We start from the raw sequence: 57,671 nt of genomic DNA, 5'->3' as shown, positions 1-57,671 counted from the left end.
GCGGAGTCTTGCAATTGGTTTAACACCACTACCGTTGCAGATTTTCCTTTGATCTTACCCAAATGGAGAAAACGCACAGGCGCTGATACTGGGTTTTGCAAGTACTGATCAACCGTGACAGGGATAAAGTCGGCGTCCATTTTAGGCTTTTTACTTAAGCTCAGTCCGGAAGCTAGTGGGCTGGATTGTGTCGCGTAAAGATCGCGAATCAATTGATAGTCTTGTTGCTGACGCTCCACCGAGCTCAAGTAGCGGCTCAGACTTTGGTAGCTTTCGATGGTGCTGTCCGCTTTCCACGCTTCTAATGTTGGCGTCAAAGACTCCAGCTTTTTCATTAGGTTTTCGTCATCGTCGGCGGTAACGACCAACATTTGCTGCGAAGATTGCATGCCACTAAGCGTCGTAATCAAGGTTTCTTGCTGCTTGAGATCGTTCGGCATCGTTTGCAGTAGACGAATGTCGTCATCGTAGTTCAATTGCAGCAAGAAAAAGCCACTCGCAACCACACATAACATCGGCAATCCGACTTTAATTCGAGGTTGATTCCAAAGCGTTAACCATTTCGCCAACAGTGATTGTCCCGGTAATGTCGAAATGGATCGCGATGGGTTACGAGCCAGTATCGGATACCAAGCCACCACGGTGACGTAAGCGGCAATCAGACCAATGGATGAAAACAGAGCAAGCTGCTGCAAACCAGGAAACGGTGCCACTAACATGCCCAAATAGCCGATCAAGCTGGTGATTAAGCCAAGTGTGATAGCTATGAAAATATGCTTTAATCCTTGCTCGCTATCCCATTCATTTCCCGCCGCAAGACGTTCGGTTAGGTAGTGGAATGCGTAGTCGATAGACACGCCGATTAAACTTGCGCCAAACACTAAACTGAACAGATGGACTTTTCCAAAAATCCACGTTGTCACTGACAACGCAACGAGCAAACCAATGGTGATGGAAAGCAGTGCCAGAGACAGCGGCATCACACTCCGAAAGACCAGCAAGAACAATGCAATGATACCGAGTAGAGAGAATACACCGATGGTGCTGATCTCCGATTTTGCACTTTGCGTACCAAAGTCGGCGTAAAATAGAACGCCAGTATGTGCGACTTCAGCGCCATATTTCTGCGCGACGCTTTGTTCTAGCGCTTGAATATCAGGGACTGCAAGCTGCCCAGTTAGGCTATAAGGCGAGTCTTTTAGTTCGGCAGTAATAAGCAAGTATTGAGCATCGCCTTTTTCGACGGACAGATAGCCGTTATCCAATCGGAAAGAGGACGATTGCTGGGTAACTTGGCTTAAATAATCACGAAATAGCAAGAAAGGGTCATTTTGTAACTCTTGCCCAGTCACCCCAGAAAACGGGTTGTACAGCGACTGAATCACATGCTGCACTTGCTGTTCTGGATTTTGGCTTAAACGCTCTCGTTGTTCAGGCGTCAGCAATTGGAAGCGGTGCTTAAAGTAGTAACTCGCCCAAGCTTGCTGTTCTTGAGGTGAGATTTTTCCTACCACATCGCGAAAATGATTACTTTGGCGTAACCCCTTATCAAATTCAGCGGCCGCTGCAAAAAGGGCATTTTTGTCCGGCGCTGTGATCACGAAAATGACTTTGTCGCTCATACTTGCCGAGACCGACTCAAAGGCTTGCTCAGCCACCGGGTTTTGTTGGTTCTTCGGCAGCAGTTTTAAAATGTTGGTCTCAATCGGAGATTCTGCACTCCAAACCCATTGTTTGAGTAGCAACGCGCCCGCTAAAACAACGAGATTGAGCCAAACCAGAGCAAAGGTGTGAGTGCCAAGACTGAGTTTAGAAACGGAATTGAGCGTCTTCGGCATCCGTGAGTTCCTGAGGTAGAGAGGTCTGGTTCGTAAACGTGATTTCGGTTTTATCGCCGCGCAGCTCTTGTAGGGTTAGGCGATCAATGTGCGTTTTACCGGAAAGAGTGATGGATTGAAACACCGCATTTAATGGCGACTGTTTGGGCACTAAAACGAGCTGCCAATGATTGTTCTCAACTGAAAAATCGAGTGTGAATTGTTCTTGCAGTGCAGAAGTATCCCCGTGGAACACGGATAAAAACACATGGCTAAAGTAGAACGCCATTGGGTTTTCTTGTGCAGAGATCGTTTTCGGAGCTTGGTCGGCAAAAGTCTGACGAAGTTTGTTTTCCGTCAATACCAAATTGACTGCGAAAGGTTCTGTTTGTTGCCACAACAAGCCATGTGTTTTGCTCAGTGTGAACTGACCTTTAGAGGTTAAAGGTTGACTAAACATTTCCAGATGACGCTGCTGCGTAAAATCTCCGCGTACGATTTCATGCTGAGACAACTGCTGTTGAAGCGACGCCAAATCCGTTACGTTTGCTGTCGGTGTGGCCAGTGCTGGAACAGAAAATATCAACAAAAAAGAGAGTAACCACTTTTGCATTAGTTCCGGCTCCCATGGTTGTGCCATTGCTCTACTTTATCTAAAAAGACTGCTGGAGACACAAAGCACATCTCTTGCTTTTCAATGGATACGGCGACTTGCGTTGTATGCGCTTTGCACATACGTTGATTCGTTTCGGCGTCGTAAATCACGTAATCCACACGTAAGCGGTTTTCCCACTCCGTGAGTTGCGCGGTAATACGAATGGTGTGATTAAACGGAATCGCCTTCACGTATTTAACGCGCGTATCGATGATCGGCCACATGTACCCAGAGTCTTGCATATCGCGATAGCTGTATTGGAGCTTCTCCATCAGCACACGACGCGCTTCTTCAAAATATCGAAAGAAGTTGCCGTGATAAATCACGCCCATCGGGTCAGCATCTTGGAATGAGGTGACCATAGTCACCTCCGCTTCTAATGGGTAGAGAACCTGCTCTTGCATTATACCTCCACGTAGAGTGGCCAATGACGTTGCTGAATGCGTTCAATGAAATGACGCAAATCTTGTTCTAACGGGCGATCTTCAATCACAAACTCAAACTCGCTCAGTACGGCGTCACGAATTACTCGCAAACTCTGACTCATGTGGTGTTCGTCCAATTCGTTATGACGGCGACGAATCTCAACCGCTTGAACGCTTGCTAGGAGTGAAGCCGCAGCAACTTGCTCTGTTAACTCAAGTACGCGTAAGCAATCACGAGCCGCGATGGTGCCCATGCTCACTTTGTCTTGGTTGTGACATTCGGTTGAGCGAGAAAAAACGCTTGCTGGCATGGTGTTTTTCAACGCTTCTGCCGTCCAAGCTGAGATACCAATCTGAACCGCTTTAAAGCCGTGGTTGATCGGTTTACGCTCGCCTTCTGCACCGGTTAAGTTAAACGGCAGGCCGTTATTGAACTTGTAATCCATCAATTGCGCCATCTGACGATCCAGCAAATCAGCTAAGTTGGCAATGTTCACTTTCAACGTATCCATCGCCATTGCGATATGACCACCGTAGAAGTGACCGCCGTGCAGAACGCGCTCATTGTCGCCATCGATGATTGGATTGTCGTTGGCACTATTTAGTTCATTCTCAATCAATTGACGTAGCCAAGGCAGTGAGTCTTGCACCATGCCAATGACGTGTGGCGCACAACGTAGCGAGTAACGATCTTGCAGTCGGTCGCTATTGCGTGGCGGACGCTCAGCATTGAGATCATCACGCAGCCAAGCCGCAACTTGCTGTTGACCAGGATGAGGTTTTACCGCAAACAACGCTTCATCAAAGTGGAAGTCATTACCTTGCATACCCACAGAGACCATCGCGGTAATCTTGGTGCACAGCTGCGTTAGGTATTCTGCGCGTTTGTAGGCAAGACAGGCGAGGGCAGTCATCACGGATGTACCGTTCATTAACGCCAAACCTTCTTTTGGTTTTAGGCGAATTGGCTCAATGCCCAGCTCTGCAAACACTTCTTGTGTTGGTCGCACATCGCCTTTGTAAAGCACTTCACGCTCGCCAATTAAGGTCGCTGCTAGGTAAGACAGAGGCGTTAAATCGCCACTTGCGCCCACAGAGCCTTCTTGTGGAATACGCGGCGCAATATCGTGATTGATAAGCGTAACGATTTGGTTCAACAGACCGTGAGACACGCCAGATACGCCTTGCGACAATGAACATAAACGTGTCGCCAACACCGCACGAGCTTGCTCATGAGAAAGGATTTGACCTAAGCCACAGCCATGGAAGCGCGTAAGGTGCAACGGAAGTTCATCCACAAGAGCAGGTGGAATCGCCACAGTGCATGAATCGCCGTAACCCGTGGTCACGCCGTAAATAACGCCTTCTTCCTTCAGTAATCGTTCCAGAAACGCCACGCCACGATCAATTTTCGCGGTAAATTCTGGCGAGGTGTTCATGTGTGCCTTTGCACCTTGAGCAATGGCAACGACATCTTCGATGGTTAAAGATTGGGCACCAAAAGTGATGTTGTGATTATTGTTGTTTGTCATGTGGCTGATTACTTAAAGTCCAGAAGTTAAAAAAGTTGTACCACTGTAACGGCGCTTGCAGTGTGTGGTGTTCTAATCTTTGTGCGTACTGTTGAACAACGTGTTCTAGTGCCTGCTGACGTTCCTTGCGCGGTAGCGTGATTTGGTCACTAAAGTGTTCAAAGTACACATTAAAATGCGGAGTGTTTGCTTCATCGTCGCGTAGGCCGAAGAGTAGATAAACCGGCGCTTTTAATACCGAGGCCAGCATGAATGGGCCTTGCGGAAATGGCGCTGGTTTACCAAGAAAATCTGCCCAAACGACACGATTTTCTTTGCTGGTAGAAGTGCGATCGCCAACGATCACCACCCATTCGCCTTGCTCGATTTTTTGTTGAAGCAGAATCGCGGTGTCTGGTCCCATTGAGCTGACTTGAATCAAATTCAGTTCCGAGTTTGGGTTTACCGCCTTCATTACCGCATTAAATTGTTCAGCGTGTTGGGTAAATACCAAGGCGTTGATTTTGACATGAGAGTGTCGACGACCAAGCGCGCGGCAGAGTTCGATATTGCCAAGGTGCGAGCCTAAAATGAGCACGCCTTGTTTTTTCTGCGCCATCTCTTCGAAATGATGCTGGCCGTGAATGGTTAGGTTATCGACGTTAAAGTCACCTTGCCAGGCAGCCAGTTTGTCGAGCATGGTTCGCCCAAAGGAAAGCAGATGATGATAGCTGTCCAACTGCTTTGGCAGTGCGATGTTCTGCTGCGCTGCGTAGTGCTGTAAGTTGTTCAGGTAAACCTCAGACGCTTCACGGGCAGATTTACCCGTGAAGTGGTAGTAGCGCATGACTAGCTTTAAAATCAGGTCGAACGCTTTTCTACCGAACAAGCGGTAAACCGCGAGCAAGGTTTTGATGCCTAAAATCGTGCCTTGTTCTTTTCGTTTCGACCAGTGGGCATTGCTGTCGTCTGTGTGACGGCGCTTTCTGGCGAGTAGCGAGGGTATACGCGGCAACATGCCAAAAAATAGGCGAGTGTGCATCCAGCTTATCTTGACGTTATCCCACAATGCGTCGAAGTGGGAAATGCCACCTTCAGGGTAGATCACGCGCGTTGGAACAAAATCAATATCGACGCCTTCCCAGTACATTCGCACCAGAATCTCGATATCAAAATCCATGCGTTTGCCGATGTTGTACTTGTTCAACACGGCGACCGTTTTCGCCACTGGGTAGGCGCGAAAACCGCACATGCTGTCTTTGATAGACAGTGACAAGGTTTCTATCCACACCCAAATGTGCGTAGCGTAGCGACCATACAGACGGGCTTTAGGTACGCTCGCGTCGTATATCGGTTGGCCAGAAATCAGGTTATCTGGTTTTGTTTCGCTGGCGCTGAGCAATTTTGGTAGTGCTTCTAGGTCGTGTTGACCATCTGCGTCGATTTGAATGGCGTGCGTAAAACCAAGTTGGTGAGCTTGATGTAGGCCAGCCATCACCGCGCCACCTTTACCTTGGTTTTCGCTCAAACTAATCAGTTTTATCAGCCCTTGCTCACTCAACGCTGAAAGCGCTTGTTTGGTGTCTTCATTGCTGCCGTCGTCCACGACAAGCACTGGCAAATCGAAAGAGGATAACGACGCAACCACGTCTGCAATTGTGCTGCCGTGGTTGTAGCAAGGAATTAAAAAGCAGGGACGGTAATCACTCACGTGACTCACCCAGTTTCATTTTGCCTGAAGAGTGAGTCACCAAGGTTTCACCGTTTTTCGATGTGTACTTAAAGGTCAATTTCTCGCGCTCATTGTCCCAAGAGAGTGAGAGACAAACGTCGGCGTTTGGCAGAATCGGCTCTTGAAATTTGATGACTTCCATTCCTTTAAATACCTTGGGAGTGTTCAAATATTGAACGGCGCAGAACAACGCCCAGTCAATTTGAGTGACGCCGGGTAAAAGAGGAAAGTGACTGAAATGACCTTGGAAATCTAAGATGTCAGCATCCACACGCAGCGAAAGCTCCGCGGTGTGGTCACTCACTTCAATATTCTGAATGGTTGGTTTTCTTTTATCCATGTTACTAGCTTTATTGGAATAGTTTTTCAATTTCAGCAACTTGGCGTTTGCCTTGGCTGTTCAATGGAATTTCGTCGATCACTCGGAATTTTCTCGGGATAGCGATCGGTTCTAGCCAATTGCGCAGTGCCTTGCGAAGCTCAAGCCAAAATTTGCCTTTACCAAGTTCATTAAGCACATCGCTGCCTTTATCGTTAAGTACGATGATCGAGACTAACGTGAGGCGACCAGATTCTTCCATTGGGATCACCACGCTTTCTTGAACCCACGGCAATTGCTCTAAACGTTTTTCCACTTCGACAAGGGAAATACGCTTTTCTTCGACTTTGACGATTCGGTCAGTGCGTCCACGCAATTCAAAAGAAATACTATCATGGAAATAGCATTCATCCGCAGTTTGGTACCAAGTGTTTTCATCAATGTGTGGCGAGCGGAGCTTTAAACAATTCTCATGGTTAAGCTCGGCTTCAACACCAGGGAATAACGTCCAAGGAGTGCTGGCTACGTGCTGCTGACGGTAAGCGATGCCGCCGGTTTCTGTGCTGCCAAAAACTTCAATAGGAAGTGACCCAAACAACTGCTGGCTGTGCTGCGCCGCTTGGTTTGGCAAGGGGCCACCAGAAGAAAATACACACCGAATCGCAACCGGATTGTGCTCTTCACTGAGTCGTTTTAGTAACGCAGGGCTGCTTACTAGCGTGGTGTCAGCATCAGCGTGATGGACAATTTGCTCTGGGAACTCAAGGTTGTGTGCTGAAAATGGACGTGCAGAGCACAAAGGCCACAATACGCGGAACAGCAAGCCGTAAATGTGTTGATGAGAAACGGTGCTTTCAACGCGTGTGCTGGCAACCGTGTCGCCCCATAGGTTATCTAGAATAGAAACTTCGATGTCGAGCTGTTTCAGCGTTTTTGCAATGGCTTTTGGTGTGCCGCTTGAACCCGAAGTGAATAGCGTTACCGGTATTTCCGCCAGGTTTAATTCACGCCAAAAATAAGGTTGTTTGGCCTCTGACTCGTTAATCACGGTGGTTTCTAGCAATGATTGAGCTTCGATCAAAAGCGAGCTCACCAGTTCTGGAACCGAGACATCGGCATCATGCAGCAACAAATCGTAGTGCTCACTGAGCTCTTTGAGTGCTTCTGGTTGGTAATTACCAGGTAATACAACGGATTTTCCTGCATAACTACAAGCAAAAAAGCCAACGGCAAACAGGTAGCTGTTGCCAAAACACAACGCAATGTTTTGCGTTGGTTGGGTTTCTAACTGCTGAGCAAGTGTTGCGACGTGCTGCTGGAAATCACCCCACGTGATAACCGTGTCGCGCTCGTAAGAGACTGGGGATTGCTCAGACCTCTCTGCGATGAACAAGGTCGCTAGGGAGGTAAAGCTCGAATACGTTGTATTCATACGATTAGTGTTCCTTTCGAACAAATTGACGCACGATCCATTCTCCAGCGAACAAGCCACCAGCAAGTAAGTAGCTGATGAGGCCGTTATAAAGCGTCCATATTTTTACTGGTAGGAAACAGGTATAGAGTGCAACAGCAGCGTTGAGCGTAAAAAAGGCGCACCAAACCATCGTCACTTTGCGAGTGTAAGTCACGCCACTAGCCGGAAGGTCGGGTTCTTGCAAGCGAGCAAGCCTCTCTATGATCGATTGCGGCTGTTTTAAGCTCAGTCCAAATACACACAGCATACATACATTGACAACGACAGGGTAAAACTGAAGCCACCCATGTTGTTTAAACACCATGCCAAGCGTAATTAGGACAATGCCAACAGCGCCCGTAACGAGCGCCAAGAACTTAAACTCTTTTAGTGGGGTCTTATTTGCGACGAAAACACGCAAAAGTAACGCAGCAATTAACAAGCCCCCAACTAAGTTCAAGCCAAATTTATCTATACCGAAATAGACGGCGAAGGGGTAGGCAAACAGTACAATTGCAGACAGACCAGTCAGCAATTGGCGCATTAACTTTCCTTCAATAACTCAGTAACAGCGTTAACCACATCGTCGACGGTTCTTACTGTACTAAACTCTGCCGGCTTGATTTTTTTGCCAGTGACATTCTGTAGGTGTACGACCAAATCAACGGCGTCAATGCTATCAAGATCGAGATCTTGGTATAAGTGCGCATCTGATTGAATGTCGGCTGCATCAATTTCGAACAGCTCAACAAGCGCATCTTTAACTTGTTCAAATACTTGATCTTTATTTACATCAGTCATGAATATACCTACAACTTATTCATTAGTTTGAGAAGAAACGTATTTCGCTAGATTTGCTACAGACGCAAAGTGTTCGCGCGTATTTGAGTCGTCGGCATCAATAACGATGTTGTATTGTTTTTTTATTGCGAGTCCAAGCTCAAGCGCGTCGATAGAATCTAAGCCAAGTCCATCACCAAAAAGTGGTGCATCCGTTTCAATATCATCTACGGTTAAATCTTCAAGGTTTAAAGCATCAATAATAAGTTGCTTAATGTCGTTGTGTAACTGTTCCACTGGGACCTGCTTATTAATAAAAGTTTTCTGGAAAAATGTTTTCAGCTAGGTGCTGTTGTAAGCGTCGCGCCGCTATTGTCGGCGACGTAGTTTGCTTTATAAAGGGGGTAATCTCAACTTTATCCTTAACTTCAACCCTGAAAAAGGGCTTTGTTGCCGGTACTTGATACCATTTTTTCTCTTTTGTGAGGAAACTTGGCGTTACCGTAATATGGACAACTCTTAAATCTCGTTCTGTTCTTACCGCAATTTGTGCTGCACCGCGTTGTAATTTCGGCTCTACACCTGGTGTTGTTCTTGTTCCTTCAGGAAATATAAGCAACACGTTGCCTTTGTTAAATCGTTCATCACAAAGTGCTAATAAATCATCCGGTGCTTCATTGGGAATATATCCGGCTGCTTTTACGATGTGCTTCATAAAAGGATTCGACCATATTGCCGATTTTACTAAACAGTCGCAGCGATTTAATTGTGAAGCAATGAGAACGTAATCGATTAAACTAGGGTGGTTGGCAACAATTAAACAATTACGATCTTGTTGAAGAATATCGGCACCAATAATTTGATAATCGATTGCGCCACTCAACTTCATCAATTTACAAAATGTGTTGAATGAATATCGAATCGCACCTTGAACTTTATATTCGCGTTCCGTTTGGTCTGAAACAAAAATACGAATGGTCGGAATAACAATGAAGCTCAGTACTAAACCACCTAACCCAAATACTGAAAAACAAAAGCCTGTTGCTAGCACACGCCAATACTGATTTAAGCGAGTCATTTTTTGTGCCATTCCCAAGCTTGTTGCGGAGCGAAAATAGTCCACTGGCTTTTATCTAACAAGTATTGTTGCAAAAATACTAAACCTTGAGGAAGAGGATGACCGGAACGTTCTGCGTTTATGGAGCTTTGTATCGCGAAATTGTCTCCATGAGAAAGTATTAAGCCAAGTCCAAACCCTTGGTATTGTTGGTTTTCATATTCTAAATAAGAGTCAGGCATAGGCTCATCAAAATCAACAAGCAGTACTTTTTTGTCAGGATTGTCGGACAAAAACAGCCATGCTTCTAATATTGCGCTTTGGAATGTGTTTTCTGCCGCAGCGATAGAAGTTAGGGGAATGGGTTGTTTAGTTGCGATAGTGGCAAGCCCTGCGGCGGTATTGTGCACCGATTGAGAAAAAGCCATCGGAGACGCCTCTTCTCCATTAATTATATCTTCAACTAGTGCGATGCTGCGATGCAGTTCACCATGACGGCTTGAAAATACAAGGTAATCAACTTGATGTTGATTAAGCATTTCGATTGCAGTTTGTACCGCCAGTTTACTGAGTGGGCTCATTCTTCTGCGCATCATCGCAGGAATATTTGCAACATTGATTTTGCCATCTTCTGGCCATTTTATCTCTGTTGCCCATTGTTTCCAGTCATTGGATTCGGATAAACCGAATGAATTCGCTGTCCACGCATCAATATTGAACGAAATGTTGATCTTCGAGTTTGGCATATTGGGTTAAATTGTTTATTTTACAGCTCGATACAAATTGGGGTTGACCCAAATTCACAATAAAAAGGAAATTATCATGTCGCGTTTTAAGCTGTATGTCTCGTTATTATTAACTTTGCTTCTTGTTGGTTGTGGACGAGTACAACCTGTAATGAATGTGGAGGATACTCCAGTTGCTTATGATCTTCAAAATAAACAAGTAAAAATGGCCATAGTGCAATCAGCAACTAACCGAGGCTGGACGATCGAAGAAGTAAGCCCTGGTGTTCTTATTGCAAAAATCCACGTTCGTAAACACTCTGCAGAAGTAAAAATCCCATACAATAATAAATATTACTCAATTATTTATCTCAACTCAGTAAATCTCAAAGCAAGTGATGGCAAAATCCACCGCAATTACAATCGTTGGGTAAACAACTTGAATGTTGATATTCAGCGAGCTATTGCATTGTTGGGCAATCAATCTCAACAATAAAACTATTAATTGCAGTTAGGTTTTTCCGTGTTAAATCAAAATAATGACCCTTTTAATGCTTTTGAAGCGAAGACAGAAGCTCAGAAGTTATCTTTTGCACCAATCGTGTTCCAGACCGCCAAAACGCTTCGAGATTTAGGTATTTTAGCCGCTTTAGACAGCGCTGGCGCACAAGGCATGAGTGCCACAGATATTGCCGAGAAAACGGGAGTATCAGAATATGGTGTTAAAGTACTGTTGGATATGGCGATTAGTGCGCATATTGTTTTATGGGAACGACCTAACTATTCGCTTGCAAACCTTGGTTTTTACCTTCTTCATGATGGTATGACGAATGCAAACATGGATTTTACGGCAGATGTTTGTTACGCCGCGATGATGCATTTGACGGAAGCAATTCAAGAAGGTAAACCGTCTGGTTTGAAAGAGTTGGGCAATTGGGAGACCATCTATCAAGGTCTATCGACGTTACCAGAACAAGCCAAACAGAGCTGGTTTAAGTTCGATCATTTCTATTCGGATCGCTCGTTCCCACTTCTGCTTAAAGAGGTATTTGCAAGCAAGCCAAAGCATCTTGTGGATATTGGCGGAAATACGGGAAAATGGGCGATTCAGTGTTGTAAACATGACCCTGACGTTCAAGTGACGATTGTTGATTTACCGCAGCAATTAGAAGTAGCGATGAAGAATGTTTCAGAAAACCAGTTCTTCGAGCGTGTACGTCCATACCCTGCAAACATGCTTGATAAAGCACAAACATTGCCTGAGCATGCTGACGTATGGTGGATGAGCCAGTTCTTGGATTGCTTTTCCCCAATTGAGATCCTCAATATCCTTAAAAAAGTTAAAGCCCAGTTAACGAAGGGAGATACTATTTACGTATTGGAGCTGTTTTGGGATGCTCAAAAATACGCGGGAGCTTCCTATAGCCTTAATGCCACTTCTCTTTATTTTACCTGTTTAGCTAACGGTAATAGTCGCTTTTATCGCAGTGATGATTTCTTAGAAATTGTCGAAGCGGCAGGTTTATCTGTCGTTGAAAGAACCGACAATATTGGCCTTGGTCATACCTTATTAAAACTACAAGCAAACTAAATTCAGAATGAAAACAGAGCTCAAGCAAGTTGTTGTCGTAGGAGCGGGGCCATCAGGTTCAACCGTTTCTGCGTTATTAAAATCGCGTGGCATAGATGTTGTTGTCTTAGAAAAAGCGACTTTTCCACGTTTTTCCATAGGAGAAAGCCTACTCCCTGCATGTATGGAAGTTGTTGAACAAGCAGGAATGACCAATGCAGTAAAGCAGTTTGGTTTCCAGTATAAAGATGGTGCTGCATTTCGTCGTAATGGCGTATACACCCAGTTCGACTTTACAAACAAATACACTCCAGGACCGGGCACGACGTTTCAGGTTCAACGTGCCAGCTTTGATAAAGTATTGGCAGATAGCGCTGAAGAGCAAGGCGTAGAGATTCGCTATCAGCATGAACTGCTCAATCTAGTGTTTGAAGGGAAAAAGTCTCGATTAGAAGTGCTCGACTCAAATAAGAAGGCTTATCAAATCGAAGCAGATTTTGTGTTGGATGCAAGTGGCTTTGGGCGTGTTTTGCCACGCTTGTTGGAGCTAGAAGAACCTTCTTGTCTTCCGCCTAGAAAAGCGATCTTTACCCATATCGAAGATCATATCTCTCCCCAAGAGCCGGAATACGATCGCAACAAAATTTTAATTTCAGTTCATCCTGAAAATCACGACGTATGGTACTGGCTAATTCCATTCTCTAATGGTACTTGTTCGTTTGGCGTGGTGGGTGAGCCAGAATTTTTCGAACAATACCCAGAAGATAAGATTGCAGCGTTGCAGCAGTTAGCCAATGAAGAGCCGGGTTTGGCTGCTTTATTGCGAAACGCGAATTACCCGAATCCAGCAGGCGAGTTGGGTGGCTATTCTGCTAACGTCAAACGTTTAGCGACAGAGCACTACGCGTTGCTTGGTAATGCTGGTGAGTTTCTTGATCCTGTATTTTCATCGGGTGTCACTATCGCCATGAAATCGGCAGAGTTTGCAGCGGACTGCTTGGTTCGTCAGCTGAATGGTGAAAAGGTTGATTGGCAAGAAGAGTACTCGCAACGCTTAATGGTGGGAGTGAACACATTCCGCACTTATGTGGAAGGCTGGTACAACGGCACGTTGCAAGATGTGATTTTCTATCAAAACCCGAACCCACGTATTAAACAGATGATTAGTGCGATTTTGGCTGGATATGCTTGGGATACGAATAATCCTTACGTAAAACAAAGTGAGCAGCGTTTGTCGACGCTTGCAGAACTGGTTCGGGAAGCTGAACTGTAAGAATATACATTCGCTTATCCGAGAATCAGTAAACCTAGGTCTTACCAAAAAATTGGTAAGACCTTTTTAATGCCTCTGTACTTTTACTTCTAGCGTGTTGGAGACACATTGACCACTTACATCGGTGTGTATCGAATTTGAGAATTTTTATGGTGACATTGATCACATCTAGAATTCCTGTTGCTGATATTTATATTAAATTTGTAGGAAATGGATTACATTCTGGGAGTGTTCCCTACATCCGGCTTCGTTGTGAAAACGGTTTATAAGCAACTGTATAAGTTAGTAAAGTTCCAAAAACTACATCAAAAAAAAGACAAGTTTCTTACCAAATCAATTCGCTTGGTGAGTTCGAGCCATCGACTACGCCAAACGCTTCCTCTACTTTCTAAAATTGTCGAAGAACATGACGCATCAACGGTCTCTTCGATTGCAGATCCCGAGAACGCGGTAGCGTGGGGAGGTAAAGTTTCTCCAGAGTTCAAATCTAAAGTCATTCGTATTAGTAAAGAGCTAAAGATCAATCCTAATCATCTTATGGCGTGCATGGCATTTGAAACTGCTGAAACTTTCAGTCCAAGCATCAAAAATGGTTCCGGAAGCGGGGCTACAGGGTTAATTCAATTTATGCCCTCTACCGCAGAGTCATTAGGAGTGAACACAAAGACTCTTGCGAGAATGAGCGCGCTTGAACAACTTGACTATGTGAAAGCGTACTATTGGCCCTATCGAAATAAAATTAATAGCTTAGAAGATGCTTACATGGCCATTCTCTACCCTGCTGCGATTGGTAAACCGCCGTCTTTCGTTTTGTTCAGACAAGGCTCAATTGCCTATCGACAGAATGCAGGTATCGACCGCCACAAAACGGGGAAAATCACGCTTAATGATGTTTCCTACAAAGTGAGGAAAAAATTAGAAAAAGGTTTGCAGCCCAATTTCATGGGCTAAGATTGTGTCATGTTCCTAGTTTTTCGCGCATGAATCCTTCTGTTACTTCACGGGGATTCTGATACACTACGCGCCCATTTCCTCTGTTGAGACCTTTCTATGCCATTTTCTAAGCTTGGTTTAAGCGCATCGATTGCTGATGCAGTAAAAGCGTTAGGTTATGAAAAACCCACTTCTATCCAACAAAAAGCCATTCCAATCGTATTGCGTGGCCGCAATTTAATTGCAGCAGCGCAAACGGGCACAGGTAAAACGGCCAGTTTTGTTCTGCCAATCTTAGAAAAGCTTAGTCGAGGCGAAACGCAACGTAAAAAACGCGCTCGTGCGATTATCCTAACGCCAACACGCGAACTTGCGCTTCAGGTTCATCAAAGTATTGAAGCTTATGGTAAAAACTTACCATTACGCTCAATGGCGATGTTTGGTGGTGTGGATTATGCACCACAAAAACAAGCCTTGATCGAGGGTGTCGATATTGTGGTAAGCACGCCTGGGCGCTTGATTGATCTGTACGGTCAACGCGCGATTCACTTTGATGAAGTGGAAATGCTAGTGCTTGATGAAGCCGACAAAATGTTGGATATGGGATTCATCGATGCGATCGACAAAATCGTCGACTGTATGCCAGAACATGTGCAAAGTTTGCTGTTCTCAGCGACGTTATCTAACCCTGTTCGTGACTTGGCGAAAAATGCGATTATTGATCCTGAAGAGATCACGATTGCAAAGCACAGTGCTTCAAAATCAAATATTAAACAGTGGATCACGACCGTCGATAAAGACATGAAGTCGTCGCTGTTAAGTCACTTGCTTAAAGAAAATGACTGGTCGCAAGTACTGGTATTTATTGAAACTAAACACGGCGCAGCCAAACTGGTAAGCCAACTTGAGAAACGTGGCATTGTGGCAGAAGCATTCCACAGTGGCCGTAATCAGCGTGTTCGCCAGGAATTAATAGAAAAGTTTAAAGCGGGTGAAATCCAGTACTTAGTCGCAACCGGCGTTGCTGCGCGCGGTATTGATATTGATAATCTGCCAGTTGTCATCAACTACGATTTACCTTACCCAGCGGATGAGTATGTACATCGTATTGGTCGTACAGGTCGTGCTGGCGCGAAAGGTGAGGCGATATCACTGGTTTCAAAAGACGACTTTAAGAACCTCTGCATGATTGAAAGTCGTTTAGGGCACTTGCTAGAGCGAGTGGAAATTGAAGGTTTTGCGCCAAGAAAGCCAGTACCAATTTCAATTTTAAATTACGTGCCTAAGAATAAACGTAAACCGCACGATAAGCGCGAATCAAAATAGCCAGTTTATCCCATGATCTAAAAGCCGCATTCTTGCGGCTTTTTGCGTTTTAAGGCATCCAATTATGTAGCCATCGCGACGGTTTCTATTCGGTAATGAGGAAAAAAGTTAATCAGTGTCATACGCTTAACACGTAAAGTGAATCAAGGTGCGTTAAGCTTTTGTCAATTATCTGTCCGCAGGTTTGCACAAGGTAAGGAATGGGCGCAAACTTTTTTGCTTGCTAATGAATGCATAAGATGGGGCACAAATGAAAACAGGTGATAAGCAATTCGCCGTTATTGGTCTTGGCCGATTTGGTTTGGCAGTGTGTAAAGAGTTACAAGATTCAGGCGCTCAAGTTTTAGCCGTTGACATCAACGAAGACAGAGTTAAAGAAGCCGCCAGTTTTGTTAGTCAGGCGGTTGTGGCTAACTGTACTCACGAAGAGACGGTTGCTGAGCTCAAACTTGATGATTACGACATGGTGATGATTGCCATCGGAGCGGATGTCAATGCCAGTATTCTTGCGACATTGATTGCTAAAGAGGCGGGAGTAAAGTCAGTATGGGTTAAAGCCAACGACCGCTTCCAAGCTCGTGTTCTGCAAAAAATTGGCGCAGACCACATTATCATGCCTGAGCGTGACATGGGGATACGTGTCGCGCGTAAAATGCTCGATAAACGGGTTCTTGAGTTCCACCCATTAGGCAGTGGCTTAGCTATGACGGAGTTTGTGATTGGCTCTCGTTGGATGGGTAAGACACTAAGTGATTTGGCTCTGTGCAAAGTCGATGGCGTGCAAGTGCTAGGGTTTAAACGGGGCCCAGAAATTACCAAGGCACCTGACCTTAATACCACACTAGAAATTGGTGACCTAATTATTGTGGTCGGCCCTCAAGATGCGCTCGCAAATAAATTAAAATCGCTATGACGTATTTTCATCAGAAAGGTGTTTTTTACGCACCAGATGGTAAACAAGAGAAAGCGAAAGGCAACGAACCGCGAATTATATTGCTCAGTTTTCTCGGTGTTTTACTGCCTTCTGCGGTATTGCTAACCTTGCCAGTTTTTTCTGTTACGGGCCTGTCGATAACGGATGCTTTGTTTACTGCAACGTCCGCTATTAGTGTGACAGGGCTTGGTGTTGTCGATACTGGGCAACACTTTACGCTTGCGGGCAAAATCTTGCTGATGTTTTTAATGCAAATCGGTGGGTTGGGGCAGATGACTTTGTCGGCGGTCTTACTCTATATGTTCGGCGTGCGTTTGAGTTTGCGTCAACAAGCGCTGGCGAAAGAAGCATTAGGGCAAGATCGGCAAGTCAATCTAAACCGACTAGTAAAGCGGATTGTTGTTTTCGCGCTTGTTGCAGAAACGATCGGGTTTATTTTTCTCTCTATCCGCTGGGTCCCTGAAATGGGCTGGAAGACTGGTATGTTTTACGCCTTGTTTCATGCAATTTCTGCATTTAACAACGCTGGGTTCGCGCTGTTTTCTGACAGTATGATGAGCTTTGTGAATGATCCGTTGGTTATCTTTACACTGGCGGGGCTATTCATTTTTGGCGGGCTTGGTTTTACTGTTGTGGGTGACATCTGGCTAAACTGGCGCAAAGGTTTCCACTTTTTGCATCTTCACACCAAAATCATGCTGATTGCGACACCGATATTGCTCTTAGTCGGAACGATGATGTTTTGGTTACTTGAGCGAAGCAACCCAAACACAATGGCGTCTTTACCTGCAACAGGGCAATGGTTGGCGGCATTCTTTCAATCTGCGAGTGCGCGAACGGCAGGGTTTAATAGTGTTGACTTGGCGTTGTTTACCCAGCCGGCCTTACTGGTCATGATTGTTCTGATGTTAATTGGAGCGGGTTCCACCTCAACGGGGGGCGGTATTAAAGTTTCCACATTTGCTGTTGCGTTTATGGCTACGTGGACCTTTTTACGCCAAAAGAAACATGTGGTTATGTTTAAGCGAACCATAAATTGGCAAACTGTGACTAAGTCATTGGCAATTATCGTTGTGAGCGGAGCCATCCTGACAAGCGCAATGTTTTTATTGATGCTTACCGAGAAGGCCAGCTTTGATAAAGTTATGTTTGAAACCATTTCCGCATTTGCCACAGTGGGGCTCACCGCCGGTTTGACTGCGGAACTTTCTGAACCTGGTAAATACATTATGATCGTGGTGATGATCATTGGTCGTATTGGGCCGCTCACGCTTGCCTATATGTTGGCACGTCCTGAACCTACCTTGGTCAAATACCCAGAAGACGCCGTTCTTACAGGTTAATATAGCGTTAAACAATGGCCGCGCGACCATTACGAGCATTGATTAATAGCAGTGCTCGTACATTTATAGAATATGTGGAATGTTGCCCAGTTTTACCTACAAATTCGTAGAAGTTCATTTCTTATTCCTTTCGTTTCGATACTATTCATTCACTCAGTTTATATTCTCAGAAGCTACGCTCATAACAGCGTTTTGGAATCCGACGCCTTTGTAGTGTGACACCAAACTACGTCGTGTTATCTGAGCGAATTGATACCAGCCTTCGTCAATAGTCACTCAGCTTTACTCTATGCCCATAGGGTTACTTTGTGTTTGTTGTGCTTGGTATTAATGAACGAATCGAAAAGATGGAGTCGTACTTTGAAATTCAACACACTCGCCATGGCTATGCTAACTGCGCTTCTTGCAGGGAAGAGCATGGCAACTACTCCGCCATCACCGGTTTGGCATACTATTGCGTTGAGCGATGGTAGCTCCAGTGAGGCAATTCTACGTGGAACGGCAGATTTCCACTGGTTTGAAGATAAGCAGGGCAATGCCTTACTTCAGGAAGACGGCGTTTGGTTTTTCGCGCAGATTCAGCGCGAGTCAGACACGCCAATATTGATCTCGACAGGTGTGGTGAAAACGCAGTCGAGTGAGCCACCTGAGTCGGCGAGGTTTCGCCCGGATTTACAAGTTAAACCGCAATTATCTTCTCTAAAAACCATTGAACCGATGGCACGAAAAAACCTACTGCGCTCGGCGCAAGGTTACCAGGCGATGAGCAGTTCAACGGTGAAGCAGCAGCCCCTATTGGTTGTGCAAGTTTCGTTTGATGACCAAGCAATGGTGCATGATTTTGAGCAACGCGTATTTAATACCAATGGTCAAAGCGTTGTGGATTACTTTGATAAAAACTCTCAAGGTAAATTCAAAGTTGTTCCTGCACTTGAGAGTTACGGCACCGCCAATGACGGTGTGATAGATGTGACTGTGGCACAAAGCCACCCTAACTGTCACTCTAGTTCGACTGATAAGACATGCACCGCCAAGTTGAATGCGGTTTTCACCGAGGCTTATCAAAAACTGGATCCATACTTTAATCTTTCGGCCTACGACAGCAATCAAAATGGTACCGTAGAACCGTCAGAACTCTCTGTCATGTTTATTTTTGCGGGGGGCGATCGTTCAACAGGGGTTCTCAACCGTCCTGCTATTTGGCCGCACAAATTCTCTCACGATGATGTCACACTAGATGGTAAAAAGATCACAGACTATTGTGTGTTCGCTGACTATCAAGTTGATCATCAAGCGACCTTGGGCGTGATCGTACACGAGCTTGGCCACTTAATGCTTGGCTTACCGGATTTGTACGCAAGGAACAGTGATGCCTCGATCGGCTCTTGGGGCGTGATGGGTGGCGGTTCATGGGCGCAGAAACCGGGAGATTCATACGCTGGTGACACTCCGGTGAACATGAGTGCATGGAGCAAACACGCTGCTGGTTTTGTTGTACCAACGGTAACTCATGAAAGTCCAGCGCCTATTTCTGTGAACAACGACGATGTCAAGCTGGTGTATCTCGACCCGTACTTGAAAGAGTTTGGCCCACGTGTTTACTTGGAAAATCGCACCTTTAGCGGTTACGACCGAGCATTGGCGGCTGAAGGTATCCTGGCGACGTCGGTCAATGTCCAGAACCGCTTTAATGATGTTGGCGCGATGCAGGTTCAAATCATGCAGGCTGATGGTCTGAATGAGTTAGAAAATGATGGTAGGAGTGACGCTGACGATTTATACCCTAATGGTGGCAATGTCATTTCAGATACATCGACCCCGGGTCTGAGAACGATCACAGGGTTTGATACTGGGGTTCGTATTTCCAACATTGCCAGCAACACCAACGGTGGTAGTTTTTCTCTTGAACATACAAACGAACCAAATAAATCAGCATGGCTGAACTCTCTTCACCAAGGTTATGTGTACGCGAGTGGGAGTAACACTCTGGCGGTGTCACTGGACTTGAATAGTGATACAGAGCTTGATGGCCTTCAACTTTACGCGCAAAGAGATAGCGCTCAAAGTGACATGACTTATCGAGTTTGGCGATTCCCATTTTCTGGAAACATTGGCTATCGATTAATATTGAATCAAAACAACGCTGAGCTTTTACAGCAAGGTAACTTCCAAAAGTCATCTCGAATTTTATTCCCTCAATCAAGCCAATTGAGTGCGGGTCAGCATTTATTGGTCGTTGAATTGGAAGGCGGTCAATTTGATGCAAACTTTGACTTCGGCCGCTTGCTAAAAACTGAAAAAGCCTCCCTACCTGTAATGTGGACTGGTGATTACAGTGAGATTGGCACGTTTGGTCTAGAAAAAGCCGGGTTCTCTTATATTCCGTTTGCAGCATTATTAAATGTGGATGCGAGCAACTTGGTTGAAGCGAAATCTGATTCGTTACAAACCAATAAAAATACGCCAATCAAACTGAACCTGATGGACAATGATTTCATGGCGGTAGGGTATCAGTTCAATGTGGACATTGTGCAGAAGCCTGAGCACGGCACCATCTCTGGCAACCAGTACCAACCTGAAGCTAACTTCGTTGGTCTGGACACTTTCCAATATCGTTTGTTGTCGGTTGATGGTGCGTACTCATCTTCAATCGTGAATGTGCAGGTGGAAGTGCTTGGCAGCAACGAAGCGCCAGTGGCCGTGATTGATGTTGATAATAAAGACATGACGGTTGGGCAGCGAGTCACGTTGTCTGCGTTAAATAGTACGGATGCTGATGGTGATGTGTTGAGTTATAAATGGGAGCAGTTGGCTGGCACTTCAGTTTCTCTTGGCAATGCAACCAGTGTTAGCACAAGCTTTACGGTGCCTCAAGGTGCAAAAGCGGGTGAGGTTCTGACATTCCGTTTAACCGTGACTGATCCTAGTAATGAAGCGTCCAGTGCTACCGTCGATTTAACCATGAAAAACGCAGCGCCACTTACGCTTGCAGATACGGCGACCGTTGCCGTTGGTGAAAGTATTCTGATTGATGCAGCGAGCAATGATTCGGATGTGAACGGCGATAAACTGGTTGTAGAAAGCGTACAGAACGTAACGGGTGTGGGAAGTGCGAGTGTAGAGAATGGCAAAATCCGTTTTCAAGCACCGGATAGCCCTACTGACGGCATCAAGCTGCAATATACGGTTTCAGACGGTCATGGTGCCACTGCTACGGGTGACGTTATCGTGACGGTTGTTGCTTCTTTGAAGACAACGACATTCAAGAACTCAGAAGGTAGCGGCAGTGTTTCTTATTGGGCTTTGATGTTACTTGCAACATTAGGCTGGCGACGTCGCGTCTAAAACGGTATTGAATTGCGGTATAAGCCACTCACATTGAGTGGCTTATTTTTTATCTGATCTATTTTGGTTTCGTTCTCATTGTCTTATGAGATGTGTTTCTCATTATTTTTAAAGCGATTTTTCTACTCTGCGGTTACCCTAGGGGCCGATTTTTATGAACTAAGGATGTTATATGTCTACCGAGGCCTTTTCTGTTTCGGAAATATGCCGAGAAGCGGCAATGATGGTCAGAAGGAATCTACTCGCAATTGTTATTGCTTGTATTCCGTTGATTATCGTGCACTCAATTTTTGCTTTTATGTATCCTGAAATGACGGGGAAAGATCAAGCGAACGTTCAAGAAGGCAATGTCGCAGGATTTTATTTCGTCACAATTATTTTGTACCCACTTGTTGCCGCTATGGCGGCTGTGCGTGTGCATCGAATTTATTTAGCCGGCGATTACATGCACTCTGCGTTGGATGTATTTCGTTTGTCAGCTCGAGAATTCCGTTTCATAGGCTGGTGGATACTGTTTGGACTGATGATGATGCTCGTTATTGGTATCCCGATCTTTGTGTTGTCGTTTATCTACATTGCAGAAAGTGGTGAAGCCGACTTTGTTGCTATGGCTATTATCACAACGATTGCAAGCATTCCTGGCTATTGGGTAATGGCGCGATGGTCATTTGTGTTGCCAGCGACTGCAATGGATCATCAACCGCGCAGTTTGCGTCGTTCGTGGAACCAGAGCAGAGCATACAACAAACAAGTATTCATTTTGATGGGACTAATTCCATTGGGTGCGGGCTTGCTCAGTCAGCTGATCTTTAGCCACTTTACGAATCTCTTTATGTTGAGCCTCGTCGGTGTGGCCTATGGTATTTTTGGCGCGTACCAGCTGGCATTGTTATCGTTGAGCTATAAAACGGTAGTGGATATCGAACGCGCTCGTTTTGATACGACATCACAGCCACCAAAAACGGGTGAAGAATTTTCCGCTTAACCCTTTGATCGTTTTTACATGCTACCTCCGTTTAGGAGATGGTCTGCGGCAGGTTGATACCTTCCTGCCGCCTTCGCGTTATTCACGCAAAATACCCATGCCAATTTCATGGCTGAATGACAGGGACATTCACACGTATACTCACAACAGTACTTCTTTTTATTAAGGAACCCTACATGTCCATTTGGCAACGGGTCAATTTCACCCATCGCTTTAGTCAATTACCGTCAGCGTTCTATACGTTGGTCGAGCCACAACCCTTGGACAACACTCGCTGGGTCGCTTGGAATGGTGAGTTTGCACAGCAGTTTGGTTTACCAGAAGAGCAAAACGATGAGTTATTGGCGGTTTTTTCTGGGCTAAGTGAATTCGAACAATTTCGTCCTCTTGCGATGAAATATGCAGGCCATCAGTTTGGCGTTTACAACCCAGATTTGGGCGATGGACGTGGATTACTGTTGGCAGAAATTGAGCATCAGGATGGTACTTGGTTTGATCTTCACCTCAAAGGTGCAGGGCTAACGCCTTACTCGCGAATGGGGGATGGGCGAGCGGTATTACGCTCGACTATCCGTGAGTACCTGTGCAGTGAAGCCATGGCAGGCCTTGGGGTTCCCACGACACGTGCTCTCGGTATGATGGTCAGTGATACACCTGTTTATCGAGAAAAAACGGAATCGGGCGCTTTGTTACTTCGAATGGCTGAAACCCATGTTCGATTCGGTCACTTTGAGCATTTCTTTTACACCAACCAGTTAGCAGAGCAGAAGCTGTTGGCGGATAAGGTGATTGAGTGGCACTTTGCTGATTGTGCATCGGCGGAGAAACCATATGCCGCGATGTTTGACGCCATCGTGACTAAAACAGCCGAGATGATCGCATATTGGCAAGCTTTTGGTTTTGCGCATGGTGTGATGAATACCGATAACATGTCAATTCTTGGGCAAACTTTTGATTATGGTCCGTTTGGCTTTCTTGATGATTATGAGCCGGGATACATTTGTAATCATTCAGACTACCAGGGTCGTTACGCATTTGATCAACAGCCTAGAATTGCGCTTTGGAACTTGTCAGCATTGGCGCATGCGCTATCGCCACTCGTTGAACGAGAAGATTTAGAATCGTCGTTGAGTCAATTTGAAGTTCATTTAAGCCAGCAGTTCAGCCGCCTCATGCGTGAGAAGTTGGGCTTAAAAACTAAGATAGCGGAAGACGGGCGTTTGTTTGAAGCTATGTTTGAGCTTCTTCACCAGAACAAAACGGACTACACTCGCTTCTTCAGAACACTTTCAAACCTTGATAATGCGCCTTCCCAAGCCGTAATCGATTTATTTCTCGACCGAGAAGCAGCGCGAGCTTGGCTTGAGCTGTATTTAGCTCGGTGTGAGCTAGAGGTTGATGAACTAGGGGGCCTGATTTCAACCGAACAGCGTTGCAAACAGATGCGTCAAGCCAATCCCAAATACATCTTGCGTAACTACTTGGCTCAGTTGGCGATTGATAAAGCGGAAGAAGGGGACTTTAGCGAATTACACCGATTGGCCGAACTGTTAAAACGCCCATTTGATGAGCAACCCGAGTTTGATGATTACGCGAAATTGCCACCGGAATGGGGGAAGAAAATGGAGATAAGCTGTTCTTCATAAATGGGTCATTTCCCACCCATTTGTATCTTTTTCTTGGGTGGAATTCACTCGTTACACTTCTGATTCATGTTAATGGGCTTTGTTAATTTATTGAAATGAATATAAATTTTAACATGGTCCATTAATTGCTCTTTGTTGAACATCCGTACCCATCGCCTAACACCTAGTTACTCATGGACGGGATGGGATGTGATTCAACAAGGAGAATAATAATGTTTAAGCCTCTAACTCTACTATCTGTCTCTGCACTTGCTGTTACCAGTTTTAATGCTGCCGCAAATTGTGACCCGGGTGAAACGGTCATCAAGTTTAGCCATGTAACGAACGCGGACAAACACCCTAAAGGCATCGCGGCTTCGTTACTTGAAAAGCGCGTCAACGAAGAGATGAACGGTAAAGTCTGTATGCAGGTGTTTCCTAACTCAACACTGTATGATGATGACAAAGTGTTGGAAGCGCTACTGAATGGTGATGTTCAACTCGCTGCTCCTTCTCTTTCTAAGTTTGAGAAATTCACCAAGAAGTACCGCCTTTTCGATCTCCCTTTCTTGTTCGATGATGTCGACGCGGTTGACCGTTTCCAAAACTCGGAAGCGGGTGAAAAGCTGAAAAACTCAATGAAACGTCGTGGCCTACAAGGCATTGCGTTTTGGCATAACGGCATGAAGCAAATGTCAGCCAACAAGCCGCTCATTTCTCCAACTGATGCTGAAGGACTTAAGTTCCGTGTTCAAGCCTCTGATGTACTCGTTGCTCAGTTTGAGCAGCTAGGTGCTAACCCACAAAAAATGTCGTTCAAAGAAGTTTACGGCGGCTTGCAAACTAAGGTTATTGATGGTCAAGAAAATACTTGGTCAAACATTTACGGCAAAAAATTCTTCGAAGTTCAAGATGGCATTACGGAAACGAACCACGGAATTTTGGATTACTTAGTTGTGACGTCAAACGACTTCTGGAAAAACCTACCAGATGATCAGCGCGAGCAGTTAAATACCATTGTTCAAGAGGTAACTGCGCAGCGTAATGCTGAGTCAACCAAAGTAAACCTTGCGAATAAGAACAATATCATCGAAGCCGGTGGTGTGGTTCGTACTCTAACGCCAGAACAGCGCCAAGAGTGGGTCACTGCACTTCAACCAGTATGGAAGAAGTTCGAAAAAGACATTGGTTCTGACCTAATCGAAGCCGCTTTGGCGTCTAACCAAAAATAATAACAGCTAGCACATTTAGCCCTCTCAAACTGAGGGGGCTCTTTCTCCCTACAGACGACGTGATGTAATTATGGAACAGACTTTTTTTGCCAAGGCTGGACGAATCACCGATGCCATTGAAGAGACTTTGATTGCTTTCTTCTTGGGTGCCATGACCTTGCTGACCTTTGCCAATGTCATCTTTCGTTATGTCTTTAACGACAATATTCTTTGGGCGCTTGAGCTCACCGTTTTCATGTTCGCATGGATGGTGTTGGTTGGCGCATCTTATGGTGTGAAAAAACACTTTCATATTGGTGTCGATGTCATTATTAACATCGTTCCGGAAGGTAAACGAAAAGCCCTGGCGCTTTTTGCAGCAATGTGTTGCTTAGCCTTCTCTATTTTGCTGTTAATTGGCGCTTGGAACTACTGGTATCCGTTCGCTACCGACCGAGCGTGGTATGAAACGGACGATATTCCGATGCCTGAAATACTCCAGTTCATGGCCGACTGGTTAAATGAGGGAGAGCGTTATGAAAAGCTGCCACGTTTTATTCCTTACTTCGCTTTGCCACTTGGAATGGCGCTACTAACGTTTAGATTTGTTCAAGTCACGTGGCAAATCGCTACTGGTAAGCTCGATCGCTTGATTGCAGGACATGAAGCGGAGGAAGAGCTCGAATCTCTTAAAGCTGAGATGAGTGACGCTGAAGACGTAATGGCTCCAAAGGCCTCGCAAGACGCTAAAAACAAGGAGCAATAAGCCATGGATATCTTATTTCTATTTTTGATGGTAATTGGCTTTATGCTGGTTGGCGTGCCAATTGCTATTTCGCTGGGCCTTTCCAGTGTTCTTTTCCTTTTAATGCATTCGGATGCCTCTTTAGCGTCAGTTGCTCAAACGCTGTTTAATGCATTCGCGGGCCACTACACGCTATTGGCTATTCCATTCTTTATATTGGCTTCAAGCTTTATGTCGACGGGTGGCGTAGCAAAGCGGATCATTCGTTTCGCCATTGCCATTGTAGGCTGGTTCCGCGGCGGTTTGGCGATGGCTTCGGTTGTCGCGTGTATGATGTTTGCCGCGTTGTCAGGTTCCTCACCTGCAACGGTTGTTGCCATAGGTAGTATTGTTATCGCAGGTATGATCAAAAACGGTTACTCAAAAGAGTTTGCCTCTGGGGTAATTTGTAACGCAGGTACGCTAGGGATTTTGATCCCACCTTCGATTGTGATGGTGGTGTATGCAGCCGCAACGGATGTGTCAGTTGGACGTATGTTCCTTGGTGGTGTGATTCCCGGTTTGCTGGCGGGTGTCATGTTGATGATCGCGATTTACATTGCCGCGAGAATCAAGAACCTTCCAAAGCAACCTTTTGTCGGTTGGAAAGAAACTTTTGATGCCGCCAAGGATGCAAGCTGGGGCTTGTTGTTGGTCGTCATCATTCTTGGTGGTATCTATGGCGGTATCTTTACGCCGACAGAAGCCGCTGCGGTTGCTGCTGTGTACTCATTCTTTATTGCTAACTTTGTATACAAAGACATGGGGCCATTTGCAGACAAGGAAAACACTAAACCTGCGCTCGTTAAAATCTTCCAAACCTTTGTTCATAAAGACACCAAACACACCCTGTATGAAGCGGGTAAACTCACCATCATGCTGCTGTTCATCATTGCTAATGCCTTAATTTTGAAGCATGTTTTAACGGAAGAACGCATCCCGCAAATGATCACCGAGTCGATGCTCTCGGCTGGTCTCGGACCAATCACTTTCTTGATTGTGGTGAACGTCTTGTTGTTGATTGGTGGTCAGTTCATGGAGCCATCAGGCTTGTTGATCATTGTTGCGCCGCTCGTGTTCCCAATTGCGATTGCATTAGGTATAGACCCAATTCATTTGGGCATAATGATGGTGGTGAATATGGAGATAGGAATGATAACGCCGCCCGTGGGTCTTAACTTATTTGTGACCGCTGGTGTTGCCAAAATGTCGATGATGAACGTAGTGAAGGCAGCATTACCCTGGGTTGGAGTGATGTTCTTGTTCCTAATTATCGTCACATATGTACCATGGGTTTCGACTTGGTTGCCTACTACCTTGATGGGGCCGGAGATCATTACCAAGTAATGGAAGCCAGAAAGTAGAAAGAGGTGTGAGAATTCACACCTCTTCGTCTATTGACTTGTAACAAGTTTTGCGCGGGTCTGAATTAATTCGACGTTCATAGTGTCGCCACCTCTTTTTATTTTTACGACGCTCTTCACCGAATCTTCTCTCTTCTTGATAGCAACCGTCTACGAGCACGGTATCTGTAACAATCGGTATTCTCACTTTTTCGTTCATATCTATAACAACCATGATAAACCCGTTGTTAAAAATTATGATTCAAGTTGAATATAATGCCAGCTATTTGAACGTGTTTTATTTGTAAAGGTCTTTATTTATTTGGTAGCGCTGCATCTTGTCGTAAAGGGTTTTTCTTGGCACATTCAATTGGCACATTGTCTGTTTAATACTACCGTTGTTTTCTAATAAAGCGCCTTCAATGGCTGCTCTCTCAAACTCCGCCACTTGCTCTGCAAGGCTTGAGGAAGATTTAGCAACTGGGTTCGATTCTCCCAACTGAATTAACTTACCCAATAGCACAAAACGCTCTGCAGCATTTCTGAGTTCTCGAACATTGCCAGGCCAGTCATGGCTCATCAGTTGCGCTAGATCTTGGGGTGACAAGCTAGGTGAGCTTTTGCCATAACGTGAAGCTGCTACCAACAGAAAGTGGTGAAAGAGGGCGGGAATGTCTTCTTTTCGTTCGCGTAGTGGCGGGAGATCCAGGGTCACGACATTGAGCCGATAATAGAGATCCTGACGGAAAGTACCTTCTTCAGCTGCGTGTTTTAAATCGACCTTTGTTGCGGCAATCACTCGAATATCTAAAGGCAATAATTCATTGGAGCCGACACGCTCAATCACGCGCTCTTGTAATACCCTCAATAAACGAATTTGGGCTTGGATAGGCATCGACTCGATCTCATCCAAGAAAAGTGTGCCGCCTTGTGCAAACTCAAATTTACCGATACGACGGCTTTCGGCGCCAGTGAATGCGCCTTTTTCATGGCCGTAGAGTTCACTCTCAATTAAGTTCTCTGGAACCGCTCCACAATTTACGGCGACAAAGTTTTGGTTCCGGCGAGAGCTTTGCTCATGTAAAGAACGAGCGATTAACTCTTTCCCTGTACCAGTTTCACCAAACAATAAAATATCGGCGTCGGTATCGGCGATTTGGGTGATGGTCTCTCGTAATATTTGGATGCTAGAGGTTTCACCAATAACTCGTGGACCAAGGGTTTTACTGGCTTTAAGTGACAGGCGCAGTTTTTCATTTTCATTGGTTAGTTTGCGCTTCTCAATCGCCCGCTTAACCGTTTCAACCAAATGTTCTGGCGCAAAAGGTTTCTCAATAAAGTCGTAAGCGCCTTGATGAAGGGCTTGCACAGCCATGGAAATATCACCGTGTCCAGTGATCATGATGACGGGTAAGTTTGCATCGCGTTGAGTCAAAGTTGTCAGCATATCCATACCAGAAATGCCCGGCAAACAGATATCAGTGACCACGACGCCAGCTTCTTCTCCTTGCTGCATCGCTATTAAAGCCGATTCTGCATCCACAAAAAACTTGGCGTCGATATCCGCCAGTTCAAAGGTCTGTTCTATAGCGATTCTGAGATCGGCCTCATCATCAATAAAAAACACCTGACACATGATCTTATCCTTTTGATGGTTCAGTGTTGTAAGAAGTGATAGGTAAACACAATGAGAATCGAGCGCCGCCTTGTTCTCGATTATGGGCACATAATTTTCCATTCATACTGGCTAAGATTTGTTGCGAGATAGAGAGACCCAAACCTAAACCGTTCAGTTTAGTGGTTAGAAACGGTTCACATAAATCAGAAAGTGAGAAAGAGCCAAGCCCTGGGCCATTATCATCAACATGAATCCAAACCAAATCAGTGTGCTCATCGTGTTCTACAGATAATTCTACCTGTTTGTCTTGTTGCTCTTTGAGTGCTTCTATCGCATTAGTCAGTAAATTGACCAACACTTGCTCCAGTTGAATAATATTGATCTGCACTTCAACATCATGCTCTGGCAAATTTGTTTCTAACGTGACGCGCCCTGATTTAAATGCGGGCTTCATCAGTTCTTTTACAGAGGCAATAACAGGGAACAGTCGAGATTGAGCCAACTCGTCACCACTGGTTTTTTTGGCGAAAGAGCGAAGTTGCTGACTGATATTTGCCATACGGTCAGTGAGAGCAGAAATGCGAGTGAGATTATCTTCCACTCGCTCATATTTTTCTTTTTTTAGAAACAGCTTGCCGTTCTCCGCAAAGCTACGAATTGCCGCAAGTGGATTATTCAGTTCATGGCTGATACTGGCCGACATTTGTCCTAACACCGCGAGTTTCGCTGCTTGCACCAATTCGTCTTGAGTAACGCGTAAAGTTTGTTCGGTATCGATACGCTGTGCGATCTCCGCTTGCAACTCGGCAGTCCGTGCCATGACTTGATATTCCAACTTTTGATTTGCTTCTTGTTGAATTCGTTCAAGTTGCAAGTGACGCTGTTGACGGTGATAGATAAGCTGACCAATTAAAAACAAAACCATGAATGCTAGAGTGAGTACAAAGATGTAACCCATGGTGAACCAAACGATCGACTGTTTAGGAGACAGCACACGAATAGTCAGTTTGAGTTCGGGTAGGGGCAGCGAAGAGACTACCAAGGTTCCTTTATTGTATGGGTAACCCTGTTTAAGCTCAGAATGCACCTCGTCCAAACTACCCACTAATCCAAGCGTTTCAATTGGCGCATCAAGATATTGTTGGCTTGCCCAAACTTGCTTTTTCTCTTTTTTTGTCAGTGGTTGTAAGCTTTTGAGCAGCCATTCACTTCGGCTACTCATGAAAACAATTTCGTATGGGTCGCTGGCGACAAAAACACTGTTTGGTTGCTGCCAGTTGTCCTCTATCTTACTTAGGTCCATCTTCACCACGACGACACCAAGTACACCGCCAGCGTATACGATGGGATAAGAATAGTAGTAGCCACGTTTACCAGATGTTGAGCCCAGTGCGTAGTATTGGCTTCTTTTGCCTACAATGGCTTGTTTGAAATAAGGGCGAAATGCAAAATTTCGCCCGATAAAGGAGCGCTCTTTACGCCAGTTGCTGGCCGCGATCGTTGTACCCCATTGATCGATTAAGTACGTATCCGCTGCTTCAATCACGCCATTAACGGATTCTAAATACCGATTAGTGATTTCCAGTTGCGCACTGTTGTTGGGGTGCAGAAGCGCTTGATAAAGAGGATCATCTTTAGCGAGAAGATTTGGAATATGGGCGTACTTATCGAGTTTATTTTTTATATGGCCAGAAAACTGCTCCAACTGTGATTGGTGTTTATCAAGTAGAGATTGATAACTGGTCTGCCAAACCCAATGGCCACCGATAATTGCGGACAGGAAATAGAAAGCAAAAAATGTCAGCAGAATCCGTTTTTTTTGCGACATCCTTACACTCCTTACAACTTCCTTTGGTCACGTAAGAAAATGTTAATAGTTTGTAGGAAGGATTAGGGATTTAGTTTTCAACTCTGTGGAGTAAAACAAGAGCAAGATCTCTTTTTAGGCTTTTCGATAAAAAAACCGGTCGATTCTCTTGAAAAAGTCGCTATTGTCCCCATTCTAGATATGCTGGCGATGCTTAGACGGTGTCTGAATCGCATTTTTGAAGAAAAAATGGGTCAGCATTCGAGAATTTAGCGCAGACAATGTCCACATAGTGGCTATTGGCTCGACAGGGTTGCGACAGATCGCTAGAATGTCGCGTCTAAAAATTCTGTCCTGAGGCTAATAGGAGATACCTTTGGTTATTTTATCGAAGATATCACTGATTAGTCCGGTACTGACAACCAGTATCGATACTCGATTTTAAATTAGGTGTTCGGACAGAACACTACACAAGGATGAAGCGTAAGCTCCTCTGAGTTTCGCTCATACGCTCGGAAAACCGAGCCACTTTAGAGGTTTATATATAATGCAAGTTACTGTTGAAACGCTAGAGGGCCTAGAGCGCCGTCTAAACATTACTGTTCCAGCTGCAAACATCGAAGACGCTGTAACAGCTGAACTACGCAACATCGCTAAAAACCGTCGTTTCGATGGTTTCCGTAAGGGTAAAGTGCCTCTAAAAATGGTTGCTAAGATGTACGGCAAAGCAGTACGTCAAGACGTTCTTGGTGAAGTAATGCAACGCCACTTCATCGAAGCTATCGTTAAAGAGAAAATCAACCCAGCTGGCGCTCCAACTTTCGCTCCTGTAGAGAACAAAGAAGGTTCAGACCTAGTTTTCACTGCAACTTTTGAAGTTTACCCAGAAGTTGAGCTTAAAGGCCTAGAGAGCATCACTGTTGAAAAACCACTAACAGAAGTTAAAGATGCAGACGTAGAAGAGATGATCGATACTCTACGTAAGCAACAAGCAACTTGGGTTGAAGTTGAAGAAGCAGCAGAAGATGGCAAACGCGTAAGCATCGACTTCGTTGGTTCTATCGACGGTGAAGAGTTCGAAGGCGGTAAAGCTGAGAACTTCCCTCTAGAAATGGGTGCTGGTCGCATGATCCCTGGTTTCGAAGACGGTATCGCAGGTAAAACTGCTGGTATGGAATTCGACATCGACGTGACTTTCCCAGAAGATTACCACGCTGAAAACCTAAAAGGTAAAGCAGCTAAGTTCGCAATCAAAGTGAACAAAGTTGAAGCTCGTGAACTTCCAGAACTAAACGACGAGTTCGTTGCTAAGTTCGGTGTTGTTGAAGGTGGTGTTGAAGCACTTAAAGCTGAAGTTCGTAAGAACATGGAACGCGAACTTAAGCAAGCTGTTAAGAACCGCATCAAAGAGCAAGCGATTGACGGTCTAGTTGAGCAAAACGACATCAACGTACCATCAGCGCTTATCGAGCAAGAAATCCAAGTTCTACGTCAACAAGCTGCACAACGCTTCGGTGGTAACCCAGAAGCTGCTGCTCAGCTTCCACGTGAACTGTTCGAAGAACAAGCTAAACGTCGCGTAGTTGTTGGTCTTCTACTAGGTGAAGTAATCAAATCTGAAGAGCTAAAAGCGGACGACGAGAAAGTTAAAGCTCTAATCGAAGAAATGGCTACTGCATACGAAGATCCATCAGAAGTTATTGCTTACTACGAGCAAAACGAAGAAATGATGAACAACATGCGCAACGTAGCTCTAGAAGAGCAAGCAATCGACGCGATCATCGCTAAAGCACAGGTTTCTGAGAAAGAAGTAGGCTTCAACGAGCTACTTAACCAACAACAACCTGCTGCTTAATAAGCAATATCTTGCGTAGAAGGTTGACTTAACGTTAACTATTCTGCTAACAATGGTCCGTATGATAGTCATCATCCGGGCCATTTATTTTAGGGACATAAGAATATGAGCTACCAAGAAAAAAATGCAATGTCGCCAATTATGGACGCGCTAGTACCAATGGTGGTTGAACAAACTTCCCGAGGCGAACGCTCTTACGACATCTACTCACGTCTGCTGAAAGAGCGCGTGATTTTTTTAACGGGTCAAGTGGAAGACCACATGGCAAACCTTGTCGTGGCTCAGCTACTTTTCCTAGAATCTGAAAATCCAGATAAAGATATTTTCCTATACATCAACTCGCCAGGCGGCAGCGTAACAGCTGGTATGTCTATTTACGATACCATGCAGTTCATTAAGCCAAATGTCAGCACTGTGTGTATGGGTCAAGCATGTTCAATGGGTGCCTTCCTGCTTGCAGGTGGTGCGCCAGGTAAGCGTTACGTACTGCCTAACTCTCGTGTAATGATCCACCAACCATTGGGTGGTTTCCAGGGTCAAGCTTCTGATATCCAAATCCATGCTCAGGAAATCCTGACGATTAAACAGAAGCTAAACAAGTTGTTAGCAGAACATACAGGCCAACCTCTTGAAGTCATTGAGCGCGATACTGATCGTGATAACTTCATGTCATCAGAGCAGGCTGTGGAATACGGTATCGTGGATGCAGTGTTAAGCCACCGTGGCGAGTAATTAGCCAGCGCATTTTGGCAAAAATTGATATACACTCATTCATGAAGAGTAAAGGCTAAGAGGTTAGCGAATGACAGATAAAAGCAAAGAAAGTGGCAGCGGTAAATTGCTGTACTGTTCTTTCTGCGGCAAAAGTCAGCACGAAGTTCGCAAGCTAATCGCAGGTCCGTCAGTGTACATTTGCGACGAGTGTGTCGACTTATGTAACGATATTATTCGCGAAGAAATCAAGGATGTTCTCCCTAAGAAAGAATCTGAAGCGTTACCAACGCCAAAACAGATCCGTGAACACCTTGATGACTATGTGATCGGGCAAGATTACGCGAAAAAAGTGCTCGCAGTTGCGGTATATAACCACTACAAGCGTTTACGCAATGGTGATACAACGAGCGAAGGTGTGGAGCTTGGTAAGAGTAACATCCTTCTAATTGGTCCTACAGGTAGTGGTAAAACACTACTTGCGGAGACATTAGCTCGATTCTTGGATGTGCCATTTACAATGGCAGACGCGACGACACTAACCGAAGCCGGTTACGTAGGTGAAGACGTTGAAAACATCATCCAAAAGCTTCTGCAAAAATGTGATTACGATGTAGCTAAAGCGGAACGCGGCATCGTTTACATTGATGAAATTGATAAGATTTCACGCAAAGCTGAAAACCCATCTATTACGCGTGACGTATCTGGTGAAGGTGTTCAGCAGGCGCTACTAAAACTTATCGAAGGTACGGTTGCATCGGTTCCACCTCAAGGTGGTCGTAAGCATCCTCAGCAAGAATTCCTACAAGTGGACACATCTAAGATTCTGTTCATCTGTGGTGGTGCTTTTGCTGGCTTAGACAAAGTGATTGAGCAGCGTGTTGCAACAGGTACAGGTATTGGCTTTGGTGCTGAAGTTCGTTCGAAGAATGAATCGAAGACAGTAGGTGAGCTATTTACTCAAGTTGAACCTGAAGACTTAGTGAAGTACGGCCTCATTCCAGAATTCATTGGTCGTCTACCTGTAACAACAACACTGACTGAGCTTGATGAAGAAGCGTTGATTCAGATCCTATGTGAACCGAAGAACGCACTGACCAAGCAATATGCAGCATTGTTTGAGCTAGAAAACGCCGAACTTGAATTCCGTGAAGATGCGCTGCGCGCTATCGCGAAAAAAGCAATGGAGCGTAAAACAGGTGCTCGTGGCTTACGCTCGATTCTTGAAGGCGTGCTACTTGAAACCATGTACGAATTACCATCTGCAACAGACGTTAGTAAAGTCGTGATTGATGAGTCCGTCATTAATGGCGAGTCAGAGCCACTGCTTATTTACAGTAACGCAGACAATCAGGCAGCTGGAGCAGAGTAAATTCAGCCATAATGAAAAAGGAGGTAAGTAATTACCTCCTTTTTTTATTTCTCTTATTGAATCCAAACAATTAGCCCCCATATACTGCCTTAAGTAATACGTTAAACGTGAAAGCGGAAGAGAGAATTATATGAACTTGGAACGTTCCGAGCGTATCGAGATCCCGGTACTACCTCTACGTGACGTAGTGGTCTACCCACACATGGTTATTCCATTGTTTGTTGGTCGTGAGAAATCGATTAGCTGTCTAGAAACGGCGATGGAAACCAACAAACAAGTTCTTCTTGTGGCACAAAAGCAAGCGGATACTGACGAGCCTACGGTTGACGACCTATTTGACGTAGGTACGGTAGCCACCATTCTCCAGCTCTTGAAGCTTCCGGATGGCACAGTAAAAGTATTGGTCGAAGGCCAGCAGCGAGCAAAAATCAATCACTTTAAAGAGAGTGACTTCTTCTTAGCGGAAGCTGAATTTGTTGTTACGCCAGAATTGGATGAGCGTGAGCAAGAAGTGATTGTGCGCAGCGCGATTAATCAGTTTGAAGGGTTCATTAAGCTAAACAAGAAGATTCCACCAGAAGTGCTAACGTCACTTAATGGTATCGACGAAGCTGCACGCTTAGCGGATACCATCGCGGCTCATATGCCGTTAAAGTTGGTGGATAAGCAGCAAGTGCTTGAAATTGTTGACGTCACTGAGCGTCTGGAATTCCTGATGGGCCAGATGGAATCAGAGATCGACTTGCTGCAAGTTGAAAAACGAATTCGTGGTCGCGTTAAAAAGCAAATGGAAAAATCTCAGCGTGAGTACTATCTGAATGAGCAAATGAAAGCGATCCAGAAAGAACTTGGTGAGATGGAAGACGCACCAGACGAGTTCGAAACGCTACAGAAGAAGATTGACGAATCAAAAATGCCTCAAGAGGCACGTGAAAAGACAGAGCAAGAGCTGCAAAAGCTTAAGATGATGTCTCCAATGTCTGCTGAAGCAACAGTGGTTCGTAGCTACATCGATTGGATGGTCAGCGTTCCTTGGGCTAAGCGCTCAAAAGTTAAGAAAAACTTAGCGAAAGCAGAAGAGGTTCTTAATGAAGATCACTACGGTCTAGAACGCGTCAAAGAACGTATCCTTGAATACCTGGCGGTTCAAAACCGTATCAACAAGCTAAAAGGTCCTATCCTTTGTCTTGTTGGTCCTCCTGGTGTAGGTAAAACGTCTCTTGGTCGTTCAATTGCTTCAGCTACAGGCCGTAAGTATGTTCGTATGGCGTTGGGTGGTGTGCGTGATGAAGCGGAAATTCGTGGTCATCGTCGTACTTATATCGGCTCATTACCAGGCAAATTGATCCAGAAAATGTCGAAAGTTGGTGTGAAAAACCCGCTGTTCTTATTGGACGAAATCGACAAAATGTCTTCAGATATGCGTGGTGATCCGGCATCGGCTCTACTAGAAGTCCTTGATCCTGAACAGAATAATTCGTTCAACGATCACTACTTAGAAGTGGATTACGATCTCTCTGACGTTATGTTTGTTGCGACATCGAACTCGATGAACATCCCGGGTCCATTGTTAGACCGTATGGAAGTTATTCGTTTATCTGGTTACACCGAAGACGAGAAGCTGAACATTGCAAAACGTCACCTTGTTGATAAACAAGTGAAGCGTAATGGCTTGAAAGCGGATGAGATCGTCATTGAAGATTCTGCGATTATTGGCATCATTCGTTACTACACGCGTGAAGCGGGTGTCCGTAACTTAGAGCGTGAGATTTCTAAGATCTGCCGTAAAGCAGTGAAGAACATCTTGCTGGATAAGGACATCAAGTCAGTAACGGTAACGATGGACAACCTAAAAGAGTACTTAGGTGTTCAACGTTTCGATTACGGTAAAGCGGATGAAAGTAACCGAATTGGTCAAGTAACTGGTCTAGCTTGGACCGAAGTGGGTGGCGATCTGTTAACGATTGAAACTCAATCAATGCCAGGTAAAGGTAAGCTAACACAAACGGGTTCTCTTGGTGATGTGATGCAAGAGTCTATCCAAGCAGCAATGACAGTGGTTCGCTCTCGTGCAGAAAAGCTAGGTATCAATACTGACTTCTACGAGAAGAAAGATATTCACGTACACGTCCCGGAAGGCGCGACACCAAAAGATGGCCCAAGTGCGGGTACAGCAATGTGTACAGCATTGGTTTCTTCTCTGACAGGCAACCCTGTGAAAGCAGAAGTAGCGATGACGGGTGAAATCACACTGCGTGGTGAGGTTCTACCTATCGGCGGCCTAAAAGAGAAGTTACTTGCGGCACACCGTGGTGGCATTAAGACAGTGCTAATTCCAAAAGATAACGAGCGTGATTTGGAAGAGATTCCTGATAATGTTATCGCTGATCTGGAAGTTATCCCTGTACAGTGGATTGATGAAGTACTGAAAGTCGCACTAGAGCGAGACCCGACGGGCGTTGAGTTTGAGTCTCAAAAATAGTGATGTGTAGCAAAAATAAGTAAAAGTTTACGCTGATAAGCCCAAAAAGGCTTGTCAGCGTTTTTTTTGGGCGCTAAGTTAGTTTCGATAGCTGCCAGCCCTTGATGAATAAGGGGTGGAGCATATTTTCTTAACAATGGAACGAAAGTCATCACAAAAATAATCACAGATGACACAAAGGGGAAATTACAGTGAATAAAACTCAGTTAGTAGAACAAATCGCAGAAAATGCAGATATTTCTAAAGCGTCAGCGGGTCGTGCTCTAGATGCATTCATCGAAGCAGTAAGCGGAACTCTTCAATCTGGTGATCAAGTCGCTCTAGTTGGCTTTGGTACATTCAGCGTTCGTACTCGTGCTGCACGTACTGGTCGTAACCCAAAAACTGGTGAAGAAATCCAAATCGCAGAAGCAAAAGTACCAGCTTTCAAAGCTGGTAAAGCACTGAAAGACGCTTGTAACTAATCACGGCGTTATTTCTGTAACCGGCCATTTGCTTAACTTTTGCTCAAACAATAAGTTTCGAACAAAAATTTACAAACTTCGAGCCGAACTTTCTTAAATTATGCGCATCATACTGATGCGCATTTCTTTTTCTGATATTATTGCGCCATTATTTCTATTAGATAGAAGCAGTAGGCTTCAATTGTGGAGAGCAGTTAAATTATGATGGATCGACTACGCGAAGGCGTGAATAGCATCGCGGTCAAAATTATCCTTGGACTTATCATCCTGTCTTTCGTATTTGCAGGTGTAGGTAGCTACATCGTTGGTGGTAGCAACAACTCTGCAGCGAAAGTCGGTAACACTGAGATTCCTCGTGGTGAGTTCGAGATGGCATACCAAAATGAGCGTAACCGTATGCAAGCTCAGTTGGGTGACTACTTCTCTCAAATGCTGGCTGACCCTGCATATGTTGAATCTTTCCGCAAATCCGTTTTAGATCGAATGATCAATGACGTGTTGCTTGACCAACAAGCTGAAGCTTTGGGTCTGCGAATCAGCGACACTCAAGTGCGTAGCATGATTCTAGACATGCCTCAGTTCCAATCTAATGGTCAGTTTGATCAAGAGATCTATCAAGCTTCTTTGCGTCGTGCAGGCTTTTCGCCAGACTCTTTTGCTGAGTACATGCGTCGTGAATTGGTTCGTGAGCAACTGCTGAATGCGCTACAAAACAGTGAATTTATTCTGCCGGGTGAAGTACAAGCAGAAGGCAAGCTGTTCACTCAAACTCGTGATATTCGCACGATTCAGATCGACTTAGCGGAGTTTGCGAAAAATATTGAATTGACCGACGAAGAAATTCAAGAGTACTACAAAGCAAACCCAGACAACTTTACACGCCCAGAGCAGGTTAAAGTCTCTTACATCGAACTGTCAGCTGAAGCGCTAAAGAAACAAGTTAATGTTTCTGATGCTGAGGTGAAAAAGTACTACGACGAGCACTTAAACAAATACTCTTCAGAAGAGCAACGCCGTGTCGCTCACATTCTTGTAGAAGGGGACGATGAAGCAAAAGCGCAAGCTATCCTAGATGAGCTAAACGCGGGTGCAGATTTTGCGACGCTTGCTCAAGAGAAATCTGACGATTTTGGCAGCGCTGAAAACGGTGGTGACTTAGGTTGGATCGAGCGTGATGTGATGGACCCTGCTTTTGAAGAAGCGGCATTCGCACTGAAGAATCCTGGCGATACGTCGGGTCTAGTAAAGTCGGACTTTGGCTATCACATTATCAAGCTTGAAGAGCTAAAAGATTCTGTGGCGAAGCCATTTGAAGAAGTCGCTGCTGAAATCAAACAAGAGATGGTTGACCAACAAGCTATCGATCAATTCTACGAGTTGCAAAATGAGCTTGAGCGCGTAGCGTTTGAATACCCAGACTCATTGTATGATGCTTCTCAAGCGGTTAACCAAGAAGTGAAGACAACGGACTTTATTTCTCAGGTTGATGCACCTGAAGTGCTTCGTAGCCCTGCTGTAATGCAAGCTATCCTAAGTCCTGAAGTTAAAGAAGATGGCCTAAACTCTGAAGCTATCGAAGTTGCGCCTGAGCATATTATCGTTGTTCGTGTTGAAGATGCGCGTGACGAGACAGTTCTTCCACTAGAAGAAGTGAAAGATCAGGTTGTTGCAGAGCTATCTCGTGTTAAAGGTGAGCAAGAAGCGATGGAGCTTGGAACACAAGTCGTTGCGGCATTGAAAGAAGGTAAGACGAACGTGCTTGCTGAAAACAATCTTGCCTTTGGTGAACAAGAGACCGTAGATCGTCGTTCTCCGTTGGCAACAACGGTATTCGCGATGGCAAAACCAGTCGATGGTAAACCAGTATACGGTCAGTCTAAAGATCTTGAAGGTAACATCATTATCATCGAGCTTGATGCTGTAAACTCAGAGCTAGATAGTGAGTTAGAAGATCAAGTTGCGATGCAAATGCAGCGTGCATCTTCTCAGCAAGACTTATCATCTGTACTAGCCGTACTGCGTGCAAATACTGACATTGAGTACTTTGTTGTGAGCAACTAAGCACAATTAGTGTAATTTGTATGTTGAATAAAACGGACCGCATAAGCGGTCCGTTTTATTTTTGTCTTTATGAACTTCAATCATCAATAGGCATTACTTAAATTAGTGCGCGTTTAAGTGATAGCGGCCGTTGTGAATTCCGGGTCATCTCAGTTTGTTAAATGCATAACCATATTGCTTTCCATTGCAAACTTGATAGTGACTCGCTCTCGATGACTGTTTTTAGCCTACTATTTTGGAGATTGTATGTTCAATATGAAATGGATTTTGACATTGTGCTTATTTGTTTTTGCACCTTTTAGCATGGCTGCGGATTCAGCCACTGACAAATATGAAGGAATTGAAATTACTGTAAATATCAACACGGCCACTGCTGAAGAAATTGCGACCATGTTGAAAGGTATAGGTGAGAAGAAAGCGCAGAGTATAGTGGACTACCGCGAGGAACATGGCCCTTTTAAAACGGCAGCAGATTTGAAGAGCGTAAAAGGCATTGGTGAAGCGACAGTTAAGAAAAACGAAGACCGCATTTTACTGTAGCTTGATGTATTGCAGCTATTGAGTCTGAATTCAGAACAATATCTGCTTCCCTATTACTGCTTTCCCGAACCAGCACCTCTTTCGTGGTTCGGGATTTTTTATCCGAATAAACGACGGCGAAGGCCTTTTTCCAGTAAAGCCATTACTAACCCACCGAGTGCGCCAAACATATGAGCATCAATAGCAACGTTTGCACCGATAAGCTCAGCAGTACTGCTTGATGGGCCATAGACCTGCTCCCATGCTACTTTGGCGATTAGCCCTCCGACTAACAACACACTGCTTCTTCTACTTTCAAAGACTTCTCTGAGCGCCCAAAATCCAAACAATCCGTGTAATACGCCGGATAAACCCACGTACACCGACATGTTGGTAAACAAATTCAGCGCACCAACACATGCACATAAGATTGAAAAAACGATAAGGAAGTTACGAGTGCTTGGGCGAAAAATAAAAGTAATGATCCACAATCCGGCGAGGTTCATTCCTAAGTGCGCAAAGTTGGTATGTGTGAGATTTCCTGTTACGATTCGCCACCATTCACCATGGCGTATATTGTAGCTGTGCCACTCGGTTAGGCTTGCCATTGGTTCAAATTGAAGTATCAAACAGATCACGCTGATAATACTCAGCAAGGTATAAAGGTTCACTCTATGTCTCGTTATTGTTCTCGTTGTGGAAAATCGCAAAAAGCGTGTATTTGCCAATGGATTGTACCGCTGGCAAGCGAGGTAGAACTTATCATTCTTCAGCACACGAGTGAAGAACATCGTCCGCTTGGTACGGCACGGGTTCTCAATTTGAGTTTAGATAACTGTATTTGTTTGATAGGAGAGGACTTTTCTTGTGATGATGTCTTAAATCACTTATTAGCGGATGAGTCATATCAACATTTTGTTCTTTACCCATCAGAAGGGTCACGATGCATTTCTGAAATCACTCAAGCGAGTCATAGTGTATCTAAGAAAATACGTTTGATTTTGCTCGATGGTACGTGGAAAAAAGCGTACAAAATGTGGCAACTCTCAAGCAACTTACATCCACTCCCAACCGTGCAGTTGCCTAAGCAACTACAAGGGCACTACACCATTCGTAAGGCGCCCTCTGAGAATAGCTTATCGACAGTCGAGGCAGGTTATCATTCGCTTCGCTTGCTTGAACCCGAGCGAGACTTTACACCGCTTATGCATGCCTTTGAAAATATGATCGAATTCCAAATCGCCCAGATGCCTCCGGGCGTTTTTGAAAAGAATTATTTGAAAGGTTGAGTGTTACTAAAGAACGATGGAAGAGAAAAGTTGGCGGTGTAGCTTTTGTGCGTGACCATCGGTCATTGCAGAAATGTAATCGGCGATGACCCTCATCTTATTGCTTTCGCTCTTCGCCTGACACCACAGATCTTTTGTATGAACGGGTAGTAATCGCTCTGGGTCTGCTGTTAACGCTTCAAAAATATCCATAATAATTTGCTGACCCTTATACTCAACGATCTGGACCTGCGGGACTTGGATAACGAAGGTGCTGACAAAGTGCTTGAGTACGTCAAGTGCACGTGCCATCTGTGGTTCTAAACACGCATTCCAAGACAGTAACGGGTTATTAAACGGCTCATCCACCGCTTTGATTGAAATGCTGGTCAGTAGCGCGTTAACCATACCACCGATGGCATCTTTCCGCTCATGGTGCTTCCCGCTAAATAGCATCTGTCCGATGGAATCGATATGAGCTTCAAACCACGGGTCGCCACAGTCCGCTAATTGACTTGCTGCGCCTTCTTGCCATTGCTGACGTGTCACCATACCAAGTACGATTGCATCTTCTAAATCATGAACACCGTAGGCGATATCATCTGCTAGCTCCATGATTGAGCAATCGATTGATTTAAAACGCGTTTTACTGTGTTCAAACTCCGATTCTGGCGTTGAACGCATCAGACTAAGCAATGCCTTGTCGTTGTCAGAAAGCGGTGCAATTACCCAATCAAATAAGTCTTTATCACAATCATAAATGCCTTTAGCTGGGCTCCAATCTTTTGCTTTTAGTTTACGTTGATGCTCGGCTGGTTGAGGCAACTTGACGGAGCGTGTTTGACTAATGAGGGCAGGGTACTTAATCAAACCAAGCAGTGTGCGGCGTGATAAATTCATTCCGAAATGCTCGGTATAAGGCTCTAACTTAGTGACGATACGAAAGGTTTGGGCGTTCCCCTCGAAGCCGCCATGTTCGCGCATTACGTAGTTTAGAGCGACTTCTCCCCCATGACCGTATGGAGGATGCCCGATGTCGTGAGCCAAACATAATGAATCAATTAAGCTGTCTGATGGTAATAGATCACGGAACTCTGGCTGTTTTTTCTTTAGTTGGGCGACGATACCGGTCCCGAGTTGCGACGCTTCTAAGGAGTGTGTTAACCGACTGCGGTGAAAGTCTTCCAAGCTATTGCCGTGTACTTGGGTTTTTGCTTGTAGGCGTCGAAATGCAGCCGAGTGAAGAATGCGCGCTCGGTCTCGTTGGTACGGGCTCCGATGGTCGTCTCGACGGATTTTATGCTCATCATCATGGCGCTCTTGCCATTGCGGGTGTAATTCAAACGACACGATTATCTCCGTAAGCTAACTGATTTCATCTAACGATAACTCGAAACTTGGGGCAAAGGTATTGAGAAAGTAATCCATTTCAGGCGTTCTGCGTTCTTGCAAAGTGACGTCTAAGCGTTTTTTTGCCAGAGCGAACTCATGGTTGCCGGCGCTTAGTTCTTCAAGACATTTTAAATAGGCACAGATGGAATCGGCTTGCTTAACGATTTTTGCGTCCTCTTCGTGTGCAGAGTGAGAAAGAAGATAGGGGGCAAAATCATCGTGGAACTCTTCCGGTAACATTGAGAGTAATTTTTGTTCCGCTGCCGATTCTATCTTCTTATATTCTTTGGCAATTTCAGGATTGTAATACTTCACTGGAGTTGGAAGATCACCCGTTAATACTTCACTGGAATCATGGTACATGGCAAGAATAGCGATGCGTTCTGGATTAAGGTTGCCGCCGAACTTTTTGTTTTTAATTAGGGCAAGGGCATGAGCGACAAAAGCAACTTGTAAGCTATGCTCTGAAACGTTTTCTGGTGAGACGGACCGCATTAAAGGCCAGCGTTGGATCAGCTTCATTCGAGCCAGGTGGGCGAAAAAATGGCTTTCTTTCATGGCTTTCTCCGTTTCTGGTGTAAAAAAAGGAACTCACTAGGAGTTCCTCTAAGCATATGAGAGATCAGCACTAATTACTACCAGTGATTCATTACTGGCTGTAGGTTGATAGGAATCTTTCAAAACGTCCAATAGCGATTTCTAGATCTTCAACGTGCGGTAGTGTCACGATGCGGAAGTGGTCTGGTTTTGGCCAGTTAAAACCGGAACCTTGCACCAGTAAGACCTTCTCTTGTTTTAAGAAATCTAAAACCATCTGCTGATCGTTCTTGATGTTGTACATTTTAGTGTCGATTTTCGGGAAGAGGTACATCGCACCCTTAGGTTTGACACAAGAAACACCAGGAATCTGATTGATCAATTCATACGCTCGGTTGCGCTGCTCTAATAAGCGTCCGCCAGGTAAAATCAGTTCATTGATACTCTGGTATCCACCTAACGCGGTTTGAATGGCATGTTGCATTGGTACGTTTGCACATAAACGCATCGATGAAAGCAGCTCCAAGCCATTCACGTACCCTTGAGCCAGATGTTTAGGCCCCGTTAGGAACATCCAGCCACCACGGAAACCACAAACACGGTAGGCTTTTGAAAGGCCATTGAATGTCATGACTAGCACGTCTTCAGTGAGTGTGGCGACTGAGGTATGTGTTGCACCGTCGTACAACACTTTGTCGTAGATCTCATCTGCGAAAATGATCAGTTTGTGCTTGCGTGCTATCTCAATTACTTCAAGTAGGAAGTCACGGCTGTATACCGCACCTGTCGGGTTGTTCGGGTTGATCAGAACAATGCCACGTGTCTTTGGTGTGATTTTCTTTTTGATGTCTTCAAGGTCTGGGTACCAGTCAGCCTCTTCATCACATAGATAATGAACCGGCTTACCACCAGATAGTGCAACTGAAGCTGTCCATAACGGATAGTCTGGTGCTGGGATCAGCATTTCGTCGCCATTGTTTAATAGCGCTTGCATGGCCATTACGATCAACTCAGACACGCCGTTACCTACATACACATCTTCGACATCTAGCGAGCGTATACCTTTACGCTGATAGTGTTGGACCACAGCTTTACGAGCAGAGTAAATACCTTTGGAATCACAATAGCCTTGAGAAGTCGGCAGATTACGAATCACGTCGACTAAAATCTCATCAGGGGCGTCAAAACCAAATGGGGCAGGGTTACCAATGTTTAGCTTTAGGATTTTATGCCCTTCTTCCTCCATGCGCTTAGCATGTTTGAGTACAGGACCCCTAATGTCGTAGCAGACATTGTCGAGTTTTGACGACATCCCGATATTTTGCATTGTTTAATTCCTAAAAATTCGTTAATTTCTTTATTAAAATACAATAATTTGTTTTTTATTAGAATATATATCTGTAAATAATCTTTCTGCTGGTTAAGTTTTGCTCGCTTGCTATCACAGGATTTTGCAAAAGATCGCATACGACCTTGATTTGCTTTGGGTCTAAACTTAGAGTAGCCGTCAGTTACCATTTATCCTCACATACAACGAGGTTGATTTGTCACAGTTCCATCAAGCCGTAAAGAGAATTATCGAGCGAGTTCAGCAATCGGAAGGCAATCAAACACGTCTGGTCGAGCCCCTTAGTGAGAAACCTAATTTCTCATTTATTGATTGGCTTGATGCACAACCACTTTTCCCTAAGTTTTATTGGCAGTCCCGCGATACACGTGAAGAGGTCGTTGCACTAGGGCAATTGCACGCTTTTGTTGAGCCAGGTCCTGCTTATACCATTCTAGGTGAAGGGCAAAGAGTCTGGGGCGGGCGCTCTTTTGATGGACAGCATGAGAAGAATCGCCGCTGTATGCCTTCTTTTTTCTTTTTGCCTCAAATTGAGTTAATTCGTTTTGACCAACAGTGGTCTCTCGCAGTTAATATTTCAGAAGACAAATCGCGAACTCTAGCTGGGTTGAATAAACTGGTTTGTGAGGTCGCGACCTTAGCTCCAATTTCGTCTCACATCCGCTCTATTGTTCATACGCCAAGTCAGCCTCAATGGAATGAGTTAGTTCATAAGGTTCTGACTGGTATAGAGAATGATGATTTTAAGAAAGTGGTTTTAGCGCGTCGCTCTACCGTGCAGCTTGATAACACATTAAGTGCTGCACAGCTACTTAAAGCAAGTTACTTAAATAACCATCATAGCTTCCATTTCATGCTGAGCTTAGACAGTAAGCACAGTTTTATGGGGTCTACGCCAGAACGTTTGTATTCTCGCGTAGGGCATGAGCTACATACCGAAGCGTTAGCAGGTACGATTGGTCGGGGGGACAATGCCACTCAAGATATGGAGTTGGCGAATTGGTTATCCCAAGACCAAAAGAACCTCAACGAAAACCAGTATGTGGTGGACGACATCATTGACCGTCTATCACCGCATTCTGAAATGGTTGAAGTGGAAGCTGAACCGAGTTTGGTCAGACTACGAAAAGTGCAGCACCTTAAGCGAAATATTCACGCTAGTCTAAGAGCGGGGATAAATGGTGTTCAGTTGTTATCGGCGCTTCAGCCAACAGCGGCGGTTGCTGGCTTACCCCGACAAGAGTCCATGCAGTTTATTCTTGATAATGAGCCGTTTGCACGCGGCTGGTATGCAGGCTCTATGGGTTACATTAGCCATGAGCGTGCAGAGTTTTGTGTCGCAATCAGAAGTGCGCTTGTGCTCGGTGAGCAAGTACAACTGTTTGCGGGCGCAGGGATTGTTCCAGGCTCCATTGCAGAACATGAGTGGGCAGAACTTGATAAGAAAATGTCGACGTTACTTACGCTGATTTCTGATCATCCGCCATTGGGAGTCGCATCATGAGTCATGACCAAGCGGTGCTCAATCGAGTTTGGTCAGAAACCATATTGATTGAGCTTCAGCGATTTGGCGTTAAGCATGTTTGTATCGCTCCCGGATCTCGTTCTACTCCTTTAACTTTAGAAGCGGCAGAACAGTCCGACTTTTCCATTCATACTCATTTTGATGAGCGTGGACTGGGCTTTATGGCTCTTGGTTTAGCGAAAGCTACTCAGGAGCCAGTGGCAATTATCGTTACCTCTGGTACGGCAGTGGCGAACCTATTACCGTCGGTTGCCGAAGCCAAACTTACTGGTGAAAAACTGGTGCTGCTGACAGCAGATCGTCCAGTAGAACTTGTCGGCTGTGGTGCAAACCAAGCGATAAATCAATTGGGTATTTTTTCACATCATGTTTCGGCCAGTTTGAATTTACCAAGCCCAAATTTAGCAACGTCGCTTAACTGGTTGCTGACCTCTGTTGACGAAGTGATGTTTACTCAGAAATTGCAGGGTAGTGCTGTTCATATTAATTGTGCATTTCCAGAGCCTTTGTATTCCAACGGCGCAAAAGCGGATTATCAAACCTACTTAGATTCGGTCGCCGGATGGCGAAAAGGAAGCGGCACTTATACTCAGCGTTTTAGCCATTTGTCACAGGCGAACATCCCGTCTTGCTCAGACAAAAAAGGGTTGGTTGTGATTGGCAGCTTACCGCTTGAACAAGCGCGTTCGGCGCAGGCGTTTGCACAAAAAATGGGATGGCCGGTACTTGCAGACCCGCAAAGTGGTTTGAGTTCGGATTGGGCGCATTACGATGTATGGCTTCAACGTCCCGAGTTCGTAAACGAGCTTGAGTCTTGTGAACTTATTATCCAGTTTGGTAGCCGAATCATCTCCAAACGTTTGAATCATTGGATTGATAAACAAGTTTCGCAGAGTCAACAAGATAAAGACGTTCAGTATTGGTATGTCTCACCTTGTATGGACCGGAATAACCAAAATCATCTGGCGCAAATGCACTGGGTTGAGCCTCCTCAAACGTGGGTTTCTCGCATTAGTTTTGAGAAGTCAATATTTGCTGGGTGGGCTGATAGGTTAGCGAGTGACGTTAAGCGAGTTCATCAACGTATCGAAGAAGCCTTCCTATCTGATTCAGCGTCTGCCATTGACGAAATTGCGTTGGCAGCAGACATCAACGAGCGCACAAAGAACGTAGATGTTTTCTTGGGTAATAGCTTGTTTGTTCGGCTTGTTGATATGTACGGAAAATTTGATGGTGTAGAGGTTTTCACTAATCGAGGCGCGTCAGGGATTGACGGTTTGTTTGCTACGGCATCAGGCGTGCAACGGGCAAGAGGTAATCCGTTACTGATGTATATCGGTGACACAGCAGCACTTTATGATCTCAATTCTCTGGCGCTATTTTCTCACAATAAACTGCCGGCGGTACTTGTTGTTACTAATAATGACGGCGGTGCGATTTTTGATATGTTGCCAGTACCACCAGAGCGCAGGACGACATATTATCAAATGCCTCATGGTTATCAGTTTGAACACGCGGCAAAGCAGTTTGGTTTGGCGTATTTGCATGTTTCTACACTGGAGCAATTCCAATCATCTGTAAAAGAGCATTTATGTCACCGCCAAGGCACGTTGCTGGTCGAGGTTCAAACCCCACCTAATCAAGCTGCTGAGACACTCAAGGCATTTAATAAGAGTCTGAATGCTTTACTTTGAACGTTTCCCTGTATTAGAAAAACACCAAAGTAGAACGTTGCCCACTTTGGTGTTTTTGCATGGCTTACTCGGTAGCGGTGCCGATTGGCTCGCGTGTTTAAATGCATTACCCGAATATGAACGTGTTACGGTTGACCTTCCTGGTCACGGACGCAGCCAATCTATTTTTTGCTGCGATTTAAATGATTGCTGCAAACTTCTTGGTTCCACACTATCTTTATTATTTCCCTCACAACAACCACTTATTTTGATTGGATACTCTATGGGCGGCCGCATTGCGATGCATGGTATTGCCCATCAATGCTTTCCAGATCTCAATATTGCAGGCGCGATTATTGAAGGGGGAAACTTCGGGCTTCAAACTGAGTCAGAGAAACAGGTGAGATTAGAGAATGATGCTCGCTGGGCAATGCGTTTCAAAACTGAACCACTTGAACGTGTTTTGAACGATTGGTACCAACAAGCGGTGTTTTCTTCACTAAACCATGAGCAAAGACAAACATTCATTGCGAAGCGAAGTGATAATCTTGGCTCAGCGGTGGCGAATATGTTGATGGCGACATCGTTAGCCAAACAGGCATATTTGTTGCCCTCACTGCAAAAGCAGAACATACCAGTGTATTACTTGTGTGGTGAGAAAGACCAAAAATTTAGCCAACTGGCACAACGTAGCGGGTTGGCGTATCGACAAGTTGAAGGCGCTGGTCATAACGTCCATCAAGAGCAGCCCAAACAGTTTGCGATACATACCAAGCAAATAATTCAGTCTCACTTTGGTGAGAGTAACGAGAACAATGGGAATCACCATGGCTAAAACAGTAGGCATTTCTGAAGAAGAACTTTACGCTCCGGTTCAATGGAAAGATTGCGGCGAGAAATACGAGGACATTCATTACCATAAGTCTGAAGATGGTATCGCGAAAATCACCATTGCGCGTCCTCAAGTGCGTAACGCGTTTCGTCCTCAAACGGTAAAAGAGATGATTGATGCGTTGGCAGATGCGCGTTACGACTCTGGTGTTGGCGTGATCATTCTGACAGGTCTAGGTGAAGACGCATTCTGTTCTGGCGGTGACCAGAAGATCCGCGGCGACTACGGCGGCTACAAAGACGACCAAGGTACGCACCACCTAAACGTATTGGACTTCCAACGTGATATTCGTACTTGTCCAAAACCAGTGATCGCATCGGTAGCAGGTTGGGCTGTGGGCGGTGGTCATGTTCTGCACATGATGTGTGACCTAACGATTGCAGCTGACAACGCTCAATTTGGTCAAACAGGCCCTAAAGTGGGTTCATTTGATGGTGGTTGGGGTGCATCTTACATGGCTCGCATCGTAGGCCAAAAGAAAGCTCGCGAAATTTGGTTCCTATGTCGTTTCTACAATGCTCAAGAAGCGGTAGACATGGGCCTAGTAAACACAGTTGTACCACTAGCGGATCTAGAGAAAGAAACCGTTCGTTGGTGTCGTGAAGTACTACAGCACAGCCCAATGGCATTGCGCTGCCTGAAAGCTGCATTAAACGCAGATTGTGATGGTCAAGCGGGTCTGCAAGAGCTAGCGGGTAACGCAACGATGATGTTCTACATGACTGATGAAGGCCAAGAAGGTCGTAACGCCTTTAACGAGAAGCGTCGCCCAGACTTCGATAAATTCCCTCGCAACCCATAATCCGTCTAAATGAGGAGCGTGTTAGCTCCTCTGTTCCTTTTTTCCTGAGCGCCTCGCCCTCTGGGAGGCTGGTGGGATTGCTCGTCAGAACGCTCAAATATACGGCATTACATAGGACTTGAATTATGCGTGAAGCGAAAATTTATCGTTATAGCTTGCCCATGGATAGTGGTGTCATCCTACGTGACAACAAGCTAACCGAACGTGTTGGTTATGTTGTTGCGCTTTCCGAAGATGGTAAAACAGGGTTTGGAGAAGTCGCTCCTCTTCCTGGTTTTAGCTTAGAGAGCACCGAAGATGCGGGTGTTCAGCTACAAGAACAGGCGGAGCGTTGGGTAGCAGAGTTGGATGTGGATTATGCCAATATGTACCCATCGGTTGCGTTTGGTTTATCGATGGCACAACTTGAATTAGCTGGTGGTTTACCACAACAAGGTAAATACCAAACAGCGCCACTATGCACTGGCGACCCAGATGAGCTCATTCCAAAGCTGAACGAAATGGAAGGTGAGAAAGTCGCTAAGGTGAAAGTTGGACTTTATGAGCCAATTCGCGATGGCATGCTTGTGAACCTTTTTCTTGAATCAATCCCTCAATTAACGCTTCGACTCGATGCCAATCGCGCTTGGACACCAGAAAAAGCGCAGCAGTTCGCTAAGTACATTGCTCCGTCTCTGCGTCAACGAATCACGTTTCTAGAAGAGCCGTGCCGCTCTCCTGGCGATAGTCTCTCTTTTGCGATTAATACTGGTATTGCTATCGCTTGGGATGAAACATTGCAAGATGCGGTTCGTCGTGAAGATTTCCGTCTTGAAGATCTAACTGGTGTGAAAACGATCATCATCAAACCCACACTCATTGGTTCAGTGGATTTTTGTATTACACTGATAGAGAAAGCGAAGTCACTGGGGATGAAAGCAGTGATTAGCTCGAGCATTGAATCCAGTCTCGGTTTAACTCAATTAGCGCGCTTTGCCCAATGGCAGCTGCCTGATGAAGTTCCAGGTTTGGATACGATTGGCTTATTCAAAGCTCAGCTAGAGCAGGGCTGGCCTAAGTGTGAACTTCCCGTTCTTCCTCTAAAAGACCAGGAGATTGTGTGGCATTCTGCGTAGACAATATTGCGAAGGCACCATGGAAATATTGGGCTCAAACGAGCCCTTTTTCTATTGCACTCGAGACATCAACAGAAGTATTAAACTGGCAACAACTCTCGAAGCGTATTGACCAATACACTCACTATTTGAATGACTTGGGTGTAACTCGGGGGGATGTGCTGACTTTGGTTGGCAAGAACCAAGTAGAAACACTGTTGTTTTATCTTGCCTCCAAACAGTTAGGCGCGCTCGCTGCGCTGACCATGGAACAACCACTAGATAAGTTGCAGAGTAAGCTTGCTACACTTTACAGGCCTGATCAAACTCGGTTTATCTGGTTTTCTCAGGAGTGCGCTTCGATCTTTTCTGAACATGATATACAAAAACTCAAGGCAACATTGCTTTCACCGCCTGTAGTATCACAGCAAGAGAGTGATTCGTTGACTGAAGATAGCTATCATCATGACCGGCTCGCTTCAGTAGTATTTACTTCTGGCTCTACAGGGGAGCCTAAAGCTGTGGTTCATACACATCGACAGCATCTTGCGTCTGCAGAGGGCTTGTTGCAGGAGTTCATTTTCACTCAGCAAGATGCTTGGCTGTTATCGCTTCCGCTGTATCACGTCTCTGGATTAGCGATTGTCTATCGTTGGCTATATGTCGGAGCAACACTAAAAGTCGGTTCAGGGAAACTTGTTGATGATGTTCAGGGCGTATCACACGCTTCTTTGGTTGCGACTCAGCTCAAACGGTTATTGGATGATGATGCACATTTGTCATTGACACATGTGCTACTGGGCGGCAGCCACGTTGATCACGAGTTGGCACTACGAGCAACAGGGCAAGGCATTGAGACATGGTTAGGTTATGGGATGACGGAGGCGGCCTCTACCGTTACCGCAAAGAGAATTGACAGCACCAGTAATGCTGGACATGTATTGAAGCACCGTAAGATAAAATTAGTTGACCAACGCATTTTTGTTGGCGGTAAGACATTAGCGGCAGGGTATTTCCATCAAGGACATGTTACCCCATTTCTGGATGAGAAAGGCTGGTTTGACAGCAAAGATCTTGGCGAGTGGCAAGGTGATGAATTAAAGATAATCGGCCGTGCCGACAATCAGTTTATCTCTGGTGGTGAGAATATCCATTGTGAAGAGATTGAAGCCGCTTTGAACCAAATTGATGGTGTAGTGCAGAGTATAGTGGTTCCAGTCGAAGACGCGGAGTTTGGTCATAGACCAGTAGCTGTGATTCAGACCAATGGATTGCGCAGCAAATCGGAGTATGACCAGCATTTGCAATCAAAATTAGAGAAGTTTAAATGGCCAGTGGAATACCACGTAATGCCACAAACTCTACTAGAAGGTGGGATCAAAATTTCGCGTAAGGCAGTGAAAGAGTGGCTGCTGTCATCACTTCAGCATTAGTCAATTTTGCTATGTATTAGTCATAAAGAGAATTTCGTATCCTTATAACTCTGAATCATAATTATGCTTCTTCGTGGAGAGAAAATGCATAAGGTTCAGGATGGCAAAGCTAGTTTTAATTGCGGCAGTAGCACTACAAATTGGTATCGCGATAAGTAGTGAAGGGCTAGCCCGCTCTCTTGCAGAGCTAACGGCATTTTTGATCGCTATTGCGTTGGTCGTTATATACAAAAATAGCAAACGGGAAATGCCGTCCCCTCAACGCGATAAGCAGACCACCAATAGCTAAAACAGTAACCAACTTAGAGAAGTGGTCGAAATTAACACCCACAGAGTCACACCAAACAACAGCGGCTTAGCTCCAGCTGACTTTAGTTTTGAAATTGAAATGCTGCAACCTATCAAGAACAGACATACAACCAACGCTTGCTTTGCTCCAATGAAAATGCCGTGATAGACCATTTCAAATTGAGGAAAGAAGTCGCTAAACGCGATAGCTGCACAGTACCAAAAAATGAAATAAGGGATAGCTAGTTTTTTCTTTCCATTCTCTTTTTGGCCTCTTGAAAAGATGACGGCACTGATCAAAGCAACAGGAATGATCCATAAAGCGCGCGCGAGTTTCAATGTTGTTGCCGTCGTTAGTGCTTCTTCCCCATAGGCCGAGGCAGCCCCGACAACAGAAGATGTGTCATGAATGGCAATCGCAGCCCATGTGCCAAACGTGTGTTGATCTAGCCCTAAAGCATGTCCAATCACAGGAAACACAAAGAGTGCAATGGAGTTCAGGACAAACACTGTTGCCAGTGCTAATCCAATCTGCTCGTCTTTCGCTTTAATCGCCGGTGCCACAGCAGCAATTGCGCTACCACCACAAATTGCAGTACCTGATGAGATTAAGTAAGCGGTTACTCGCTCCAATTTAATTACCCTGGCAATGAGAGTGCCCATGATCAGTGTGCCTGTAATAGTGGCGATGATCAGGCCGATACCATCCGATGTGACTGTAAGTGCTTGCTCAAAGTTGATGCCAAAGCCTAAGCCAATAATCGAGTAAGACAGCAGCTTTTTAGTAAAAGAAGCGATGGGCAGCTCGGAAGGCACAAAACCAAAACTTGCGAGTAGAAAACCGATAACTAGAGCAATGGGAGAGGAGGCAAGAGGGGTTAGACAAAAAAGTAACGCCAATCCAAACAGGAGGTAGTTTCTATTCAAGGTTTTTATTCGCTGTTGTGAATGAAAGGGAGAGTATATCGCACTGGGTGTGGTCAGTTTGTCTTAATGATTTGAACACATGTTCAGTTATCCTAAACATGTGTTCAAGTGTATTTATCGCCAGTCGCCTCTAAGTTGATGCACTTTATCGAACATTGTTTTTGCCGTTGCCTCGTTTGGTGGCACCGGTTGTCCTGCCTCTATTTCTAGCTTTGACCAAAATCGAGTCGGTAAGCCACAGCATGCGCGACCTTTTGCGCGGCTGAAATAGCTTCCCCATAAGCCTTTAAGTGCAACAGGTATGACAGGTACTGGACTACGACGTAGGATTATATCAATACCGCGCATGAATTCATTCATTTCACCATCTGAAGTTAATCTTCCTTCAGGGAAAATACAGACGATATGACCTTCGCTTAGCGCAGCTTCCACATCGTTAAATGCACGTCTGATAGAGCTTCTGTTACTCGCTGAAATTGGAATTACCCCAGTTCGACGTAAAAAGCGCCTTAATGGAGGTAGGTTGGCGTAATCTTCCTCCATCACAAAACGAATCAACCTTGGGCATACGGCACTAAGTAGCAATGCATCCATGTAGCTTACATGATTACATACAATCAATGCCCCACCATGCTCGGGTAGGTTGTGTAGATTCTTATGCTTAACTCGATAGATGGTGTGCGTAAGCATCCACATGACAAAGCGAACTACAAAAATAGGAATTTGCAAAAAGATGTAAGCGGCGACTAAGAAATTTAAAATGGCTAGCAATGCAAACAGCTGAGGAATTGTCATCTTGATTACACTTAGGCACACAATACCCAAGACAGCGCTGCCGACCATAAACAGAGAGTTAAAGATGTTGAGCCCTGCGATGACTTGAGCACGTTCGGTTTCCTTTGCTCGATGCTGCATTAATGCGTAAAGAGGCACGATAAACAAACCACCCGAAGCACCAATCATCAATAGGTAGAAAAATAATGGCCAAAAAGGCTCATATCTAAAGAAGTCTACAAAGTTATGGAAAATAGGTAGATCATTGGGAATGGAAGTGGCCATTAGGTACCCAAATACCGTAATGCCAAAGGCACCAATTGGCACAATACCGACTTCGATACGATGGTTTGAGATCCAATTGCAAAGTAGCGACCCTAGCGCGATACCAATGGAAAATAGAGCGAGCAAGAAAGACACCGCACTCTCGGTGCCATTTAGGTAAATCTTAGTGAAATTCGGGAATTGTGTTAGATATGCGGCGCCTAAAAACCAAAACCAGCTTATTGCCATTATGCATTGAAAAACAACTCGATCGGATTTGGCGATAGAGAGCGTGTGTTTGGTTTGCTTATATGGTTGCCAACGAAAAGAGAGATTGGGCGCGCTGGCTGCAGCAAAGGGGATTGAGCGGCTCGACAAGTAGCCTAACAATGCGAAGATCACGACACAAAATGCGGCGAGGTATTTTGCGTTGTCTGCAGAGGCTATAATCCCAGCGCCTAAGGTGCCAATAAGGATGGCGATAAAGGTACCAGCTTCAACAAGAGCGTTGCCGGGCACTAACTCTTTAGCATTTAACTTTTGAGGCAAAAGGGCATATTTAACTGGGCCAAAAAATGCTGACTGTGTGCCCATTAAAAACAGTAGCAATAAAAGCACACCATAACTTTCGGTTATGAATCCGATGGCACCCAAGAGCATGATGGCTATTTCAAATAGTTTGACCTTACGAATAAACCATGACTTTTCATATTTGTCGGCTAATACGCCAGCGGAAGCAGAGAACAGAAAGAACGGTAGAATGAACAAGCCTGCCGCAAGGTTGATGAACAAATTGCTCGAAATAGGCAGTGCACTGGAGCCAGCGAATGCGACAAACAACAGCAAAACGTTTTTAAAAATATTGTCGTTGAAAGCGCCAAAAAATTGAGTAATGAAATAGGGCAGGAATTTTCTCTGCGTAAGTAAGGACGGCTGTCTGTCGGATGACATGTATAATCCTTTGTTACCAGTTCGTGAGGTAGTTGGAAAGAAGATTACTGATCAACTCTTTGCCATCAATCGGTTCACTAGAGAAAAACTTATCATCGACACTGAGTAAAGTAATGCCATGTACGCCAGACCAAAGGACTCGACTCGCTTGAATCACTTCGGATTCAGTACGATGTGGTGCGATTTGAGCCAATAGTGACTCTAGCATTCCCGTCATACCATCGATACGTTTGGCATGCCATTCCGGAAGTTCTGCTCCATTCATGTTGTGTTCGAACACTAACTGCCAACGGTATGGGTGTTTTTGAGCAAAATCGTGGTAGCAATAAGCGAGTTCAAAAAGCGCTTGATGGGAGTCTTTGCTGTCATTAGTCGCTTTGCGTGCTTCTTGAGATAACTCATCTAAAGTTTGAGCGACAACATGAAGTAACAACAAATTATAATTACCAAAAACATTTACCAATGTGCTTGGCACGTAACCAATCATGTTAGCGATTTTACGAAGACTGAGTTCGTGGTAAGAATTCTCATCTAAAAAGTTTTTGACCGTTGTTAACGTCAAATTCACTAACTCTTCTCGGGTGTGATCGTTTCTGCGCGCCATACTCTCAAACTACTTTATTGAACATCGTTCAATATGATAGTCAGCTACCTATTAACCGTCAACAAGGCAATGTGTCCAAGTGTCCTCAAGGTGTAGGATTCTGAGCTGTGTCACTGATTCTAATTCAAGTAAAACAATCTGGAGTATTAGTGAACTTATTCCATACTTTTTTTACATTGATCAAGCGCCTTCAGCTGAATTGTAAGCAGTGTGAGCAGTCTGCATTTTTGGCAATATTCTGATACATGTCAGCTTCTATAAGCTATTTTCATCAATCGGTATACAGAGTATGATGACTTAAAAATCATCTTTGGCGTGCTACTGTTTGAAGCAACGATTGTTTTGTCTTGAAAATGGGGCACTATCTTAGATAGCTAACTTTAAGGATAACGATGAAACGTTTATTTTCTATTGTTGCTTTATTGATGTTTACTGTTGCTGTAACGCCTATCGCGGAAGCGAAGAAGTTTGGTGGCAGTAAGTCTTTCGGTAAGAGCTACAAAACTGCACCAGCACCGAAACAACAGCAACAAAACACCAATACGGTCGGCAAAGATCAGACGACAAAGTCTTCAAGTAAGAAAGGCCTTATGGGTGGTCTGCTAGGCGGACTTCTTGCTGGTGGTCTACTTGCTGCATTCTTTGGCGGTGCTTTTGAAGGTATCCAGTTTATGGATATCCTAATTATTGGTTTGATTGCCTTTGTCATCTTTAAACTAATGCGCGGTATGCTAGGTGCGAAGCAGGGCAGTATGAACCAGCATCGTCAACAGCCTGCATTTGGTGGCAACGCATCTAAGTTTGAGCAACCAAACATGCAAAACTTTGAGCAACAACCAAACACAAATAATGGTGGCTTTGGTGGTTTTGGCGCTCAAACAGACGTACCACATAACTACCCACCGGGTTTTGACCAAGCAGCGTTCATTAATGGTTCTCGTGAACACTATCGAATCCTGCAAGGTGCGTGGAATCACAACCAGCTAGAAACTATTGAAGAATATGTTTCTCCAAGCTTGTTTGAAGACCTAAAAGCAGAGCGCGCGAAGCTCGACGGTGAGCAGCATACTGACGTAATGTACGTTGATGCGGAGATCGTCCGTGCTGATTACGATGCAAATAAAGCACAGCTTAGTCTGCAGTTTAGCGGTCGTTACCGTGACACAGTAGAAGGTGTTGAAGAAGAAATCGAAGATATCTGGCACCTAGAGCGTGACTTGACTGCGCCTAATGCGCCATGGTTAATCGTTGGTATTCAAGGCTAGTCACCTTTAAACCAATTTAGTCACTAGTAAAAATCCCGCATCCCCTGCGGGATTTTTTGTATCTATCATTTATATTTCTTGTACGTGTTTTTATACAAACATCACAAATTGAGTCCGTTTGGTAATTTTGCGAGCCCACTTTTTCTAGTAAGTCCTCAAGTGTTTTCCTATTTATATTGAACATTCATATTAAGGCCATACGAACTAACAAAATCAAAATAGCTAGTACATTGTTTGTAGGGTAAAGATCTGCTCCTCAGCCTTTTGTTTGTGGAGCTTCACATGGGGTTGGTTGCTTTAGTGAGATTGAGTATAGGTTATACCAATCGTAGTAAATAACTGGTCATTCTAGCTTGTTAAAATACTCGATAACTGCGTTGCAATTTTTGATTGCAGAATAACTACTTATCGAAAAATTGCGCCTTGTTCTCAAGCATTTTCCCTACGCTATTTCTGATCACTTATTTACTGTGATAGGTATTAAATCGAGCAGAGTTTCGGTGAGGAGTGAAAGGTTCGTGGTAGTAGGACTATGCTATCAAGATCCTGAAACGAAAAAAGCCAGCTCAATGAGCTGGCTTCTTCAATATGGTGGAGGG

General features: G+C 44.9%; 51 protein-coding genes and 1 pseudogene (1 of these 52 cut by a window edge). 30 read left to right on the top strand and 22 right to left on the bottom strand.

What is annotated here, in order from left to right:
- The 12 genes in view from R7035_RS13595 to R7035_RS13540 are tightly spaced (at most 15 nt apart) and all read right to left on the bottom strand, a layout consistent with a single transcriptional unit that may run on beyond the window.
- Positions 1-1,838: the 5' portion of an MMPL family transporter gene (locus R7035_RS13595; protein WP_064376296.1), read on the bottom strand. Its footprint begins 505 nt before the window's first position; only the first 1,838 of its 2,343 coding nucleotides appear in the window; it begins with the start codon at positions 1,836-1,838; the stop codon falls past the left edge of the window.
- A complete protein-coding gene (locus R7035_RS13590) occupies positions 1,810-2,430 on the bottom strand; it encodes a LolA family protein (protein ID WP_132936661.1) in 621 nt (206 codons plus the stop codon). Before R7035_RS13590 ends, R7035_RS13595 begins: the two co-directional genes overlap by 29 nt.
- Complete coding sequence (locus R7035_RS13585) at positions 2,430-2,876, bottom strand: acyl-CoA thioesterase (RefSeq protein WP_064376294.1); 447 nt, start codon at positions 2,874-2,876, stop codon at positions 2,430-2,432. Before R7035_RS13585 ends, R7035_RS13590 begins: the two co-directional genes overlap by 1 nt.
- Entirely contained in the window at positions 2,876-4,429 is a 1,554-nt protein-coding gene (gene hutH, locus R7035_RS13580) for a histidine ammonia-lyase (protein ID WP_064376293.1), read from the bottom strand. The genes R7035_RS13585 and hutH overlap by 1 nt, the downstream gene beginning before the upstream one ends.
- Positions 4,413-6,119 (bottom strand): glycosyltransferase family 2 protein, encoded by a 1,707-nt coding sequence (locus tag R7035_RS13575; protein ID WP_165935336.1) that lies wholly within the window; start codon positions 6,117-6,119, stop codon positions 4,413-4,415. The genes hutH and R7035_RS13575 overlap by 17 nt, the downstream gene beginning before the upstream one ends.
- On the bottom strand, positions 6,112-6,480 hold the full coding sequence (locus tag R7035_RS13570) for a 3-hydroxyacyl-ACP dehydratase (RefSeq protein WP_132936503.1): 369 nt from the start codon (positions 6,478-6,480) through the stop codon (positions 6,112-6,114). Before R7035_RS13570 ends, R7035_RS13575 begins: the two co-directional genes overlap by 8 nt.
- A 10-nt stretch (positions 6,481-6,490) precedes the next feature.
- Complete coding sequence (locus R7035_RS13565; protein ID WP_318146163.1) at positions 6,491-7,891, bottom strand: AMP-binding protein; 1,401 nt, start codon at positions 7,889-7,891, stop codon at positions 6,491-6,493.
- Positions 7,892-7,895: 4 nt separating this feature from the next.
- The gene (locus tag R7035_RS13560) at positions 7,896-8,456 is read right to left on the bottom strand and encodes a hypothetical protein (RefSeq protein ID WP_132936505.1); all 561 of its coding nucleotides are present in this window, start codon (positions 8,454-8,456) and stop codon (positions 7,896-7,898) included.
- Positions 8,456-8,713 carry an acyl carrier protein gene (locus tag R7035_RS13555; protein WP_025766966.1) on the bottom strand — a complete coding sequence of 86 codons (258 nt, stop codon included), beginning with the start codon at positions 8,711-8,713 and terminating at the stop codon, positions 8,456-8,458. Before R7035_RS13555 ends, R7035_RS13560 begins: the two co-directional genes overlap by 1 nt.
- 15 nt (positions 8,714-8,728) lie before the next feature.
- Entirely contained in the window at positions 8,729-8,989 is a 261-nt protein-coding gene (locus tag R7035_RS13550) for a phosphopantetheine-binding protein (protein WP_005382278.1), read from the bottom strand.
- 13 nt (positions 8,990-9,002) lie between these two features.
- Entirely contained in the window at positions 9,003-9,770 is a 768-nt protein-coding gene (locus R7035_RS13545) for a lysophospholipid acyltransferase family protein (protein WP_005388305.1), read from the bottom strand.
- The gene (locus tag R7035_RS13540) at positions 9,767-10,495 is read right to left on the bottom strand and encodes a beta-ketoacyl synthase chain length factor (protein WP_170890769.1); all 729 of its coding nucleotides are present in this window, start codon (positions 10,493-10,495) and stop codon (positions 9,767-9,769) included. Before R7035_RS13540 ends, R7035_RS13545 begins: the two co-directional genes overlap by 4 nt.
- Before the next feature lie 76 nt (positions 10,496-10,571).
- Between R7035_RS13540 and R7035_RS13535 the strand changes: the two genes are divergently transcribed.
- The 13 genes from R7035_RS13535 (at position 10,572) to R7035_RS13475 (ending at position 27,150) form a co-directional block, all read left to right on the top strand.
- Positions 10,572-10,970: a hypothetical protein gene (locus R7035_RS13535; protein ID WP_005382272.1), complete on the top strand. Its 399-nt coding sequence runs from the start codon at positions 10,572-10,574 to the stop codon at positions 10,968-10,970.
- 27 nt (positions 10,971-10,997) lie between these two features.
- Complete coding sequence (locus R7035_RS13530; RefSeq protein ID WP_031779087.1) at positions 10,998-12,065, top strand: methyltransferase; 1,068 nt, start codon at positions 10,998-11,000, stop codon at positions 12,063-12,065.
- Between the two features lie 7 nt (positions 12,066-12,072).
- A complete protein-coding gene (locus R7035_RS13525) occupies positions 12,073-13,317 on the top strand; it encodes an NAD(P)/FAD-dependent oxidoreductase (RefSeq protein WP_005382268.1) in 1,245 nt (414 codons plus the stop codon).
- Between the two features lie 210 nt (positions 13,318-13,527).
- Positions 13,528-14,268, top strand: coding sequence for a transglycosylase SLT domain-containing protein (locus R7035_RS13520; protein WP_080960101.1), 741 nt, complete (start codon positions 13,528-13,530; stop codon positions 14,266-14,268).
- Between the two features lie 99 nt (positions 14,269-14,367).
- The gene (locus R7035_RS13515) at positions 14,368-15,576 is read left to right on the top strand and encodes a DEAD/DEAH box helicase (protein ID WP_005382264.1); all 1,209 of its coding nucleotides are present in this window, start codon (positions 14,368-14,370) and stop codon (positions 15,574-15,576) included.
- Positions 15,577-15,826: 250 nt separating this feature from the next.
- Complete coding sequence (locus R7035_RS13510) at positions 15,827-16,489, top strand: potassium channel family protein (RefSeq protein WP_005388291.1); 663 nt, start codon at positions 15,827-15,829, stop codon at positions 16,487-16,489.
- Entirely contained in the window at positions 16,486-17,853 is a 1,368-nt protein-coding gene (locus R7035_RS13505) for a TrkH family potassium uptake protein (RefSeq protein ID WP_064353721.1), read from the top strand. Before R7035_RS13510 ends, R7035_RS13505 begins: the two co-directional genes overlap by 4 nt.
- A 360-nt stretch (positions 17,854-18,213) precedes the next feature.
- Positions 18,214-21,198 carry a M6 family metalloprotease domain-containing protein gene (locus R7035_RS13500; RefSeq protein WP_165935338.1) on the top strand — a complete coding sequence of 995 codons (2,985 nt, stop codon included), beginning with the start codon at positions 18,214-18,216 and terminating at the stop codon, positions 21,196-21,198.
- 172 nt (positions 21,199-21,370) lie between these two features.
- A complete protein-coding gene (locus tag R7035_RS13495; protein ID WP_256901321.1) occupies positions 21,371-22,183 on the top strand; it encodes a sugar transporter in 813 nt (270 codons plus the stop codon).
- A gap of 176 nt (positions 22,184-22,359) precedes the next feature.
- On the top strand, positions 22,360-23,829 hold the full coding sequence (locus R7035_RS13490) for a protein adenylyltransferase SelO (RefSeq protein ID WP_182016605.1): 1,470 nt from the start codon (positions 22,360-22,362) through the stop codon (positions 23,827-23,829).
- 212 nt (positions 23,830-24,041) lie between these two features.
- The gene (locus R7035_RS13485) at positions 24,042-25,040 is read left to right on the top strand and encodes a TRAP transporter substrate-binding protein (RefSeq protein WP_262651948.1); all 999 of its coding nucleotides are present in this window, start codon (positions 24,042-24,044) and stop codon (positions 25,038-25,040) included.
- 70 nt (positions 25,041-25,110) lie between these two features.
- A complete protein-coding gene (locus tag R7035_RS13480) occupies positions 25,111-25,785 on the top strand; it encodes a TRAP transporter small permease (RefSeq protein WP_005384308.1) in 675 nt (224 codons plus the stop codon).
- A gap of 3 nt (positions 25,786-25,788) precedes the next feature.
- A complete protein-coding gene (locus R7035_RS13475) occupies positions 25,789-27,150 on the top strand; it encodes a TRAP transporter large permease (RefSeq protein WP_170890775.1) in 1,362 nt (453 codons plus the stop codon).
- Between the two features lie 33 nt (positions 27,151-27,183).
- Here the strand turns inward: R7035_RS13475 and R7035_RS13470 are convergent, their stop codons facing one another.
- The 3 genes from R7035_RS13470 to R7035_RS13460 all read right to left on the bottom strand — a co-directional run bounded on the left by R7035_RS13470 (position 27,184) and on the right by R7035_RS13460 (position 30,592).
- Positions 27,184-27,366, bottom strand: a complete 183-nt coding sequence (locus R7035_RS13470; RefSeq protein WP_021034161.1) for a hypothetical protein — start codon at positions 27,364-27,366, stop codon at positions 27,184-27,186.
- 78 nt (positions 27,367-27,444) lie between these two features.
- Positions 27,445-28,782, bottom strand: coding sequence for a sigma-54-dependent transcriptional regulator (locus R7035_RS13465; protein ID WP_005382254.1), 1,338 nt, complete (start codon positions 28,780-28,782; stop codon positions 27,445-27,447).
- Positions 28,783-28,786: 4 nt separating this feature from the next.
- A complete protein-coding gene (locus tag R7035_RS13460; RefSeq protein ID WP_033906887.1) occupies positions 28,787-30,592 on the bottom strand; it encodes an ATP-binding protein in 1,806 nt (601 codons plus the stop codon).
- Positions 30,593-30,631: 39 nt separating this feature from the next.
- On the opposite strand from R7035_RS13460, the pseudogene R7035_RS13455 reads away from it, so the two are divergent.
- The 8 genes and pseudogenes from R7035_RS13455 (at position 30,632) to R7035_RS13420 (ending at position 40,056) form a co-directional block, all read left to right on the top strand.
- Positions 30,632-30,844: pseudogene (locus R7035_RS13455) on the top strand (hypothetical protein).
- A 274-nt stretch (positions 30,845-31,118) separates the two neighbouring features.
- A complete protein-coding gene (gene tig, locus R7035_RS13450) occupies positions 31,119-32,426 on the top strand; it encodes a trigger factor (protein WP_005382251.1) in 1,308 nt (435 codons plus the stop codon).
- A gap of 105 nt (positions 32,427-32,531) precedes the next feature.
- Positions 32,532-33,158: an ATP-dependent Clp endopeptidase proteolytic subunit ClpP gene (clpP, locus tag R7035_RS13445; protein ID WP_005382347.1), complete on the top strand. Its 627-nt coding sequence runs from the start codon at positions 32,532-32,534 to the stop codon at positions 33,156-33,158.
- A 70-nt stretch (positions 33,159-33,228) separates the two neighbouring features.
- Positions 33,229-34,509: an ATP-dependent protease ATP-binding subunit ClpX gene (gene clpX / locus R7035_RS13440; protein WP_005382345.1), complete on the top strand. Its 1,281-nt coding sequence runs from the start codon at positions 33,229-33,231 to the stop codon at positions 34,507-34,509.
- Between the two features lie 130 nt (positions 34,510-34,639).
- Complete coding sequence (lon, locus tag R7035_RS13435; protein ID WP_005382343.1) at positions 34,640-36,991, top strand: endopeptidase La; 2,352 nt, start codon at positions 34,640-34,642, stop codon at positions 36,989-36,991.
- A gap of 191 nt (positions 36,992-37,182) precedes the next feature.
- Entirely contained in the window at positions 37,183-37,455 is a 273-nt protein-coding gene (locus tag R7035_RS13430) for an HU family DNA-binding protein (RefSeq protein ID WP_005382341.1), read from the top strand.
- A gap of 201 nt (positions 37,456-37,656) precedes the next feature.
- Positions 37,657-39,516, top strand: coding sequence for a peptidylprolyl isomerase (gene ppiD, locus R7035_RS13425; RefSeq protein ID WP_256901320.1), 1,860 nt, complete (start codon positions 37,657-37,659; stop codon positions 39,514-39,516).
- 255 nt (positions 39,517-39,771) lie between these two features.
- Positions 39,772-40,056 (top strand): ComEA family DNA-binding protein, encoded by a 285-nt coding sequence (locus tag R7035_RS13420; protein ID WP_031777211.1) that lies wholly within the window; start codon positions 39,772-39,774, stop codon positions 40,054-40,056.
- Positions 40,057-40,154: 98 nt separating this feature from the next.
- Here the strand turns inward: R7035_RS13420 and rrtA are convergent, their stop codons facing one another.
- Positions 40,155-40,706, bottom strand: a complete 552-nt coding sequence (rrtA, locus tag R7035_RS13415) for a rhombosortase (protein WP_005382331.1) — start codon at positions 40,704-40,706, stop codon at positions 40,155-40,157.
- Between the two features lie 3 nt (positions 40,707-40,709).
- Between rrtA and R7035_RS13410 the strand changes: the two genes are divergently transcribed.
- Positions 40,710-41,324, top strand: a complete 615-nt coding sequence (locus tag R7035_RS13410) for a tRNA-uridine aminocarboxypropyltransferase (protein ID WP_262651946.1) — start codon at positions 40,710-40,712, stop codon at positions 41,322-41,324.
- A 6-nt stretch (positions 41,325-41,330) separates the two neighbouring features.
- Here R7035_RS13410 and R7035_RS13405 read toward each other — a convergent pair whose 3' ends face one another.
- The 3 genes from R7035_RS13405 to R7035_RS13395 form a co-directional block, all read right to left on the bottom strand.
- Positions 41,331-42,653 (bottom strand): anti-phage deoxyguanosine triphosphatase, encoded by a 1,323-nt coding sequence (locus tag R7035_RS13405; RefSeq protein ID WP_053350467.1) that lies wholly within the window; start codon positions 42,651-42,653, stop codon positions 41,331-41,333.
- Between the two features lie 15 nt (positions 42,654-42,668).
- Positions 42,669-43,253: a 5'-deoxynucleotidase gene (gene yfbR, locus R7035_RS13400; protein ID WP_017634778.1), complete on the bottom strand. Its 585-nt coding sequence runs from the start codon at positions 43,251-43,253 to the stop codon at positions 42,669-42,671.
- Between the two features lie 91 nt (positions 43,254-43,344).
- Positions 43,345-44,559, bottom strand: a complete 1,215-nt coding sequence (locus tag R7035_RS13395; protein ID WP_053303263.1) for a pyridoxal phosphate-dependent aminotransferase — start codon at positions 44,557-44,559, stop codon at positions 43,345-43,347.
- A gap of 217 nt (positions 44,560-44,776) precedes the next feature.
- Between R7035_RS13395 and R7035_RS13390 the strand changes: the two genes are divergently transcribed.
- From R7035_RS13390 to R7035_RS13360, 7 genes are all read left to right on the top strand, one after another.
- Positions 44,777-46,084, top strand: a complete 1,308-nt coding sequence (locus R7035_RS13390; protein WP_206958152.1) for an isochorismate synthase MenF — start codon at positions 44,777-44,779, stop codon at positions 46,082-46,084.
- The gene (gene menD, locus R7035_RS13385) at positions 46,081-47,799 is read left to right on the top strand and encodes a 2-succinyl-5-enolpyruvyl-6-hydroxy-3-cyclohexene-1-carboxylic-acid synthase (protein ID WP_256901319.1); all 1,719 of its coding nucleotides are present in this window, start codon (positions 46,081-46,083) and stop codon (positions 47,797-47,799) included. The genes R7035_RS13390 and menD overlap by 4 nt, the downstream gene beginning before the upstream one ends.
- The gene (gene menH, locus R7035_RS13380) at positions 47,786-48,613 is read left to right on the top strand and encodes a 2-succinyl-6-hydroxy-2,4-cyclohexadiene-1-carboxylate synthase (RefSeq protein ID WP_054730126.1); all 828 of its coding nucleotides are present in this window, start codon (positions 47,786-47,788) and stop codon (positions 48,611-48,613) included. The genes menD and menH overlap by 14 nt, the downstream gene beginning before the upstream one ends.
- The gene (gene menB, locus R7035_RS13375; RefSeq protein ID WP_005382318.1) at positions 48,606-49,472 is read left to right on the top strand and encodes a 1,4-dihydroxy-2-naphthoyl-CoA synthase; all 867 of its coding nucleotides are present in this window, start codon (positions 48,606-48,608) and stop codon (positions 49,470-49,472) included. The genes menH and menB overlap by 8 nt, the downstream gene beginning before the upstream one ends.
- 125 nt (positions 49,473-49,597) lie before the next feature.
- Complete coding sequence (gene menC, locus R7035_RS13370; RefSeq protein ID WP_213867089.1) at positions 49,598-50,587, top strand: o-succinylbenzoate synthase; 990 nt, start codon at positions 49,598-49,600, stop codon at positions 50,585-50,587.
- Entirely contained in the window at positions 50,572-51,999 is a 1,428-nt protein-coding gene (gene menE / locus R7035_RS13365; protein WP_017634657.1) for an o-succinylbenzoate--CoA ligase, read from the top strand. The genes menC and menE overlap by 16 nt, the downstream gene beginning before the upstream one ends.
- Positions 52,000-52,099: 100 nt before the next feature.
- The gene (locus R7035_RS13360) at positions 52,100-52,288 is read left to right on the top strand and encodes a hypothetical protein (RefSeq protein WP_213965681.1); all 189 of its coding nucleotides are present in this window, start codon (positions 52,100-52,102) and stop codon (positions 52,286-52,288) included.
- Here the strand turns inward: R7035_RS13360 and R7035_RS13355 are convergent.
- The 3 genes from R7035_RS13355 to R7035_RS13345 form a co-directional block, all read right to left on the bottom strand.
- Positions 52,285-53,214, bottom strand: coding sequence for a YeiH family protein (locus R7035_RS13355; protein ID WP_115385833.1), 930 nt, complete (start codon positions 53,212-53,214; stop codon positions 52,285-52,287). The two genes, R7035_RS13360 and R7035_RS13355, sit on opposite strands and share 4 nt — an antisense overlap.
- Positions 53,215-53,328: 114 nt before the next feature.
- Positions 53,329-55,203, bottom strand: coding sequence for an MFS transporter (locus R7035_RS13350; protein ID WP_115385834.1), 1,875 nt, complete (start codon positions 55,201-55,203; stop codon positions 53,329-53,331).
- A 13-nt stretch (positions 55,204-55,216) separates the two neighbouring features.
- Positions 55,217-55,807, bottom strand: coding sequence for a TetR/AcrR family transcriptional regulator (locus R7035_RS13345; RefSeq protein ID WP_005382308.1), 591 nt, complete (start codon positions 55,805-55,807; stop codon positions 55,217-55,219).
- Between the two features lie 392 nt (positions 55,808-56,199).
- Between R7035_RS13345 and R7035_RS13340 the strand changes: the two genes are divergently transcribed.
- Positions 56,200-57,072, top strand: a complete 873-nt coding sequence (locus R7035_RS13340) for a Tim44 domain-containing protein (protein ID WP_005384268.1) — start codon at positions 56,200-56,202, stop codon at positions 57,070-57,072.
- Positions 57,073-57,671 lie beyond the last annotated feature (599 nt).

Source organism: Vibrio sp. 1731 (assembly GCF_033339955.1).
GTDB lineage: Bacteria > Pseudomonadota > Gammaproteobacteria > Enterobacterales > Vibrionaceae > Vibrio > Vibrio alginolyticus.
The sequence above is the reverse complement of the archived record's forward strand: the minus strand, read 5'-3'. Positions and strand labels throughout refer to the sequence as shown.

Coding starts and splice junctions, on each gene's coding strand:
- R7035_RS13410 (WP_262651946.1), top strand. CDS start 40,710: ATGTCTCGTTATTGTTCTCGTTGTGGAAAATCGCAAAAAGCGTGTATT.
- R7035_RS13495 (WP_256901321.1), top strand. CDS start 21,371: ATGTCTACCGAGGCCTTTTCTGTTTCGGAAATATGCCGAGAAGCGGCA.
- R7035_RS13490 (WP_182016605.1), top strand. CDS start 22,360: ATGTCCATTTGGCAACGGGTCAATTTCACCCATCGCTTTAGTCAATTA.
- tig (WP_005382251.1), top strand. CDS start 31,119: ATGCAAGTTACTGTTGAAACGCTAGAGGGCCTAGAGCGCCGTCTAAAC.
- hutH (WP_064376293.1), bottom strand. CDS start 4,429: ATGACAAACAACAATAATCACAACATCACTTTTGGTGCCCAATCTTTA.
- R7035_RS13555 (WP_025766966.1), bottom strand. CDS start 8,713: ATGACTGATGTAAATAAAGATCAAGTATTTGAACAAGTTAAAGATGCG.
- R7035_RS13505 (WP_064353721.1), top strand. CDS start 16,486: ATGACGTATTTTCATCAGAAAGGTGTTTTTTACGCACCAGATGGTAAA.
- R7035_RS13480 (WP_005384308.1), top strand. CDS start 25,111: ATGGAACAGACTTTTTTTGCCAAGGCTGGACGAATCACCGATGCCATT.
- R7035_RS13475 (WP_170890775.1), top strand. CDS start 25,789: ATGGATATCTTATTTCTATTTTTGATGGTAATTGGCTTTATGCTGGTT.
- clpP (WP_005382347.1), top strand. CDS start 32,532: ATGAGCTACCAAGAAAAAAATGCAATGTCGCCAATTATGGACGCGCTA.
- R7035_RS13360 (WP_213965681.1), top strand. CDS start 52,100: ATGGCAAAGCTAGTTTTAATTGCGGCAGTAGCACTACAAATTGGTATC.
- R7035_RS13535 (WP_005382272.1), top strand. CDS start 10,572: ATGTCGCGTTTTAAGCTGTATGTCTCGTTATTATTAACTTTGCTTCTT.
- R7035_RS13510 (WP_005388291.1), top strand. CDS start 15,827: ATGAAAACAGGTGATAAGCAATTCGCCGTTATTGGTCTTGGCCGATTT.
- R7035_RS13545 (WP_005388305.1), bottom strand. CDS start 9,770: ATGACTCGCTTAAATCAGTATTGGCGTGTGCTAGCAACAGGCTTTTGT.
- lon (WP_005382343.1), top strand. CDS start 34,640: ATGAACTTGGAACGTTCCGAGCGTATCGAGATCCCGGTACTACCTCTA.
- yfbR (WP_017634778.1), bottom strand. CDS start 43,253: ATGAAAGAAAGCCATTTTTTCGCCCACCTGGCTCGAATGAAGCTGATC.
- ppiD (WP_256901320.1), top strand. CDS start 37,657: ATGATGGATCGACTACGCGAAGGCGTGAATAGCATCGCGGTCAAAATT.
- R7035_RS13460 (WP_033906887.1), bottom strand. CDS start 30,592: ATGTCGCAAAAAAAACGGATTCTGCTGACATTTTTTGCTTTCTATTTC.
- clpX (WP_005382345.1), top strand. CDS start 33,229: ATGACAGATAAAAGCAAAGAAAGTGGCAGCGGTAAATTGCTGTACTGT.
- R7035_RS13520 (WP_080960101.1), top strand. CDS start 13,528: ATGGATTACATTCTGGGAGTGTTCCCTACATCCGGCTTCGTTGTGAAA.
- R7035_RS13560 (WP_132936505.1), bottom strand. CDS start 8,456: ATGCGCCAATTGCTGACTGGTCTGTCTGCAATTGTACTGTTTGCCTAC.
- R7035_RS13570 (WP_132936503.1), bottom strand. CDS start 6,480: ATGGATAAAAGAAAACCAACCATTCAGAATATTGAAGTGAGTGACCAC.
- R7035_RS13485 (WP_262651948.1), top strand. CDS start 24,042: ATGTTTAAGCCTCTAACTCTACTATCTGTCTCTGCACTTGCTGTTACC.
- R7035_RS13420 (WP_031777211.1), top strand. CDS start 39,772: ATGAAATGGATTTTGACATTGTGCTTATTTGTTTTTGCACCTTTTAGC.
- menD (WP_256901319.1), top strand. CDS start 46,081: ATGAGTCATGACCAAGCGGTGCTCAATCGAGTTTGGTCAGAAACCATA.
- R7035_RS13465 (WP_005382254.1), bottom strand. CDS start 28,782: ATGTGTCAGGTGTTTTTTATTGATGATGAGGCCGATCTCAGAATCGCT.
- R7035_RS13565 (WP_318146163.1), bottom strand. CDS start 7,891: ATGAATACAACGTATTCGAGCTTTACCTCCCTAGCGACCTTGTTCATC.
- R7035_RS13525 (WP_005382268.1), top strand. CDS start 12,073: ATGAAAACAGAGCTCAAGCAAGTTGTTGTCGTAGGAGCGGGGCCATCA.
- menH (WP_054730126.1), top strand. CDS start 47,786: ATGCTTTACTTTGAACGTTTCCCTGTATTAGAAAAACACCAAAGTAGA.
- R7035_RS13540 (WP_170890769.1), bottom strand. CDS start 10,495: ATGCCAAACTCGAAGATCAACATTTCGTTCAATATTGATGCGTGGACA.
- R7035_RS13515 (WP_005382264.1), top strand. CDS start 14,368: ATGCCATTTTCTAAGCTTGGTTTAAGCGCATCGATTGCTGATGCAGTA.
- menB (WP_005382318.1), top strand. CDS start 48,606: ATGGCTAAAACAGTAGGCATTTCTGAAGAAGAACTTTACGCTCCGGTT.
- R7035_RS13470 (WP_021034161.1), bottom strand. CDS start 27,366: ATGAACGAAAAAGTGAGAATACCGATTGTTACAGATACCGTGCTCGTA.
- R7035_RS13395 (WP_053303263.1), bottom strand. CDS start 44,559: ATGCAAAATATCGGGATGTCGTCAAAACTCGACAATGTCTGCTACGAC.
- R7035_RS13340 (WP_005384268.1), top strand. CDS start 56,200: ATGAAACGTTTATTTTCTATTGTTGCTTTATTGATGTTTACTGTTGCT.
- menC (WP_213867089.1), top strand. CDS start 49,598: ATGCGTGAAGCGAAAATTTATCGTTATAGCTTGCCCATGGATAGTGGT.
- R7035_RS13345 (WP_005382308.1), bottom strand. CDS start 55,807: ATGGCGCGCAGAAACGATCACACCCGAGAAGAGTTAGTGAATTTGACG.
- R7035_RS13350 (WP_115385834.1), bottom strand. CDS start 55,203: ATGTCATCCGACAGACAGCCGTCCTTACTTACGCAGAGAAAATTCCTG.
- R7035_RS13585 (WP_064376294.1), bottom strand. CDS start 2,876: ATGCAAGAGCAGGTTCTCTACCCATTAGAAGCGGAGGTGACTATGGTC.
- R7035_RS13590 (WP_132936661.1), bottom strand. CDS start 2,430: ATGCAAAAGTGGTTACTCTCTTTTTTGTTGATATTTTCTGTTCCAGCA.